The organism is Affinirhizobium straminoryzae, assembly GCF_007004135.1.
GTDB classification, from domain to species: Bacteria; Pseudomonadota; Alphaproteobacteria; order Rhizobiales; family Rhizobiaceae; genus Neorhizobium; species Neorhizobium straminoryzae.
On record NZ_VJMG01000011.1, the window covers coordinates 112,519 to 170,189 of the forward strand.

The window sequence follows — 57,671 nt, forward strand, 5'->3', positions numbered from 1 at the left end:
GCGCAGCGACACCGGCATCGCCTATGACGAGCGCATGCAGGGCACGCTGCAGCTGTTCCGCACGCAAGCGCAGCTGGAAGCCTCCGCCAAGGATGTGAAGGCGCTGGCCGCCGACGGCATTCCCTATGAGGTGCTTGATCCGGACGGCTGCATCCGCGCCGAGCCCGCACTCGCCCATGTTCGACACAAGATCGTCGGCGGCCTGCTGACGCCGAAGGACGAGACGGGCGATTGTTTCAAGTTCACCAATGCGCTGGCTGCCAAGGCGGAAAGCATGGGCGTGCGCTTCCAGTGGGGCACGGGCATTATGGGTCTCGAAGTGGAAGGGGGCGCCGTGAAGGCGGTGGTGACGGATCGCGGCCGGATCCTGTCGGACTCAATCGTCGTCGCGCTCGGCAGCTATTCGCCGATGCTGGTGAAGCCGCATGGCATCAGCCTGCCGGTCTATCCGGTCAAGGGCTATTCGCTGACCATCCCGATCACTGATGCAAGCCGCGCCCCGGAATCGACCGTGATGGACGAGACCTACAAGATCGCCATCACCCGCCTTGGCGACCGCATCCGCGTCGGTGGCATGGCGGAAATCTCGGGCTATACCAATGATCTGGGGCTGGCGCGCCGCCGCACTCTGGAACATTCCGTCACCGACCTGTTCCCCGGCGGCGATATTTCGCGCGCCGATTTCTGGTCGGGCCTGCGCCCGATGACGCCGGATGGCACGCCGGTGATCGGTGTGACGAACATCCGCAATCTCTATCTCAACACCGGCCATGGCACGCTCGGCTGGACGATGAGCTGCGGATCCGCGAAGGTTCTGGCCGACATCGTCAGCGGTCGTAAGGCGGATATCGAAACCAAGGATCTGGCCGTTTCGCGCTACGCGGCTTGAGTTTCAATGGAAACGGCAGCGCGGGATGTCAGTCGTCCCGCTCGGGTTCCGGCGGCCATTGCTGGGCCGCATGCAGCACGCGCAGGATGATGATGGCGCCCTCGTCCTCGCGATAGATTACCAGATAATTCGACCGCACCACCATTTCGCGGGTGCCTTCGACGCGGCCGGCGCGGTAAAGACGGGGATGCTCTATCAGGCGGCCGACCTTGAGATCGATCTCGTCCTTCAGTGCCTGTGCGGCATCGGAATTGTGGTCTGAAATGTAGTCGATGATAGAAAGCAGATCGGACCGCGCCGTCTGACGCCACTCAAGACGCCGCACGACGCTTCCTGTCGATCATTGCCTGCATGTCGTCCATCACATCCGCGTGCAGCGATGGCGCCCGGAGATCATCGAGCGCTTCCTGAACCTTGGCCCGGAACCAGGTGTCATAGGCCTGCGGATCTGTGGTGAGACCGGCCGGCAAGCCGCCTTCCTTCGCCACGCGGGTCAGAAGAATGCGTACGGCGTCGGAGACCGTCAGGCCGAATTGCGCGAGCTTTTCCGCCGCTTCGGCCTTCAGGTCTTCCTCGACCCGGATATGCAGCATCGCCGTCTTGCCCATGCCTATGGCTCCCTGTCATCCATGGAACCAATATGTCTCTCAAATGAGAGACGTTCAAGGGCTCATTCCTCCGTCACGGATTGTCGCGCTTGAAGATCCAGTCGTGGTCCGGATGGTTCTGGAAGCGCCACTTGCGCATCGGGCCTGCCATGACGTTGAGATAATACATCTCGTAGCCGTAAGGCGCGCCGCAGGGGTGATGGCCCTTGGGCACCAGAACCACATCGCCATCCGAGACAGCCATGGTCTCATCGAGCGAGCCGTCCTCGGTGAACACGCGCTGGAAGCCAAAACCCTGCGCCGGGTTGAGGCGATGGTAATAGGTCTCTTCCAGATAGGTCATGTCCGGGAAATTGTCCTCGTCGTGCCGGTGCGGCGGGTAGGACGACCAGTTGCCGGACGGCGTGAAGACTTCCGTGACGAGCAGGCTGTCGGCCACATCGCGATTTTCCATGGCGATCGGGAAGATGTAGCGCGTGTTGGCGTTCTTGCCGCGTTCCGTCAGCGCGATACCGGCCGGACCGATCACCTGTGCCTCGCGGCCGGGTTTGGCGGGGGCGGTGCAGATGGCAAGCGTGCAATCGGTCGTTGCCTCGGCCGACCAGTCGGCGCCGGCTGGAATATAGACGCAATGCGGCGGCTTCTTCTCGAAGACGTTCATGCGGTCGCCGAGTTCGCCGAACGCCTTGCCGGCGCCGGAAATGTTGGCCTTTCCTTCGACCAGCACGAGGATCACCTCGGTCTCGCCGGTCGCTTCGGCCGCCTTTTCACCGGGCTTCAGGTGGTAGAGGCCAAAGCCGACATAACCCCATTCGGCGCTTTGCGGGGTGATGTCGTGAACCTTGCCGGTCTTGCCCGCAGGCTTGCGCAACAGTTTGCTCATTCCTCGTCTCCTTCCCGCTGAGCGGCGGCGGCAGCCGCTTTCGCTTCGGCTTCCGCAATCGAACGGTCGTACATGATGAGAAGTTCGTAGGCTGCGTAAGCCGCAGCGCCGACGAACAGCAGAGCCCAGCCCCACGATCCGTTATAGACTTCCACAAGCCCCCAGAGGATGGGCAGGATCACGGTGAGGATCCGGCGCCATTTCGGCTTGAAGAACGGATGCGTGGGGTCAAGCAGCTTCAACGGGTTTTCCTTCGAAACGGGTTCAGATCAGACCCGCATCCTTGGCGAAGCCCTTCAGCGATTTCAAGCCGAGGCTCTGATATTGATAAGGATTGCGCACATCCGGGTCCTGCTCGGCCTCGATGACGATCCAGCCCTGATAGCCGTGTTCTGCGGCAATCTTGAGAACCGGCGGGAAGTCGACGCCGCCTTCGATGTCACCCGGAACGGTAAACACGCCGCGACGCACACCTTCCAGGAAGGAGAGCCTTTCATTGCGAACCTGCTCGGCAATCACCGGGCGCACGTTCTTGGCGTGGATATGGCCGACGCGATGCATGTATTTTTTCGCAACCGCTTCCGGGTTTCCGCCACCGAAATAGCAATGGCCGGTGTCGAGCAGCAGCTTGGCGTGCGGGCCGGTGTGCTGCATCAGCAGATCGATTTCCTCTTCGCTCTCGACCACCGTGCCCATGTGGTGGTGGTAGACGAGCGAGATGCCCTGGGACGCGGAGAACTCTGCCAGCGCCTCAACACCTGCGCCGAACTTTTCCCAATCGGCTTCGGCAAGCTTCGGCCGGTCGGCAAGAGCCGTATCGTCGGCGCCGTGGATGGCGTTCGAGGTTTCGCAGACGATGATGACCTTGCAGCCCATGGCCTTCAGGACGTCGAGGAAGGGCTGCATGGCGGCCTTTTCCTCTTCGATGCTGTTGGTCAAGAGGTTCAGCGAGTGCCAGCCGGAAACGAATTTCAGGCCGCGCGGCTCCAGCACGGATTTCAGCCCCGCCGGATCGGTCGGCAGCTTGTGGCCCTTCTCGATGCCGTCGAAACCGATCTTGGCGGTTTCATCCAGGCACTGTTCGAGGCTGATATGCGCGCCAAGCGAGCGGTCGTCGTCATTGGACCATGCAATCGGGTTGGTACCGAAGAGGATCATATTACTGTCTTTCCTTCAGGGCAGCTTCATAGGCGGCGCGCGCCTTGTTGACTTCTTCACGGGCCGAAACTTCCGGCACTGCCACATCCCACCAATGGCCCCCGGCACCTGGTGTCGGATAGGGGTCCGTATCGATGACGATGACGGTCGGAACGGTCGCGGCGCGGGCGGCATCGAGCGCCGATTCAAGTTCCGCGATGGACGAGACTTTCGACGACTGCGCGCCCATGGCAGCGGCATGGGCGGCAAAATCGATGGCAATCGGATTTGCCTGATTGGTGTGGGCGTAGAGATTGTTGAACTCCGCGCCGCCGGTGCCCATCTGCAGCCGGTTGATGCAGCCGTAGCCCCGGTTGTCGGTGATGACGACGGTGATCTTCACGCCCATGGCTACGGCGGTGGCAAGCTCCGAATTCATCATCATGTAGGAGCCATCGCCCACCATGACGATGACATCGCGCGCGGGCTCTGCCATCTTGATGCCAAGGCCGCCGGCAATCTCGTAGCCCATGCAGGAGAAGCCGTATTCCATGTGATAGGAAAGCGGCAGCTTGGCCTTCCACAATTGGTGCAACTCGCCCGGCATGGTGCCCGCCGCGCACATGACGACCGTGTTGTCGCGCGAGGCCCGCTGCACGGCGCCGATCACCTGCATGTCGGTCGGCAGCGTGTTGGCGTCTCTCGGCGCGGCGGTGACCGCATCGGCCTTCTCAAACCAGCTGGCCTTGAGGTTGGCATCCGGTGCCGCAAAGCGATGATCGCCCAGCGCTGCCGAAATCTTTTCCAGACCGACCTTGGCGTCGGCGACGAGCGGGATCGCATCATGCTTGGCGCTGTCATAGGGCTGCACGTTGAGAGCCAGGATCTTGCGGCTCGGGTTCTTGAACAGCGCCCAGGAACCGGTGGTGAAATCCTGGAAGCGGGTGCCGACGCCGATGATCAGATCGGCCCGCTCGGACACCACATTGGCGCTTTCGCAGCCCGTAACGCCGACCGGGCCAAAATTATAGGCGTGGTCCCAGGCGAGCGCCGACTTGCCGGCCTGCGTTTCGACAACCGGGATCTGATGCTTTTCCACGAAAGCCTTCAGGGTTTCCGTAGCACCGGAGAAGTGTACGCCACCGCCGGCCACGATGACCGGGTTCTTCGCGGCCCGGATGGCGGCAATCGACGTTTCCAGTTCCACGACATCCGGTTCGGGACGACGGAAGCGCCAGGTCTTCTTCGCAAAGAAGCTTTCGGGATAATCATAGGCCTCGGCCTGCACATCCTGGCAGAAGGCGAGCGTCACGGGGCCGCAATCGGCCGGGTCCGTCAGGGTGCGAAACGCGCGCGGCAGCGCTGTCAGAAGCTGTTCGGGACGTTCGATGCGGTCGAAATAGCGGCTGACCGGCTTGAAGCAGTCATTGGCGGAAATCGTGCCATCCTCGAAATCCTCGATCTGCTGGAGAACCGGATCGGGGCCGCGATTGGCAAACACATCGCCCGGAATAAAGAGAACCGGCAGGCGATTGACATGGGCGAGAGCCGCTGCCGTCACCATGTTGAGCGCACCGGGGCCGATGGAGGAGGTCACAGCCATGGCCCGGCGGCGGCCAAGCTGCTTGGCGTAGGCAATCGCCGCATGCGCCATCGACTGCTCGTTCTGGCCGCGATAGGTCGGCAGTTCCTCGCGGATTCCATAGAGCGCTTCACCGATGCCGGCGACATTGCCATGGCCGAAGATGGCCCAGACACCCGCGATATAGGGAACGCCATCCTCGTTCAGCTGGTTGGCGAGATAGCGCACCAGTGCCTGCGCTGCCGTCAAACGGATCGTCGTCATGCCTTTCCTCCCTTGGCCTTGGCGCGCGCTCCATCCCAGATTGCGCACAGGCTCTTGTATCTCGCCACCATATCCTCCACGGCGGCCTCATCCGTGATCTGGCCCGCCAGCCACTTGCGGGCGGCATCACCGAAGATCGTGCGGCCCACGGCAAAGCCCTTGACCAGATCGAAGCCCGCAGCCAGCGCAAAGCTTTCCTCAAGCTCCGCCTGCGGTGCATCGAGACCCAATACCACGATACCCCGCGTGCGTGTATCGTGACGTTCTACCGCAGCACAGGCATTGGCCCAGGCGGTTTGAGACTTCATCGGCTCCAGCTTCCACCAGTCGGGATAGACGCCGATCTCGTAGAAGCGGTCGATGATCTTTGCCGTTGTCTCGTCATCGACAGAACCGACCTTTGACGGGATGACTTCGAGCAGAAATTCCAGACGGTTACGCCGCGCCGCCTCGAACAGGCGCTTGACGGTTTCTTCCTGGCGTTCCTTCATCTCGGCGGTGTCGTCGGGATGATAGAAGCAAAGCACTTTCACCACATGTTCAGCGGCCCATTCGCCCAGGCCACCGCAATCGAGCCCCAGCTCCGGCTCCAGCGTCAGCGGCCGAGAACCCGGCCATTCGGCGGGGCGACCGATCCACAGCCCCGTTCCGGCTGCGGCATAGAGCGCTTCCTTCCCGAGGCGGCTATCGCAGAGAATGCCATAACCGCCCTGCCCGCCCGCGACCGTCGTCGCAGCCTGGAGGCAGAGCTTCTTGAAGGCGCCGATTCGATCCGTTGGAACGCCGGCTTCTTCGGCCATGGCTTCCAGCTGAATACGGTGATCGAAGGCGAAGACGCGCATGGTCGACCAGTCGCCCTTGCGGTTTGTGGACCAGTGAACCTGCTCAAGTGCTGCATCCTTGCGCAGCGCCTTGTTCTTGATGCCGGTCCTGAAGAAATACTGCAGCTCTTCCCAGCTCGGATAGGCCGGCGTGCAGCCGTGGCGTGAAACGGCGAAGGCGCCGCAGGCATTGGCATATTTGAGCGCCGTCGGCCAATCCTCACCCGTCAGCCAGCCTTTCAGCAGGCCGGCCATGAAGCCATCGCCCGCGCCCAGCACGTTGAAGACTTCGATCGGGAAGCCGGGGCCGGTCTGGCCCTTGTCGAGACTGTCGGGGATCTCGCCTTCGAAGACGGCCGCTCCCATCGGTCCGCGCTTGCAGACGAGTGCGGCCTTGGACACCTTGCGCACGGCACGCAGCGCCTCCAGCGTATCGGTCGAGCCACCGGCGATATGGAATTCTTCTTCGGTGCCGACAATCAGGTCGAACAGGTGCAGCGTGCTCTGCAGCTTCGCCGTGACCTTGGCCGATTCCACGAAGCGGCTTTCGCCATCGCCATGACCAGCCACACCCCAGAGATTGGGGCGATAATCGATGTCGAGCGCGGTTTTCGCGCCGTTGCCACGCGCCAGTTTCAGCGCCTTCATCACCGCGGCTTCCGTTCGCGTATGCGATAGGTGCGTGCCCGTGACCGTGACGCAGCGCGATTCGGCGATGAAAACCGGATCGATGTCGTCTTCGCAGAGCGCCATGTCGGCGCAGTTTTCGCGGTAGAAGATCAGCGGGAACTGGTTCTCGTCACGGATGCCGAGCAGAACCAGCGCCGTCAGCCGCTCCGGGTCGGTCACCACACCGCGCACATCAACACCTTCGCGCACCAGCTGTTCGCGGATGAAGCGGCCCATATGCTCGTCGCCGACACGCGTGATGACCGCGCTTTTGAGGCCGAGGCGGGCAGCGCCGGCGGCAATGTTGGTCGGCGAGCCGCCGATATATTTGTTGAAGGAACTCATGTCCTCCAGCCGGCCACCCACCTGGGCGCCATAGAGGTCAACGGACGAGCGTCCGATCGTGATCACGTCGAGTGGCTTCAAGAGGCCCTCCCTTGGCCGAAGATGGCAGATGGCGCTTGACGCGCAGGTCCGGCGTCTCCCACGCCGATTTCATTTTTGGACTATAAATTCTATTTTTGACGCTTTCAACACGAATATTCAAACTTTCCGTCGTGCACCGACCGCAGCAGATAAAGCAATGGCGGTACACAGCGTAGCGGACAGGGAGCGGAATGCGCCGAAGTCCACCTCGGACACCGTAAGAATGGTTGCGCCCATCTTGCGAAGTGGATTGACCGCCGTATCCGTCAGCGCCACGACGGCCACGCCGCGGCCGCGAACGGCCTCGACAAGATCAAGTGTTTCCGCCGAATAGGGTGAGAAGGTAATGGCGAGCAGCGCATCGCCGGGCCGAATGGCGGCGGAGCTATCCAGCCGCCCTGCGACACTGTGCAGCATGGCTGGCACCTGCATCTTTTCCAGCGCATAGGCGATGTAACTCGCCACAGGAAAGGAGCGGCGAAGGCCTATGATATGAACAAGGTTCGCTGACGCCAGCAGATCGACAGCCTCCTCAAGGGATTGAGGATCCACGGATTTCAGGAGATTTTCCAGCGAGGCGCGTCCCGCCTCCACAAATTCCGCCAGAAGGCGCGGGCCGCTATGCTCCCCCATCTCGCGCAGGTGATCGAGCCTTGTGGAATAATCGGGCCAGCCGCCTACATAGTTATCACGAAACAGGCGCTGCATTTCAGAATAGCCGGAAAAGCCCATAATCTGGCAGAAGCGCATGAAGGCGGAAGGTTGCACCCCTGCAGCCTCTGCCATTTCAGCGACCGTGGAGACGGCGATGCGGTCCGTGTTCGCCGCCACATAATCCGCGCACTGCTTCAGCCGCTTCGGCAAGGATGCCGCCACTTCCAGCAGCTTCTCCTCGAATTCCCGGACCGTCGCAGGCGCTGCTGCATCCGTCATGCAATCGTCCTTTTTCTGCGCTTGACATGAATATGGCTACACACTAGCAAAATGGAATAGATATTCCAAATGCAGTTTGGAACAAATATTCTGAAATCATCCAGATGACCCCATAGTGGAGGAGAACCCATGGTAACGAGATTGGCCCTGTTGGGCGCCGGACGTATCGGCAAGGTGCATGCGAAGGCGATTGCATCCGACCCGCGTGCAAAGCTGGTGGCCGTGGTGGATGCCATGGAAGCCGCGGCAAAGGCGATCGCCGACGAAGCGGGCTGCGAGGTCAGCACCATCGACGCCGTTCTGGCCAACAAGGATGTGGACGCCGTCATCATCTGCACGCCGACCAATACGCACGCAGACCTCATCGAAAAATTCGCCCGCGCCGGCAAGGCGATCTTCTGCGAAAAGCCGATCGATCTCGATGTGGCCCGCGCACAGGCCTGCATCGACGTGGTGAAGGAAACCGGCGCCAAGGTCATGCTCGGCTTCAACCGCCGCTTCGATCCGCACTTCCAGGCCGTTCGCAAGGAAATCGACAAGGGCAGCATCGGCAAGGTGGAAATGGTGACGATCACCAGCCGTGATCCGGGCGCCCCGCCCGTCGAATACATCAAGGTGTCCGGCGGCATCTTCCGCGACATGACCATCCACGATCTCGACATGGCGCGCTTCCTGCTCGGCGAAGAGATCGTTTCGGTTTTCGCAACCGGTGCGGTTCTGGTCGATCCGAAGATTGGCGAAGCCGGCGATTACGACTCGGCCAGCCTCATCCTCACCACAGCCAGCGGCCGTCAGGCTGTCATCTCCAATTCGCGCCGCGCCACCTATGGCTATGACCAGCGCATCGAAGTGCATGGTTCGCTGGGGTCCGTTGCTGCAGAAAACCAGCGCCCGGTGTCGATCGAAGTCGCCAACAAGGACGGCTATACCCGCCCGCCGCTGCACGATTTCTTCATGACGCGCTATACGGAAGCCTATGCCGCTGAAATCAAGGCCTTCATCGATACGGTCGAGAAGGGAGCTGCTGCCTCGCCGTCGGCTGAGGATGGTCTGATCGCGCTGAAGCTTGCTGATGCTGCGCTCAAGTCTGCCAAGACAGGTGCTGCCGTTTCGCTCGGCTGAGGGCGATTACCCGGCATTCTATCAAAAAGGCGGCGGAACCTCGGGTTCCGCCGCCTTTTGTTGTGCTGACAGGGCCGCACCGCACCTGTCCCCTGCCCGGTGCGGCCCGCCCGCATCAACCTTCCTTTTCTGCCATCACGCGCACGAGGAGCAGCATGACAAGCGCCTGGCCATAGGGTGCAGGCACGTTCGGGATCTGGCGATAGAAGTCGAGCGTATGGCCCATGGGCGTGCCATCGGACACTTCCAGCACGATGCCGGTGTCGTCGATCCGCTGCATCACGGCATCCAGCGCCTTGCGGGCGACAGGCTTCAGGGCCGGGTCCAGCAGGCCGAGATCGATGCCGCGCAGGATGCCGTAGGCGATTCCGGCGGTCGCAGAGGTTTCCTCCGGCGAGACGGGATCGCAGACCAGCGTGTTGAACATGCCATTGGGGCGCTGGTGTTCGGCAAGTGTGCGCACCTGCGCCTGCAGAACATGGGTCAGATGACGCTTCAGGTGCTCCGGCACATGGGCCACGAGGCTGAACAGTTCGGGGATCGCAACCGTGATCCAGGAATTGCCGCGCGCCCAGAAGGCCTTGGCGAAGTTGTGGCGACCGTTGAAGGTCCAGCCGTGATACCAGAGGCCGGTAACGGGATCGGCGAGAAAGCGCTCGTGGACGAGGAACTGGTAGAAAGCTTCCTCGATCCAGTCCTGTCGGCCGAAGCGCTGGCCGGCGCGGGCAAGGAACAGGCACGTCATGAACAGCGTGTCGTCCCACAGCTCGCCGTCGTTCATGCGTTCCTTGACCACATGCTGGAAGCCGGCGTCCTCGGTGCGGGCCAGCTTGGTCATCAGCCAGTCGGCCCAGTCCTGCACCAGCGCTTCCCAGTCCGGGCGCTTGATATGGTCGATCAGCACGGCCAGCGCCAGCATGGGAGAGGAGGAGTTCACCTGGCGCGGCGGCAGGCCGCGGCCGATCTGCCAGTCATACCAGCGGCCGATCGCTTCCATCAGCGAACGATCGCCAATGGCTTCCGCGTGGCGGATGAGGCCGTAGATGCCGACGCCGACTTCCCAGTCCCATTCGTCGAACTGCAGTTCATAACCGCCATCGGGTGCGGCCACGGTTTCATTGATGCCCTTCAGGCGGGCAAGACCGACGGCGACACGGGAAAGCGTCTCGGAGAGAATTTCGGGCTGCATCAGCATCGGGAGTCCTGTCTGTCAATTCGGATCTGCAATCAGTGCGAAACGGCATCGATATGCCGGATCAGCGGTTCGAGCGTGCGGTTGGGAAACACGTAAGGTACACCGTCGGCGCTAAGCCCCTCGGCCCAGTCGAGTTGCAGCCTCTGATGCCCCGGGCGCTCCAGCGTCAATGCCGGGCTCCCTTGATCGAGCGTGAGCGTGAGCGTCGAAAGGCTTGCCTTGAAGGCCTCGAAGGCCCTGCTGTCCGACCCTTCGGCCATCAGCGCCAGCCAACCGGTGGTGCGGCCATGGGCGCGGAACTCGATGCCGGCCCCCGGCCCGGTCGTAACCGGTTCGATGGGGCTGGTGGCGGTCAGGGCCGCAAACCCCTGTCCGCTGCGCATCACGATAAAGTTGCCGATATGCTCCACCGCATCGAAGGCATCGACCTGCACATAGGCGTGGCTGAAGGGGATGCGCGGCGCCTCGCCGAGATCGTAGAGCAGCAGCGCGGCGTTCCCGTATTGTGCCGCGCGGGGCATGGAGCCGTTACCGGCCCAGTAGGACGGCCGCGCGCTGCCCCAGGGATCGTCCTCGCCCGGCTGGTTGACCCAGGCGCGGGCAAAGGGCGAGCCGGCAAACCGCAGATCCACCACATGCTGCTGGTGGCCGCGTCCGCCCGGCCTGCCATCCATCATCGAGGACAGCTGCACATGCGCGCTCTTGTAGAGCGCCAGCCTTGCCGCCTCGTCATGACCCTGCACATAGTGCGCCGTCAGCGCCTTGCCGGGTGCCGGAGAGACGACAGCCGCCGCGGCGTCCGGAGGCGCGTAACTGCCGGCGGCCAGCATGGTGAGCGCGGCAACGCCGTTGTTGAACCAGCCCTTGCCGAAAGCCACGGTGGCGAAGGGCGCAAGTTCCGTCAGCGGTCCCGCGCGCAGCTCCTTGTCATAGGCACGGCCCATGGTGCCGGCTGGCACGCCGTCCAGCGTGTGAAGGCCGATCATCAGGTAGAGCCGGTCCAGCAGGGCCTTCGCCCGTTCGCGGATCACGCCCTCGCCAAGATGTTCCAGCGCCAGCAGGCCGATGAAGTCGATCGGATAATAGGCGGCGGAGTTCCATTCCGCGAGCCCATGGCTTTCGACACTGTCGAACCACTTCATCAGCCGCTGACGCCCAAGCTCCTGCTGTTCCGCCCCCGTCCGTCCGGAGGCGGTGAAGGTGGTGCGCGGCAAGAGTTTGCCGGCGAGATATTGCGAGACGTGGAAGCAGAGCACGTGGTTCTCGCTCCAGAACCACATCACGTCATTGCCCGGCTCGTCCACCCAGTAACGGTAGTCGAGGATCGTCTGGCGGATCCCGCTTTGCATGTCGTCCGGCAGCCGGTCACGGTAGACGCCGTAGAGCCACAGCAGCGGGACCATCACGAAGTCGGAGCAATCGCGCCGCTCATCGATGGCCGCGAGCGTGTTGGATACAATTTCGCGGAACACGGCATCGACTGGCCGGCCGATCGCCATCATCGCGATGGCCTTGCCAGCGCGCTGTTCGCCGTGGTCGGCTGCGAATTCCAGTGCAAGACGCTTGCGCTCTTCCAGCGTCAGGGCGCGCATATCGCGCATCGGCTCGGTCAGGGTTGCGAAATCGATGTGGCGGGAGACGCGTGTTTCCCCCACAGAGAAGGTCAGGCCCAGCGGATGATAGCCATCCGGCAGCCTGTCCGCTCCTTCCAGTCGCACCACCGTTTCGCCAGCCCGCAGCACGCCGGCCGCATCAAGCAGCGGCGGCTTGTCGCGCATGTGCACGCTCGGCAGGATCTTTGCCTCGACGGTCACATCGACGGCTGCCGGCCGCTCCACCTTCAGCTTTAACTGACCATCCCGCACATGCAGCGGCACCGGCCGCACCTCGGCTGCCAGATCCTTCAGCAGCGCGATGGTGTCGTCCGAGGCGGACACCGGCAGCTCGGCGAGGACAGTGCCCGGACCAAGCAGCGTCAGTTCGAAGTACCAGAGGGCGTCCCGCTCTGCGAGTTCCTCGCAGAGGAGGACCACCTCGCTGCCGCCAGCCTTCAGCGGCAGCGCCACCTCGGTCTCGGACTCTTTGTTGCGGCGGAAGGGTTCGAAGGCAACGCATTCGACGCCATCGACCCAGATGCGGATACCGCCGCAGGTCGCCAGCCGAAAGTGCGTCTCGCCGGCGACATCAGGTACCAGCCGCGTCTTCAGCCAGCGCGACAGGCGGGTCGGGCGATGCCAGAAGCCGGAAAATTCGACACGCCGATTGAAGCCCGGCAGATAGAGCCCCTCGACCGGGAAATCCGTGCGCAGGGCAACGCTGCGGGTCTTGATCTCCTTCCACAGTGCCACGCGGCAGGGCAGATCGCCGACATCGACAAAGCCGTTGATGAAGCGATAGTTCACCCGATCTTCGGCCAATGCAGGTTCGCCGGGATAATAGGTCGCTTCGACAGGCGAGAGCGCCCAGGCCGTGACGGACTGGCCGGGAGCAATAGCGAAGCCCGCGCCAGAATGCTCTTCCCTCATTTGCATCGTTGCTGTCATGACGGCTGCTCCGCCTGCGTTTGCGGGAGGCTGAGTTCGATGCGCTCCAGCAGGTCCGGCAGTTTCCAGATATGGCTGATGGTGAGGCGCGGGCGTTCGCGTCTCAGCCGCGGCTTGTGGCTGCGCCGCCTCGACCAGGCGAGGAACACGCTGATCAGGCCGAAGCGGTTGGCGCCCAGAATGTCGCGCTCCAGGTTGTTTCCGACCATCACCGTGCGGTTCCGGTCGATTTCCGAAAGGCCGAGCGCATCGGCAGCCGTGGCAAACATGCGCGCCGATGGCTTCAGTTCGCCGACGTCCCCGGAGATGATATGAGCCTCGAAGCAATCCCAGAGGCCGTGCGCGCCGAGAATGTTCTCGAAGGTCTTGCGCGGTCCGTCCGCCACCAGCGCGAGGCGATAGCCGCTGGCAGCAATCTGTCGCACCGTGTCGGCGGCGCCCGGAATAAGGTCGGCCCGCGTCACGATCTCCGTTCCGGGGATTTTTTCCTCGGTCGCTTCATCGGCCAGCGTATCGCCGCAATCGAGGAAGACGGCGGCGAGATGCGGAACGGTCTGCGGCAACTTACCGACGAGGCGCGCGACGCGCTTCGGGATCCATTGTTCGAGCACCGGCCAGGGGACCAGCGCGATGCCGCCCTGTTCATCGCCGCTTCGGGCAAAATCCCAGGTGGGCACAAAGGCGGTGCGCTTCATCTTGAGCCGCGCCAGACGGTTTTCCAGCGGGGACGCGGACATCAGCCCGGCATCGGAAAAGCGGTTGGAAAGGTGGACGCCCTGTTCCCCGGCGAAAGCGCCACACATGGCCTCGATCAGGGTACCGCTCTTGACATGCATTTCGCCATTGTCGGCCCAGTGCGCATGCTTGCCGGGCTCGCTGTAGAGCACGGGACGCCCCTGTTCGAGCGGCAGCGATCCGTCCGGACGGACCATGGCGCGCCGCGATCCGTGGCGGGAGGCTTCCACCTTCACCACGTCGCCGGCCGCGGTCACATGCACCCAGACATGTTCGAGATCGTATAGGTGCTGGATGTCCCAGTCGTACCAGATGGCATATTCGATGACCGCATCCGCGACGGGCCGGACAAGGAATTTCGAGGAGACAGACTGCGCTTCGCCACGATAGATCGCGTAGCCTGTCGCAAGCGGACGGAAGGGCTCGGCCCTGTCGAGCATCAGCAGCGGGAGATGTCGCCGGGCCAATGCCGCATCCGCATGCGTGCTGTCCACGAGAAGTTCGGAGAGTTCACCGCTGAATGGGGAGGCGCATGTCATTCCGCAACGACTCCCGTCAGGTCTAGTGTTTCAGCATGGTGGCAGCGCACCTGCCGACCGGCCTGCACCACGCGCAGTTCCGGCACCTCGCCCCGGCATTTGGCATCGGCATACGCGCAGCGCGGATGGAAGGGGCAGCCGGTCGGGATGTTCATGGCATCGGCGATTTCGCCCTTCAACGGAACGCGCTTGCGGGCCCGGTTGCCGCGCGGGTCGGGCTGCGGCACGGCGGCCAGCAGTGCCTCGGTATAGGGATGCAGCGGCTTTGCGAACATCTCGTCGGTCGGCCCGACCTCCATCAGCCGGCCGAGATACATCACGCCGATGCGGTCGGAAATGTGCTCGACCATGCCGAGGTCATGGGTGATGAAGAGATAGGTGAGCCCGAACTTCTCCTGCAGGTCCTGCATCAGGTTGATGTTCTGGGCCGCGACCGACACGTCGAGCGCCGAGACGGCCTCGTCGGCAGCGATGAAGCTTGGGTTAAGCGCGAGCGCGCGGGCAATGCCGATGCGCTGGCGCTGGCCGCCGGAAAACGCGTGCGGATAGCGGGTGAGATATTCCGGACGTAGCCCGACGAGGCGCAGAAGCTCCGCCACCCGGTCGCGGATCTCGCCCTGCGAGCCGACCCCGTGAATGACCAGCGGCTCACCGACGAGGTCGAGCAGCGTCATGCGCGGGTTGAGCGAGGAATAGGGATCCTGGAAGATCATCTGCATTTCGCGGCGGATGTCGCGCAGGTCGCGATCCGACAGGGTGGAGACGTCGATGACGCTGCCATCGGCGCGGCGGAACAGGATTTCTCCGCCCGTCAGGTCATAGGCGCGCAGGATAAGGCGGGCGATCGAGGATTTTCCCGAACCGCTTTCCCCCACCAGTCCGAAGGTTTCGCCCTTGCGGATGTCGAAGGTGATGTCATCGACCGCCTTCACATAGCCCTTCACGCGCCGCATCCAGCCTTCCTGAACGGGGAAGTATTTGCGGGCGGCGCGCACCGAGATGATGTGATCCTCGTGCATCGACAATTTCGTCTTGGTCGTGCTGGTCATTGTGCGGCCTCCGCCTGCCTGTCCTGTCCGGCGAAGTGACAGCGGGCACGCTGTCCGCTGGCAAACACCACGTCATCAGGCGTCTTGACGTCACAGATGCCGCCGACGGCCTGCATGCAGCGCGGGTGGAAGGAACAGCCCGTGGGAACGTTGAAGGGATCCGGCACCATGCCGGCAATGGTGCGCAGGCGCCGGCCATGGCTCTGGCCGAGCCGCGGGATCGATTGCAGCAGCGCCTGGGTGTAGGGATGCTTCGGCTCGTAGAAGATCTCGTCGACCGTGCCGGTTTCCACCACGCGACCGAGATACATGACCGCCACGCGGTCGGCGATGTCGGCCACCACGCCGAAATTGTGGGTGATGAACACGATCGCCATGTTCATCTCGTCCTGCAGACGTTTCAGCAGTTCGAGGATCTGCGCCTCGGTGGTGACGTCGAGCGCCGTTGTCGGTTCGTCGGCAATCAGCAGCGCTGGATCGCAGGCGAGCGCGAGCGCGATCATTGCACGCTGGCGCATGCCGCCGGAAAGATGATGCGGAAAGCGGTCGACGATATCGGTCGGCCGCGGCATCTGCACCTTTGTGAGCAGTTCGATGGCGCGGGCGCGGGCGTCCGCCTTGGAGACCTGCCGGTGCAGCATGACGGTGCGCATGATCTGCGTGCCGATGGTGTGCACCGGTGAGAGCGCCGTCATCGGCTCCTGGAAGATCATGCCGATCTCGTTGCCGCGCAGATTGCGCATGGTGCGGCCGAGACGATCCTGCTCGTTGATCAGCAGTTCCTCGCCGCTCTTGCAGCGATAGCGGATCGTGCCGCTGGCATTGATGGCATTTTTCGGCTGCAGCCGCATGATCGAGCGGGCGGTCACCGATTTCCCGGAACCGCTTTCGCCGACGATACCGAGGACCTCGCCCTTGTTGACGTGGTAGGAGACGCCGTTGACGGCCTTCACCAGACCATCGCGGGTCGGGAAATGCACGCCGACATTGTCGAGTTGCAGCAGACGTTCCGGCGGCATGGACGACTGCGATGTGCGTGTGGTGTCAGACATGATGCTGTTCCGTCATTGGCCGTAGGGGTCGGCGGCATCGCGCAGGCCATCACCGATGAAGTTGAAGGCAAGCACGACGAGGATGACCGCAACACCGGGGGCGAGCAGCCAGGGGGCGAGCGAGATGGTGCGCAGGTTCTGCGCATCCTGCAGCAGCACGCCCCAGCTGACGACCGGCGGACGAAGGCCGAGGCCGAGGAAGCTGAGCGCCGTCTCGCCAAGGATCATCTCCGGAATGGCAAGCGTGACGGCAGCGATGATGTAGCTCGTCATCGCCGGCAGCATGTGACGGGTGACGATGCGATATTCGGAGGCGCCGGCGAGCCGGGCCGCCAGAACATAGTCTTCCGATTTCAGCGACAGGAAGCGCCCGCGCACGACGCGCGCCAGATGCGTCCAGCCGATCAGCGACAGGATGATGGTGATCAGCACGTAGACGAAGAGCGGATCCCAGGCGATCGGCAGCGCCGCCGCAAGCCCCATCCACAGCGGAATGGTCGGGATCGAGCGGATGAACTCCATCAGGCGCTGGATCATCGCATCCAGCCAGCCACCATAGTAGCCGGAGATGGCGCCGAGCGCGAGGCCGAGGACGAAGGAGAAGGCAACACCGATCAGCCCTGCGGAAAGGGTGACACGCGCGCCATAGAGAAGGCGGGTGAAGATGTCACGGCCGAGTGAATCCGTGCCAAGCAGGTTGATCTGCTGGCGACGGTCGCCGATGCCGAAGAAATGCAGATCGGTATCGACGAGGCCGAGCAGCGCGTAGGGCTCGCCCCTTACGAAGAAATCGATCGGGAGCACCTTGGTGCGGTCTTCCTGATAGACGACGCGGGCCGTTTCCGGATCACGCACGCGCTTCATGGCGTAGATGAAGGGGCGCTGCAGGGTGCCCTCATGGACCACACGCACCACCGTCGGCGGCGCAAATGTGTTGACGCGGTTGATGGTGGTCGGTGCGTAGGGCGACATGAAGTCGGCAAACACCGCCAGCAGTCCGAGAATGACCATGAAGGCAAGCGAGACGACGGCAAGCTTGTGCTTGCGGAAGCGCCACCAGATCAGGGTCCACGGCTTGGCGGTGGAGGACGCGTCCGCCTTGAACTCTTCCTTCGGCGCCAGCGGCGGCACAAGGAGGGTTTCGGAGGGTAGGGTCTGGATGTCGGTCATGTGCGCCTCATGAGAACCGGATGCGCGGGTCGGAAAGCGCAAGAAGGATGTCGGAGAGCACCGTTCCGATGACGGTGAAGACGCTGAGAATGAGAATGAAGCTGCCGGCGAGATACATGTCCTGCATCTTGAGTGCCTGCAGGAGCAGCGGACCTGTGGTCGGCAGGTTCAGTACCACGGCGGTGATGACGTCGCCGGAAAACAGGGCCGGCAGCGCCCAGCCCACAGTGGAGATGAAGGGGTTGAGGGCCACGCGCACCGGATAGCGCCAGACGACCGTGCGCTCGCCAAACCCTTGCGCATAGGCCGTTTCGACATAGGGTTTGCGCAGCTCGTCCAGCATGTTGGCGCGCATGACGCGGATCAGGCCTGCCGCACCGCCGGTCGCGAGCACCACGAGCGGAATCCAGATGTGGGTCAGCATGTTGCCGAATTTGGCGATCGTCCAGGGCTGGCCCTCGAACTGTGGCGAGACGAGGCCGCCGACATCCATGTTCAGCCACACGAAGGTGACCCACATCAGGATCAGCGCCAGCAGGAAGTCCGGAACGCCCTTGCCGAGAAAGCCGAAGACGGTGAAGACGTAGTCGAAGACGGAATACTGGCGGGTGGCCGAGTAGACGCCAACGGGAATCGCAATGATCCAGGTGAAGACCATGCTGAGGGTCGAGATGATCAGCGTCAGGCCGACACGTTCCCAGATGAGGTCGCTGACGGCGGCATTCCATTCCAGCGAGCGCCCGAAATCGCCGTGCAGGACGATGTTGGAAATCCAGCGCCAGTACTGAACGATCAGCGGATCGTTGAGCCCCCATTCGGCGCGCATGGCGGCTTCCTGTGCCTCGGTGATGTAATCGCCGCTGTTGCGCAGCTGCGCGGCATAGGCGGTGACGAAGTCGCCGGGCGGCAACTGGATGATCACGAAGGAAATGAACGAGACGAAGATCAGTGTGGGAATGGCCCACAAGAGACGTCTGGCGATATAGTTGAGCATGCTTCCCCTCCTGCTCCGCAGGACGTGCCGTTCCAGCGGGAAACGTCACCTGTCCCCGTCAGCCGGAAACCAGGACTGATGAAAATGAAATGAAGTGGATTCCGCCGACCCGGTAAGCTCGGGCCGGCGAAGGTCATAACGTCGGGTTGATCGGCAGATGACTTACTGCTTCATCCACATCTGCTGCGTGGCCGCGAGGCCCTCGCCGCGGGTGATGTCGTCCTCGATCAGATTGTCGGGGAAGTTCATGACGTTGGTCTTCACGACGGAGATTGCCGGCGATTCACCCACCACGCCGATGACCCAGCCCTGCGTGACGAAGGTCTTGATCAGGTCGTTGACGGCCGCATCCGCGGCCTTGCGATCGGCGGCCTTCGAAGCCGCATCCCAATCGGCAAAGACCTTGCGGATCGGATGGTCTGCCGGCGGCTCGATGCCCGACTTACCCTTGGTCGAGTACCAGAGGTAATACTGGTTCGCGTAGGAGTCGTTGCCCATCATGATGCGCGGGTCGGCTGCCACGACCGACAGGCGGTCGAAGGGATACCACTGCATCTGGAACTCGTTGTTGTCGCGGTTCGCGTCCCACTGGGTGCGGTCGATGATGCGCGGCAGCAGTTCGACGCCGATGTCCTTGTAGTTCGCAGCCACCAGTTCCATGGTCTTTGGACCATTGGCGTGCTGCATTTCCACGACGATCTGCAGCCGCTTGCCATCCGGACGCAGGCGGAAGCCGTCGGCATCCTTCTTCGTCAGGCCGATGCCGTCCAGCAGCTTGTTGGCCTTGGCGGTATCGAACTCTGCCCAGTGCTTTTCGAGATCGGCATCGAAGTTGGGTGAGCCGGAGACTGGCGATGCTTGACGTCCTTCGGCCAGACCCGAGAAGATCAGCTCGTTGATCGTGTCACGATCAATGGCGATGCTCAGCGCCTGGCGGAAGTCGGACTTCTCGAACAGGCCGCGCAGAACCTCGTCCTTCATGTTGAGGTTGGGGACCAGAGCCCAGGTCTGGGCCTGCGTCCAGCGACGAACCTTGTAGTTCCCCTTGGTCTCGTTTTCCTTGTAGAAGGTGAAGTCCTGCGGCTCGACATAGCGCATCTGCATGTCGATCTGGCCCTGCACGATCATCAGGTTGAAGGCTTCCTGGTCACTGAACAGACGGTGCGTGATGCGGTCGATATAGGGCAGCTGGTTGCCGGCCTGATCCACCGCGTAGTAATACGGATTGCGGACCATCGTGACGAGGTCGCCGGGTGCCGGCTTCTCGATCTTCCAGGCGGTGATGACCGGCAGGTCCGGGTTCTGCCACCAGGCGGTTGCGGCACCCTTCGAGCCCCAGAGATCGCTCCACTTCGGCACCCCGAACTTCGCGGCCGCCGCCTTCAGCTGCTCTTCCGAGGCGTAGTGGTTGTTGAACTGCTTCAGGTAATGCTTGGGGAAGACGAAGCTCGGGCGGTCGAGGCTCGGGTCGCCGGTCGAATCCTTTGCGAGAATTTCGAGGAAGTAGACGTAGGGCTGCTCGAACTTCACCTTGAAGGTCTGCTCGTCGATCACTTCCAGCTGCATCGGCTTGCCGCCGGGCGCCAGCGTCTGGTCGATGTTGGCAAGGATGTCCTTGTTGAGGAAGACATCGTCATACCAGAAACGCACATCTTCGGTGGTGAGCGGATGGCCATCCGACCATTTGAGTCCCTTCAGCAGCGTGAAGGTAAACTCGCGGGAATCCGGGCTGACGGAGTAGGACGAGATGTAGCCTGGGACGAGCTTCAATTCGCCGCCCGGCTTCTGCGACCACTTCACCACGCGCTCTTCCATGAGCTTGGTCGGTCCCCAGCGATCGCCCGGGCCCTTGAAGGCACGCCGCCAGTTGCCACCATACTGACCCACCTGCTCGACCTGCATCACGGTCGGCTTTTCCGGCAGGCGCTGGTCGACCGGCGGCAGCTTTCCAGCCTTTACCTGCTCGGTCAGCATCGGAGATTCCTGGAAGGCCAGCGCGGAGCCCGCGAGGCATGTCGCCAGGAGAACAGCGAGAGAACTTGTGAAAATATTTTTACGTTGAGACATGTCACCCTCCCAGATGAACGTGTTTATTCCGTCTATTGCCCCAAAAAATCCCAGCAACAGCGTTGGTTCGGACGATCTGGCATGATCATTGAAAAATCAAGGCCAAAAAAAATTTTCATTTTACGCTATCGAAACAAAGCTCCCGCCGCTTTCCCGCTCCACGAACTGGCAGCCAAGCTCGATGCGGCAGGCCGGGTAATCGCGATTCATGAAGGACAGCCGGTTTTCAAGCATCTGCACGGTAGAGGCGGCCAGGGAATCAAGCGGCACCCGGACGGTCGTGAGCGATGGAACGGTTAGTTCGCCCGGCGCAACACCGTCGAAACCGACCACGGCAATGTCGGAAGGAATGGCGTAGCCCTGCGCACGCAGTTCCGTCAGTGCCCCGATTGCCAGATTGTCGGCAGCGCAGAACACGGCCGTAAAACCATCAAGGCCACCGCGTTCGGTAATGAAATCCCTCAGCGCCTCGCGTGCCTGGTCCGGTTCATAGCCGCGCGCATAAAGGACCTCGCCCTGGTCCTGCGGGAGGCCCCGCTCGGCATAGGCATCGCGAAAGCCGTCCAGACGTCGCATGATGGTGCTGCGCCCCCGCCAGGTGAGGTGCAGGATGCGCCGGTGCCCGTGCGAAAGCAGCCATTCGGTGGCAAGGCGCGCGCCGTATCGATTGGCCGGCGCCACGGTGTCGAGGCCCATGGCCGGATCCTCGCCGTTCAGAAGCACCACCGGCAGGTCGGCACCGGTCAGTCCCTTCAGGAGCTTCGGATTGTCATCGAAGACCAGCACGATGCCTTCCGCACCGACTGCACGGGCGCCCGCAAGGATTTCCGCTGCCTGCAGTTCCGCCGAACCGTTGTGGGCGACGACCCGCACGCCCCTGCGCTCCGCTTCGCGTGAAAGCTGGGTCAGCATGGTCCACGACACCAGATTGATATCGTTGTGCGGGCGGTTGCCGGGGGGGACGGCGAGGTAGAGCGTCGTCAGCGAGGCAATCGCCCCCTTCTGCTGGCGTTTGGCCAGGTAGCCGAGGCGTCTGGCCGCCTCGAGTACCCGCGCCCTCACTTCCTGCGAAATGGGAGCCGTGCCATTCAGCACATGCGAGACGGTGCTCAGCGCAACGCCGGCCTCGCGGGATACATCCTTGATGCCGATCTTGCGGTCTGACCGTCTGTCCACAGCGTGGCTCCTATTCGGCATAGAACGGGTTGGTGAACAGCTTCGGATCCTTGCCGTGCCAGACCTCGAAGCGCAGGAAGCGGCCGGCAAAGGCCTGCTCCACCACCATGATATCCCCGCTTGCTGCGCGCGTCTCGATCAGTCCGAATTCCGTGATGATACGCACCTCATCGCCATCCGCGAGTCCGTTGAAAGTCACACCGATCGGCTTGCCGGCGGCAACCTGCGCGCCAAACAGCGGCAGATCCTCGGCGGACGGTCTTGCCATGGTTTCGTCTGGCGCGAAGGTGATGACATTGGCTCCAGCCCTGACGGCCGCCAGAACATCGGCAATCGCCGAGCCTTCGGCGCAGATGCGATTGCACGGCCGTCCGTGGCGGCGCCGGTTCTTCAGATGAAAATCACTGCCGCCGGTTGCCGGGATGCGCCGTCCGGCCGCCAAAAGCTCCTGCCAGAAGGCAAGGCCCTGCTCGTTCATCACCGACCAGTTGCCGTTCCAGATTTCATAGGCATCGAATGCCCCATCGAAACCGGCCTGCCAGCGTCCGCCGGCTGAATTCTGGAAGGGATGGTTGATGACGATGGTGGCGCCCTTGGCGCGCGCCTCTTCCATCTTCTCCGCCACATCCTGTGGCGAACGGCAGCGCCAGTCATCGACCGGGCGCTCCAGTCCGAGGAAGTTGGTGTGACCGTAGAAGGAGGTCAGTTCCATCGCCGGAATGACGTGAATGCCGGGATCGTCCGGCCGGATGATATTCTGCGAAACCGTATTGTGATCGGTGATCGCCATGAAATCCAGTCCGGAGGCCCGGGCGCGGTGAATGGCGTCAAGCACGGTCACGCCGCCATCGGAATGTTCCGAATGGCTGTGCAGTTCGCCCGCCAGCCACTGCCGCCGCCTGGTAATCAGGCGGATCTGCACCTCGATCTTGCAGTCGGGGCCGATTTTCACGATTCCGAGCACCACATGCCACTGGCCGGGTATAGGCCCGAGGTCATAGCCAGGCGTCGCCCGGTCTGCCTCGAGCGTGATGTGGCCGCGTTCGGAGCCGGTCCAGCCGCGCATGCGGCCATTGCGGGCGACGCCGAGATCGATGACGCTGCCACCGCCGCCGAAGGGATAGTGATAGCTGACCTCGATGCGTTCGATCTCCGGCCCCACGTCGAAGGGGATCTCGACGAAGGACTTTTCGCCCTCCGGAAAGCTGTCGATGATCCGGGTGATGGTCTGGTCACGATGGGACATGGTTCAATCCGCAAGCTTGAGCGTGATGATATCAAAGGGGCGGAAGGCGAGCGTCACACGGCCATCCTCGATGGCAACCGCTTCGCCGCCCTCCTCCAGAAGATCGACCTGTGTGGCCGAGGCGAGGCCAGGATCGAGCCGCAGGGTGGCATTGCGCCGCGTGCCGGTCGTTTCCCACAGTCGCACGATGATGCCGTCGCCGCTTTCGGCGCGCTTCACCGACTCCAGCGCGACGCCCTCGCTTTCGATCGTCAGCAGCGGTGCGGGCATCTGCGATGCCTTGCTGCGACCACGGACGATCGCCAGCGGCAGGTTGAAATGTTCGGCGGCCTCATGCACCTGACGCTTGTCGCCGTCATGTGGAAGAACCGCATAGCGCAGCCGGTGTTCGCCTTGGTCCGCCTCCGGCCAGGGATAGGTGGGCGAGCGCAGCAGCGTCAGCCGAACTTCCGTGCCCTTGACGTCATAGCCATATTTGCAGTCGTTCAGCAGGGCCACGCCGAAGCCGGGTTCGCTGACATCCACCCAGCGCTGCATCGAGCATTCGAAGCGGGCGCGGTCCCAGGACGTGTTGCGATGGCTTGCGCGACGGACATGGCCGAACTGGATTTCGGCATCGACCGCAGCGGCATTGACCGCCAACGGGAATCCCGCCTTCACCAATGTGTTGTGCTCGTTCCAGTCGATCAGGCAATCCACCTCCACTTGACCGGCGCCGGCCGCCAGCGAGACGATCTGCACGATGCTGGAATTTTCATAGCGCCACTCGAAGCGGATGGCCGCGCGCAGCGGCCCCGTTTCCACCACCTCGGCGTTGACGAGGTCGTCGATCTCGAAACTCTGGTCCTCGAAATCGGCGTCAATGTCCCAGGCATCATATTGGGCGGGCATGTCGCGGAAGGCGGTCAGGCGATTGGCGAGCGTCCCCTCCGGCAGGATCTGACGCTGACGGAGCTTGTCGAGCAACGACGTGATGCGGCCATGCGCATCGAAGCGCACGCTGAGACGATCATTTTCCAGATGCGTTGCCGACACCGAGAGCGCACTCTCGCCGGCGGGCGCCTGCAGCACATCCTCAAGCGGCGAGAAGGCAAGCGGGTCAAGACCCGAGACCGCGACCGCATGGGCCGTGCTGCCATCGGCGCGGAAAACCACCTGCTCGCGTCCGGGGACGACGCTTGCCTCGCTCATCGCCAGACCGTCGCGGCTGCGGCCGGTCGCGTTGAAGATAGCAGGCTGATCGGCCGGCGCGAGAAGCATCGTCAGCCGTTCGGTCAGTTGACGGGCGGAGGCGAAGAAATCGGCATAATCGCGGTCGCTGTCCTCGTAGACATAGCCGATCGAAGAGCCCGGCAGAATATCGTGGAACTGGTTCAGCATCACGATATCCCACAGGCGGCGCAGTTCCGCTGCCGGATAATCGGCCAGCCCCCGGCGCTCTGCGAGCACCGCCAGCATCTCAATCTCGCGGAGCGCGATTTCGGCCAGCCGGTTGTTGCGCTTGTTCTTGGCGACCGAGGTCAACGTGCCACGATGGAATTCGGCGTAAAGCTCGCCGACCCAGACCGGATAGTTTTCCGGCGCCGCCCGCATGCGACCGATCAGCCGCTCGAAGAAGGGCCGCATGGTTTCGTGGCTGACCTTGGGGCAGCCGGGAATGCCGCGTTCCATGCGGCGGATGTTCTGCAGCATTTCGCGCGTCGGCCCGCCGCCGCCATCGCCGTGACCATAGACGAGGAAGAGTTCCTTGTTCAACGCCTGCTGCCCGTGCCGCCGCCACGTGCCCATCACATGCGTGGGTTTCAGGTTCGGGCAGTAGGTGGTGCCGAGACTGGTGGAGTCATAGGGTTGGGTCGTCAGGAAATAGGCGACGACCTTCGTGCCATCGATGCCCTGCCAGAACATGGTCTCATCCGGCATGCGGTTGGTGTCGTTCCAAGAAAGCTTGTGCGTGACGAAGCTGTCGAGGCCCGACTTTTCCATGAGTTGTGGCAGAGAGGCGGAGTAGCCAAACGTATCCGGCAGCCAGATCATGCGCGGGCGCACACCGAAGGTGCGCTGATGGTACTCGACGCCATAGAGGATATGGCGGACAAGCGCTTCGCCGCCGGCAATGTTGACATCCGGCTCCAGCCAGAGCGCGCCTTCGATCTCGAAACGGCCGGTCTTCACCTCCGCCGCGATCCGTTCGAACAGTTCCGGGTAATCCTGGTTCAGATAGTCCAGCAGGACGCACTGGTTGTACATGAACCGGTAGTCCGGAAAATCCTGCATCAGGGAGAGCGCGGTTGCCATGGAGCGCGCCATCTTCTGGCGTGTCTCACGCACCCGCCATAGCCAGGCGACATCGATGTGCGTGTGACCGGTGGTGACGATCGTCGGCTTTTCCTCGAAATCCTGGGCATCGTAGATCGGCTGCACGGCAGCGCGTGCGCGCGCCATCGAGGCGCGGAAGCGGTCGTCCTTGCCAGGACGCAGGTCGATGGCATCGACCGCGGCCTCGAGATGGTTCAGGATGAAATGCCGGCGCGGATCGTCTGCCGCCAGCAGCCTGGCCACGTCGAGCGGCACGCGGATGTCGTAATAGAGGTCGTCCACCTCGAGATCATGCACCATCAGGCGGCAGCCGAAGCCGAGTTGCCGGCGATCCTCGATGGTGCCGGCCTCGATCAGGATATCGAAGCGCTCGCCGGGGCGGGCACTGTCGGTCAGCAGGAATTCGCGGTGATTGCCATCGACGCCCTGACGGATGGCCCCGTTCACGCGCACGAGGCATTGCGGATCGCTGCGGCCCATCACGCTGCCAAAGGCGGCGTCCACATGAACGACAACGCGCTGCCCCTTTGCCTCTACCGGTATGGTGACGTCGCCGCCGAACCAGTAATAGCCGTCCGGCTCGCCCCAGACGAGGTCACGGTCGACAGGCGTCCAGCCGGTGCGGTCGGAAGCCACCATGCGGGTGCGCTCGGAAGCGGCGGCAGGGCTGTAGACCAGATCGACGCTCACGCCGAGCGGCACGAAGATCCGTTCCTGCAGGCGGGAGAGCAGGTGATCGAGCTTACGAATACGCTTCATCGCTTGGCCCCTCCTCCGAGGCCGTCAGCCATTGATTTTCAGGACCAGACGCTGTCGACACCATCCTGCACGACGATCGCCTGGGTATTCCAGCCCACCGGAAGCGTGGCGGGGCGTTGGAAGCAGACATCCTCCATCGCCAGGCCATCAACATTGCAGGAATAAAGGGCCGGCATGCCGCCGGGATAGGGCACCAAACCGATGACCTGACCGTTTTCATCCTTGACCCAGGCATTGGCCCGACCGGCCGCATCCGGCGAAGGCGCGAGATCGAAATGCGTCGGGCGCACGTCATAGCGATGGCCGCGATAGGGGCCATCGTCCTGCCGGATGTTGAGGCGGCGGAGGTGGAGGTTGCCGATGCCGGAAGGGCTGTCGGCCACGAGGTTGACGGCACCCTCCATCGATCCCTCGATGTCCTCGAAGACGATGTCTTCGACACGGCCTGCCGGCTTTTCCGGCCGCCGGTTGACGACATTGACGGTGATCGCTTCGCCGGAGCCCCAGAAGCCATCGGGCGTCTCGTGGGCATCGAGGCGGATGCGCCGGCTCACCACGTTGCGGATGCGCCCCCCGTCGCGCGAAAAGATGCCGATTGCCCGGTTGGAGCGCAGGATCTCGCAATCGGTGAAGGTGATGTCCTCGACGTCGCCGTGCGTTTCCGTGCCGATCTTCAGGGCGCAGCTGCGGCTTTCGATCCGCGAATGCGCGACCACGATATTGCGGCAGATGCCGACTGGCTTGCCATCCGGCCCCTGGCTGGTCTTCAGAACCACGCCGTCATCGGCGGTCGCAATGTCACAATGGCGGATCGTCACATCCTGACAGCTGTCAATGACGATGCCATCCGTGTTCGGCATTTCCCGATCGTTGTCGACTGACACACCTTCCACACGTACGCCATGGCAGGTGATGAGGTGAATGGTCCACATCGGCGAGGAACGGATCGAGAAATCGCGCAGTTCGACCTCTTCGCAATCCTGCAGGATAAGGACGCGAGGGCGTTCCGCGGCCGGCACATGCGTGCCCATGTCATCCAGCCGACCGATGATGAAGGCAGGTCCCGGCGCTTCGATCGCGCCCTTGCCGGAGATGCGGATGCGAGTGCCGTTTCTGGCCAGCATCATGGCCGTATTGGAGGATTCGGCGATCACATCAACCCGGTTGCCTGCATAGGCCAGCGGATCGGCCGAAAAGCGCAGGGTCGCACCTTCGCCGAGCACCAGATCGAGACCTGAGGGAAGTGTAAGGGCACCGCACCGGTGAATGCCGGGGCCCAGTTCTATCGGGTGACCATTTGCGGCTGCTGCGTCCAGCGCGGCCTGCAGCACATCCGTGCAGTCGCCATCGATCGATGTAAAAATATTTTTATTCTTGATCAAGGAATTCGCCTCCCGAACCTGATCATCCTCTCCGGTTGCGCCATTTCTAGCCAAATATCGACGTATATCAAGGGGGATGTCGCCACTCGCGGTGCTGATTTTAGGTATGGCAGTCGCAAATTATCATGAAATTATTTGCGTATGGCTGTGGTGGATGCCGTCACGACACGGTTCCTCGTGGCTGGCGCCGTGTCGCGATGACGGATATCTGGCGCAGCGATGCGATGTCCAGAGGCGCAAGGATTTCGCAAAAATCATCTCACAATCGCCTGCCCGGCATGTGAACCATTCCTTCCGCCCTTTCCGGCCGGCTGCTAGCTGTTGGGCCGCTTTGATGGAGGTTGGATCATGACTGCTGGCTGCGAAGTCGCCTGGTTTTCGGCGCTGTGCGACGACGATTACGAGTTTCTGGGCGTTCCCGATCCGCGCCTCCAGTCGAGCTTCGAACACTGTCGCGACCTGGTGCTGCAGGCCGAAAGCGGCGGCTTCGACAATATTCTGCTTCCCTCTGGCTACCAGCTCGGCATCGATACGACGGCATTCGCCTCCGCGGTCGCGACGCTGACCCGCCGCATCCGCCTGCTGATGGCGGTTCGCATGGGCGAAAGCTGGCCGCCGCAGCTGGCGCGGCAGATCGCCACCATCGACCGCATCAGCGGCGGCAGGCTTGCGGTCAACATCATTTCCAGCGACCTGCCGGGCGAATCGCTTGCGAGCGGGCCGCGCTATCAGCGGACCATCGAAGCCATGGCGATCCTGCGCGACCTGCTGAACGGCAAGCCGGTGGATCACGATGGCGACTTCTGGAAGTTCAAGGTGGATCCGCCCCGCATCACCACCGTCAGCGGCCGCGCGCCGCTCTTCTATTTCGGCGGCCTGTCGGAGGATGCCCGCGAGGCTGCCGCTGCCGGTGCCGATGTCTACCTGATGTGGCCGGACAGGCTGGACGCGGTGCGCGAGACGATGGCCGATCTCAAGGCCCGCGCCGCTCGCCGTGGCCGCAGCCTTCGCTTCGGTTATCGCGTGCATGTGGTGGTGCGGGAAACGGAAGAAGAGGCACGGGCCGCCGCCGACCGGCTTCTCTCGCGCCTGGACGATGCAACGGGTGCGGCCATCCGGGCGAAATCGCTGGACAGCCAGTCCGTCGGGGTGCGCAGGCAGGCGGAGCTTCGCGAGCAGTCCGCCGGTGATGGCTATGTCGAAGACAATCTGTGGACCGGGATCGGGCGCGCCCGGTCCGGCTGCGGTGCTGCGATCGTCGGCGATCCCGATCAGGTGCTTGCCAAGCTTCAGGCCTACCAGCGCGAAGGCATCGAGGCCTTCATCCTGTCGGGCTATCCGCATGCGGCGGAGGCCGATCTGTTTGCCCGCCACGTTCTGCCGCGGCTGAACCACGGTCCGCTCTGACCAGGCGCCGCCCCATCGCACGCGGAATTGAACGGAAACCGGGATTTTGCGCGGGATCACGCGCCGTCTTGATGCGTTTTTGCCGAAACGGGCCTTGCATTCCCGACGAAAAGACCATTCGCTAGGCAAACGGCAAGGATTTCTCCTTTAGCATTCCGCTCATGGAGAAGACGTGCGATGAAAAGATGTACAGTGACGTGTTTCAGGTAAAGTTCTGGGGGGTCCGCGGCAGTATCCCCGTCTCTGGCCGGGAATTTGAGCGATACGGCGGCAATACGCCCTGCATCGAGGTTCGCTGCGGCGAGCATCGGCTTCTTTTCGACGCAGGCTCCGGTATTCGTGAAGCGGGACTGGAAATGCTGGGCCAGAACCTGGCTGAAGTGCATCTCTTCTTCACCCACTGTCATTACGATCACATCATCGGCCTGCCGTTCTTTAAGCCGATCTACAATCCGGAAACCGCCGTCCACATATGGTCAGGCCATCTGCATGGCACGATGTCGACGTCTCAGATGATCCGGCAGTTCGTCGGCCCTCCCTATTTTCCGGTAAGGCTTGATATCTGCAAGGCCGCGCTGAATTTCCGGGACTTCACCCCGGGCGATGTGCTGACGCCGAAGCCTGGAATCGTGATCCGGACCTTCTCGCTGAACCACCCCGGTGGCTGCGTCGGCTATCGCATCGAATGGGCGGGACGCTCGCTGGCGCTTGTCTTCGATATAGAACATCAGCCCGGCGTGCTCGATCCGACGGCGCTTGCCATGATGCAGGATGCCGATATTGCCGTGTATGACAGCGCCTTTACCGAATCCGAAATGGAGCGGTATCGCGGCTTCGGTCATTCCAGCTGGGAGCATGGCGTTCTGCTCGCGCGCGAGGCGGCGACCCGCAAGCTTATCCTTTTTCACCACGCACCATCCCGCACAGATAGCGAAATGGCCCTCATCGAACGTCTGGCGCAGGAGGCCTTCCCCGCAACACAGGCTGCGCGCGATGGCATGGTGCTTGATCTCTGAAAAGCCGTTGGCGGCGGTAGCCATTCTGCCACGCAGGCATGGGAACCGTACCGATCTCTTTGCTGCCTCATGCCGCGGGCAAGCTGAATTCTGTCATTCCTCTCCGCCGCATCGGCGCAACAGTTGGGTTTCATGGCCGCGGACGTCAAGGAAAGTCTGATTTCTCCCCGCCGGATCCGGATGGCGAAGCTGCTGTCTGGCCTGGTGATCTTCGCCTTTCTCATTACCCATCTGGCCAATCATGCTGTTGGCCTCGTATCGGTGCGCGCGGCAGACGACATGCGTCGATTCTTCCTGTTCGTCTGGCGGACCGGGCCCGGTACCGTGCTGCTCTACGGCTCCTTCCTGCTGCATGTCATCCTCGCGCTGGCAGCGATCTACAGGCGTCGCAGTTTCCTGATGCCGCGGGCGGAAGCGGCGCAGATCGTGTTCGGTCTGCTCGTACCGTTTTTCGTCGTGGATCACGTCATCAGCACGCGGATCGCTTCGGAACTGTTTCGTCTTCACGACAACTACGAAAACATCGTGCACATGATGTGGACCAAGTCGCCGGTTGATGGGCTGCGACAGAGCGTCGGCATTCTGGTTCTGTGGTTGCACGGCGTGATCGGCATCCATTTCTGGCTGCGATACCGGGCCTGGTATCAGTCTGCCGTTCCCTGGCTTCTCACGGCTGCCATTCTGCTGCCGGTACTGGCGCTGCTCGGTTTCATCGAAATGGGTCGTACGATTGCAAGCCCGATCTTTCTGCTGAGCGGCTATCCCGGCGGCTATTACGATCCAACGAGCCTTTCCGCCGCCGCCATGAGCACGCTGCGATCGATCAGCCTGGGTACCTACAGCGCCTTCGGTCTGTCGCTGGCGGCCGTTCTCCTCCTGCGCGTGCTGCGCTGGCTGAAGGAACGCGCGCATCTGGTGGCGATACGCTATCCGAACGGCGAGACGATAAGCGTGCCGCGCGGCTATACGGTGCTGGAGGCGAGCAGGCTTGCCGGCAAGCCGCATTACTCGGCTTGCGGTGGCAAGGGACGCTGTTCGACCTGTCGGGTACAGGTCATCGAGGGTGAGGAGAACCTGCCCCCGCCGGAGGTTCTGGAGCAGCGGACCCTGGGCCGCATCAATGCTGGCCCGGGCGTTCGGCTCGCCTGTCAGCTGCGTCCCAAGGCCAATGTGATGCTTTCGCCCATTCTGGTGGCCGTGCCGGAACCGGAGCAGCAGGGCGGCAATTACGAAGCGATTCCGGGCCGGGAGCGGGATATTGCCGTGCTGTTCTGCGATCTCCGGAATTTCACCTATCTGACCGAGACGCGTCTTCCCTTTGACATCGTCTTCCTTCTCAACCGTTATTTTGCGGTGGTCGGTCGGGCGGTCGAGGAGGCTGGCGGCCGCATGGACAAGTTCATTGGGGATGGCGCCATGGCCCTGTTCGGCGTGTCGGGTACGGCCGAGGATGGCTGCCGTCAGGCCCTTCAGGCCGCGGCCCGGATCGTGGAGGGGATCGACGAGTTGAACCGGCAGCTGGAAAACGAGCTGTCGACACCGCTTCGTATCGCCATCGGGATTCACACCGGCGCGGCCGTCGTCGGTACCCTGGGCTATGGCACCGTGCAGACCCTGACCGCCATTGGCGACACGGTGAATGTGGCAAGCCGGCTCGAAAGCGTGGCGAAGGACCATGACGTCCCGCTGGTCATTTCCGAACCTGTGGCGTCGCTGGCCGGGCTCGCGCTCGAAGGGCAGCAGAGCCGCGAGGTGCCGCTGCGCGGTCGTCTTCTTCCGCTCAAGGTCTTTGTCTTCGACAAGGTGTTGCTGCGACGGCTCGTGCCGCTGTCCGCATTGTCTTGAGAGGCGCTGAAAAGGCAGAAATTTCATATCGGTTCTGCGGATGATGCTGTAGTGTCCTGGCATGAAGCCAGCCGCGGATGATCCGTTCTATCAACAGCTTCCCGTCTTCACCCGCTTTGAGGGCGTGGTGGATACGGATAATTACATGCCGCTGCCGGAGGGCTGGGTTCTGGCGCTTGCCGATATCGTCGGTTCCACGGGCGAGATCGCCGAGGGGCGCTACAAGGCGGTCAACATGGCCGGTGCCAGCGTCATTTCAGCGGTTCTGAACGCTGTCGGAAGCCAGGATTACCCGTTCAGTTTCGGCGGTGATGGCGCTGTGGTCGCCCTGCCCGCCCGCCATGCGGGGGCTGCCGGCGCAGCCCTTGCCGCCATTCGCGCATGGGCGCGAACGCAACTGCAGCTTTCCATGCGCGTCGCGCTGGTGCCGGTGGCCGATATCCGGGCGGCGGGTCACGAGGTTCGCGTGGCCCGCTTCGCCGCAAGCCCGCTCGTTTCCTACGCCATGTTTACCGGCGGAGGTGCAAGTTGGGCAGAGCGGCAGATGAAGGCCGGCCTCTATGGCGTGCCGGAGACCGTCGACGAGCCGCCTGATCTCACCGGCTTGTCCTGTCGGTGGAGCCCCATTCCCGCACGCAATGGCGAGATCGTCTCGATCATCGTCCGGCCGACCTCTGCCGCTTCAATGGCGGAATTTCAGGCCATGGTCGAATCGATCGTGCAGATCATCTCCGAGCAGGCGCGTGACGGGCACCCCGTGCCGGAGGATGGGCCTCGCCTGATCTATGCCAGCGAGGGTATCGAGATGGAAGCGCGGGCTGCGGCGCCATCCACGAACCGCCTGCTGGCCCGCCTGAAGATTGCGCTCATGCTCAGACTGGTCATCCTGCTGCACCGGCTGAACATCACGCTCGGAACCTTCAATACGCGCAGCTATGCGGCTGACGTTGCTGCCAATTCCGATTTTCGCAAGTTCGAGGACGGGTTGAAGATGACCGTCGATGTGGACGAGGCGCATCGTCGGCGCATCGAGACGCTGCTGGAGGCCTCGGAAGCGCGGGGTATCTGCGAATATGGACTGCACCGGCAGGACAGCGCGCTGATGACCTGCTTCGTGGTCAGCCCCACGATGCGCAACCACATGCATTTCATTGATGGCGCAAATGGCGGCTATGCCGTTGCCGCGCGGCAGCTTTCGGAAAAACATCCGCGATTGAACACGGTGCCTTCCTGACGCACCTTGCGGGGGGCAGCCAATACCTTCATGCAAAGACGACACCGTTCATGCGGGGGATGATGGAAAAAAGTCTGACGCGCTACATCTGGTCGAACACCTATCCGCAGCAGGTGTGGATCCTGGCGATCGTGGCTGCCTCCATGGTTCCCTATTTCCTCAGTTTCGACCTGCCGAAGCGCATCGTCAACGGTCCGATCCAGGGGCAGGGATTCGAGGACCTGCATGCGACCCAGACATTCGGTCGCATCGCTTTCAATCTGCCAGGCCTTGGTCCGGTGGAACTGTTTCAGGGCGTGCAGTTCAACCGCGTCGAAATGCTGATGGCGCTGAGCTTCGTCTTCCTTGCGCTGGTTGTTCTCAACGGCGCCTTCAAGTTCTACATCAACACCTACAAGGGGCGGCTCGGGGAGCGTATGCTCCGGCGCATCCGCTTCCAGCTGGTGGATCGCGTGCTTCGCTTCCCGCCGGTCTATTTCAAGCGGGTGAAATCGGCGGAAATCGCCACCATGATCAAGGACGAGGTGGAGCCGCTCGGCGGCTTCACCGGCGACGCCTTCGTGCAACCTGCCCTGCTGGGTGGTCAGGCGCTGACGGCTCTGGGCTTCATCCTGCTGCAGAATGTGTGGCTGGGCATGATTGCGCTGGCGATCGTCGCCGTCCAGGCGGTGGTCATTCCCCGCATGCGTCGACGGCTTCTCGATCTCGGTCGTCGCCGCCAGCTGACGGCACGTCAGCTTTCCGGCCGCGTCAGTGAAATCGTTGAGGGCATTCACGCCATTCGCGGCAACGACACCTCAAATCTCGAGCGCGCCGATATTGCCGACCGGCTCGCGACGATCTTCCAGATCCGTTATGACCTTTACCAGTGGAAGTTCATGGTGAAGTTCATCAACAATTTCCTCGCGCAGGTCACGCCCTTCCTCTTCTATGCCATCGGCGGCTACTTTGCGCTGCAGGGCCGGCTCGACATCGGTCAGCTTGTTGCGGTGATCGCGGCCTACAAGGACCTGCCCGGTCCCTTGAAGGAACTGATCGACTGGGATCAGGCGCGTCAGGACGTGCAGGTCAAATATGCACAGGTGGTCGAACAGTTCGATGTCGATGGCCTGCTCGATCCGAAGATCCAGGCAATGGCCACCGGGCCTGCCGGGCGGCTCTCGGAACCGCTGGCCGTCGCCGGCCTGCTGGTGTCCGATGACAGCGGTGCAGCTCTGTTGAACCGCGTCTCCGTCACCATTTCCCCGGATGAAACCGTAGCGATCCTCGGTCCGAACGGCAGCGGGGCGGAAGCGCTTGCCGAAGCGCTGGGCCGCGTGGTGTGGCCGGATGGCGGGCGCATTACCATTGGCGGCACGGATCTTCTGGCCCTTCCGGAAGCGGTGACAGGCCGGCGTATATCCTACGTGTCTTCCGAAGCCTATTTCTTCCATGCCAGTCTGCGTGACAACCTGTTTTATGCGTTGAAGCACGCGCCGCTGTCTGAGGTGAACTATGCCGGCGCGGATGCGCGGCGGAGAAAGCGCCAGTTGGTGGAAGCCCAGCGCGCAGGCAATCCGGCCTTCGATCTCGGCAGCGACTGGATCGATTACGTCGCAGCCGGCGCGAGCGGCCCGGATGATCTGGTCAAGGCGATCCGACCTGTGCTGGATGCAGTGACGATTTCGCAGGATATCTTCGAGTTCGCCTTGCGGGCGCATGTGGATCCCGCGCGGCACACGGTCCTTGCCGGGCGGATCGTCGAGGTGCGTCAGGTCATGCGCCAGCGTCTGCGTGATGCACATCTCGGCGATATCGTGGCCCATTTCGAGGAGGATGCCTACAATCCTTTGGCGACTGTCGGCGAGAACCTGTTGTTCGGCACGCTACGCCAGTCTGAGATGACCGCCCAGACGCTCGCCGCACATCCCTATTTTCGCAAGGTCATGCAGGAAACCGGCCTCGCGCAGGATCTCTATGTCATGGGCATGGAGATTGCAGAGAACGCAGTGGATCTGTTCCGCGATCTGCCGCCGGATCACCCGTTCTTCCAGCAGTTGAGCTTCATGAGTGCCGATGACATTCCGCTCTACGAAGCGCTGCTCCAGAAGCTGCAAGGCACGACCGTCGACAAGGCGTCCGCAGCCGACCGGTCCCGAATTATCCGGCTGAGCTTTGCCTATATCGAGCCACGGCACCGCTTCGGCCTGCTCCACGATGCGCTGAAGGCCCGCATCGTGGAGGCCCGCCGTCGCTTTCATGGCGGCATGCCAGCCGATCTCGCAGACAAGATCGAGCGCCACGATGCCAGCAAGCTGACGGCGTCGGCCTCGCTGATGGACAACGTCCTGTTCGGCCGGCTCTCCTTCCAGGAAGTCGACACCACGGAGCGGATCCGTGACATCATCCGGGCGATCTTCATCGAACTCGATCTGGAGCAGCAGGTGCTGTCCATCGGACTTGATTTCGATGTGGGTTCCCAGGGACGCAGGCTGACGACGGTGCAGCGCCAGAAGCTCAACCTGGCCCGCGCACTGTTGAAGCGTTCCGACTATTTCATCTTCAATCGTCCGCTGTCTGCGCTGGATCAACGCGCGCAGGACCGGATCGTGATGAACGTCATGCAGGATCTTCACCACGACGGGGAGCGGCCGGCGATCGTGTGGGTGCTTCCAAATGCGGGGATGAGCGAACTTTTTGACCGTGTGCTGGTTTTCGATTCAGGCAAACTTGTCGAAAATGGGTCGTTCAAAGAACTCTCGGGCAAAAACGGGATGTTCAATCAACTGCTCTCGTAATATCGTACCCCGTGTGGGGAAAGGTGAGTGGCCAATGCTGTTGAAGGACGAGGTCGAAATGCTGCGGCGTGTGCCGCTGTTTTCGCAGATTGCGCCGGCGAAGTTGAAACTGCTGGCCTTTGCATCCGAACGCATGACCTGTCGCGACGGGCAGAACCTGTTTCGACAGGGAGATGTCGGTGATGCGGCTTACGTGATCCTTTCGGGTACGGCGGAAATCATCGTTCATTCGGAAGCCGGTGAAATCAAGGTGGCCGATGTGGGCGCCAATTCCATCGTTGGCGAGATCGCGATCCTGTGCGACATGGCGCGAACGGCAACGGTACGCGCCACCTCGCGGCTCGAGGTGCTGAAGATCAGCAAGGATAACTTCCTCGACCTGATGCGTGATTTTCCCGATATGGCAGTTGAGATCATGCGTGTTCTCGCCGATCGCCTCAACCATACGACGGCGGAACTCACCGCAGCCCGCAGCCAGCGCCAGAAAGTGCTGACCTGAGGAGCGATCTATTGTCGATCTGTCGGGTTCGGCATGCCAAGGGTCAGGCAGCCCTGGTTTCTGCCGCATATACCTACTGTCGAGAAGAACGTCTTCCCGCGCGACGCTCCTGACGTGCAATGGCGACTGCCGCACGAGCGAAATCATAGTCGGCACAGTTGACGCCAGCGGTCTCCGCGCCTTCGCGCAACCGCGTTTCCATCACCCGTCGCAGATGAAGAATGTAGTCCCGGCGGCAGGGAACGACGTGCTTTCGGACAAGTGTCCTGCGAATGTGAAACCGTAGTCGGCGCCGGACAATGCTGGGCAGCGGTATCAACAGGATGGACCGCCGTATCGTAATCATGAAGAGGGAATCAAATCGGCGCATAAGGGAATTCGACTGAAGAAATATGCTATTTGGCGGGGAAACGGGTCTCCCTGCCAGTAGGGGTAATAAAGGTGACTAGGTATTAGTTTTACACCTTTGTCGCAGGGATGCAATATCCCATCAAAAGCCGGGTCGCCGTGATGGATCGGTCTGGCGATTGCCCGAGTTGGCGCGGCCGCGTTTCGCGAGGGTCAGACACGCCCTCTCTCCTCGCCGCATTTGATCTCCCTCCGCCGCCGGACGCGCGGTTGATGCACAGCTCGAAGCCGCGGGGTCGGGCAAGCCAGACCCCGCGAAACGGTTCAGAAGCGCAGGTTGAAGTTTGCCTTCACACCCTGATCGCTCACGCCTGAGCCGAACTGGCCCGTATAGGTGAGGCCCAGGCTCGCATTCGGTGCGATGTCGGCGCTGATGCCTGCCTCGATGACAGCAACATCGCGCGCCAACGGCGTGCCAGACACCGTTAAGGCACTGCTGCCGGCGAAGCTGTTGGTTGTCGTGGGAACCACTTCATCGATCGCGTGGCGCCAGCCGATCATGCCATTTGCCTTGATCGTGTTGCCGTCAAGATCGAAGCTGCCGCCGGAGCGCAGGCCGATGGTTGTGAACGTGGCGTCGGTGTTGCCAGCGCTGCCGGAGAGCGCCGCGTCACCGCCCGTTTCGGCAAACCGGTCCGTATGCTGGTTCACGTAGGCGATGCCTGCGAAGGGTTCGAAGGAAACGGAACCGAGATCGATCCGGTATCCGAGATCGCCATAGACCTGCGTGGTGCGGGCGTCATAGTCGGCCGACAGCGTATTGCTGAGACCGGCGATATTGATGCTGCGATCGGCGGAAAGCTGATGCCAGGCCTGGTTGACACCGAAGCTGACGTTCAGCTTGTTCCATTCACCGCCGCCATAGAGGCCGAGGCTGTAGGTGTCGATGCCCATGGAGCCGCGGCCGCCATCCAGGCTGAGCGAAGAGTGGCCGTAACCGGCGACCACACCGAGGCGCATGGTGTCGAACACGTCGCCATCGGCGCCGACGAAGAAACCACCGGCGTTGCGATCAAAGCCGCCCGCGTTGCCGTTGCCATCGAAATTGCCCCAGCTCCCGTAGCCCTGCATCCAGATTGATGGCTCCTGTGCGCCTGCCGAGGCGCGAACCTGGCGCGTGGTCGTATCACGCACAAACCGGCTGTCATCCAGCAACGCAGTCTTGGCGGACGCATAGATTTCGCCTGACAGTCGGTCAAATGCGCTGCGGGCGATCTCATCCGTCGCGGACGTGCCGACTGCAGAGGATACGCTGTTGGTCGAAGACAGCGTATCGAGTGCGGTCGCGGTTGCGATCTGATTGGGCGTCAGCGCGGCGCTGGCGAAGGCACGGCTCTGGATGACGTCGAGATAGAGATTGTTGGCGTCGTAGGTCGGGTCGATCGAGTAGAATGCGGAGATATCGGTGCCGTTGATCGTGTAGGTGCCGGTCAGTCCGCCGGCTGCGGACAGCACCGTGTAACGGGTGCCGACCACGTAGGAGCCGTTGCCGTATCCGGACACATCCAGGGTGGCGCCGCTGGCAATCGTTGCCGTGCCGCTGACATTGATGAAGTCGGAGACAGAACTGCCGCGCACCAGTTCCGCCGCATAGCTTGAACCCGCAGCCTGGCTGTAGTTGCCGGTGACGGTCAGCGTGCCGGGGCTATTGCCGGGGGCGACAGTGGAGCCGGTCAATGCCACAACGCCACCGACAGTGCCGGAACCCGTCAGCTTCGCACCGCTTTCCACGGTGGACACGGCGCCAATGGCGCCGGCCACGTTGAGGATGCCACCGGTGACGCTGATGGCGCCGGTGAACCCGGAGGAATCACCTGTGAGATTGGTCGTGCCGGCGACGGCCTTGATCGTGCCGTTACCGGTGATGTTAGACGCAAACACGTAGTTGGAAGAGGTGTGGTTGAATATCAGCTCGCCGGTCCCGGCACCGAAGACGACACCCGCGCCGGCTTCAATTGTGCCGACATCCGCTGCTGCGTGCCCCTCTTCCGCACCGATGACGAGCGTACCGGTGGAGCCGGCCTCCTGCGCAATACGCAGTTCGTTTGCGACCGACAGCTTGGCACCATTCTGGATCACGGCCACGCCGCTTCCCTCGAAACCAACGCCGAAATTGCCCAGGGCGCCGTGGCCGTCCGGGATAGACGACAGGGTGGAGCCAGCACCTGTCAGCAGAAGGCGACCGCTGTCCGTTGAGGCAATACCAAGAAAGATCCGGGCCGCTGATGCCTGTGCCCCGTCCTCAATGGTCAGGCTTCCAGCACCTGTGGGTGCGCTGCCGTTGCCGCCGACATAGATGACCATGCCGGCGCTCATTCTTGTGTTGGAGCCGGAGAGCGTCATGGCGGCATCACCTGACGCGCTGCCTTGCACATGAACTCCATCCGTTTCAACGGTAGCACCGCCCGATACGGTCACCGTTGCGTCGCTGATGCTAAACCATCCGTCGGCATCGCTCCATGTTGCGGGCACGCCTGAATGCGCTGTGCCGACGAGCAACTTGGAGCCGGTCCCGGAAACATCCAGGGTCGCGCCTTTGACGAGATAGAGGCCTCCGCCGACGGTCTCCAGCGTTCCTCCCTGGTTGATCGTGATGGCGCTGGTCGAATTATCCCCGTTGCCAACCTGCAGCCCGAGACCCGCAACGACCCGGCTGCCCTGCCCCGTGATCGTCAGGCTGGAATTGCCGTCCTCTTCCGTCGAGGCCATCAGGTAGCGATTGATGGTGAGGACGCCGCCCTCGGACACCGTCAGATTGGCTGTTGTCGGGCCATTGCTCATGACCAGGTCATGAATGGTCACCGCCTGCCCCGACAGCACGGCGGGATTGCTGCTGTTGATGGTTGCCGTATCGGTCGGGCCTGGAATTTCGCCGTCGACCCAGTTGTTACTGTCAGTCCAGTCCGTGCCTGCTGCGCCGCTCCATTCGCCTACAGGCGGCGCGGCAGACAGCGCTGTACTTGAAGACAGGATAAGGATGGCAAGGGCACCGATCGAAGTTCTGGACTTGGCGGAAGCGATGCCTTTGTTGGCGAATTGATGAGCAATCATGGAGCGGTTCCTGCAGGCCCTTAAACGGGCAAAAATAAATTGCTTCGACCGCACTGCCTCACGCATGCGCGACCGTTCAGATCAAAGAGCTTGAATGGATGGATGAGCGTGTTGGGGCTGCCGCCGGTCTCAGGGTGGCCCTGCCGGGCCACAACACTCCGGGATACCAATCTTAATTTGCATCGTCTGTCCTCCCACCTCCAGGCCTTCGCATCCGCCACCCGTTCAGGCAACGTGCACGTGACCCGTTTTTGCCATCCTGGACCGTTACCCCGGCGTGACGGGTATACTCCGGATGCAAGGGCAAGAATCGCACCCGCGTTGCAATTTCACCCTGTGGTTACATTGCTAGCAAAATTGCGCACAGGAAACAAAGTCATTTGAAACTGTATCAGAAAAGAATTTTTTTCCATTAGAATTCCAAATTCTACCCGGAGATCCATTGGAAATAACGCGGCCCGATTATACAATTCGTGTATAACGGTACCTGTCACGCCCGGCCATGACTGGCTGAAACAAGGCGATCCGCGCGAGTAAGGTGCGCCCTCTGCGTCTATGCATGCGGCATGACGCTATCCTTGAGTGACAAGATCACACTCTACTGATGGGCGGGTACGGCGCACTGGGTGGGGCTCACCGACCGGCAGTTTGGCAGAGGGACGAGCGTACCAGAAAGCGGCGCTCCCGGCCGTTGTCCAGCGAGAACATGCCGCCGCGACCGGGCACGACGTCCACCAGCAGCGTCGTGTGCTTCCAGACCTCGTATTGCCGGCCGCCGATATAGAATGGGACCCCGCCGATATGGCCGATCAGCACGTCATGATCGGCAAGAAGGAAGTCTCCGGCGGGATAGCACATCGGCGATGATCCATCGCAGCAGCCGCCGGACTGGTGAAACAGGATTTCCGGGTGGTCGCGACGGATCTCGGCGATCAGGTCAAGGGCAGCCTCGGTGGCCGAGACCATGGGCTGGGGTGCAGTGACAGACATCTTGATCTCCCTCTTTAATGAGGAAGGCCCCCGAGGCGGGTCGGGAGCCTTCCTCACGCGACGCTTCGATCAGAAGAAGCCGAGCGCCTTGGGGGAATAGCTGACCAGCATGTTCTTGGTCTGCTGATAGTGGTCGAGCATCATCTTGTGCGTCTCGCGCCCGATGCCGGACTGCTTGTAGCCACCGAAGGCTGCATGCGCCGGATAGGCATGGTAGTTGTTGACCCAGACGCGGCCAGCCTGGATATGACGGCCGAAGCGGTAGCAGGTGTTGGCATCGCGGCTCCACACGCCGGCGCCCAGGCCGTAAAGCGTGTCGTTGGCCAGTGCCAGCGCCTCATCCTCGTCCTTGAAGGTGGTGACGGACACCACCGGCCCGAAGATTTCCTCCTGGAAGATGCGCATCTTGTTGTGACCGCGGAACACCGTCGGCTTCACATAATAGCCGCCGGCCAGATCGCCGCCGAGATCGCTGCGATAACCGCCGGTCAGTACTTCGGCACCTTCCTGCTTTCCGATATCGATATAGGAGAGGATCTTTTCCAGCTGCTCGCTGGACGCCTGCGCGCCGATCATGGTCGCGATATCGAGCGGATGGCCCTGACGCACCGCTTCGACGCGCTTGACCGCCTTTTCCATGAAGCGATCATAGATCTTCTCGTGTACCAGTGCGCGGCTCGGGCAGGTGCACACCTCGCCCTGGTTGAGGGCGAACATGGCAAAGCCTTCGAGCGCCTTGTCGAGATAATCGTCGTCCTCGCTCATCACGTCGGCGAAGAAGATGTTCGGCGACTTGCCGCCGAGTTCGAGCGTCACCGGAATAAGGTTCTGGCTGGCATATTGCATGATCAGCCGGCCGGTGGAGGTTTCGCCGGTAAAGGCGATCTTGGCGATGCGCGGGCTCGAAGCGAGCGGCTTGCCGGCTTCAAGGCCAAAGCCGTTGACGATGTTGAGCACGCCGGGCGGCAAAAGGTCGGCGATCAGTTCTGCAAGAACAAGAATGGAGGCCGGTGTCTGTTCGGCCGGCTTCAGCACCACGCAATTGCCGGCGGCAAGCGCGGGGGCAAGCTTCCAGGCGGCCATCAGGATCGGGAAATTCCACGGAATGATCTGGCCGACGACGCCGAGCGGCTCGTGGAAGTGATAGGCGACCGTATCCTGGTCGATTTCGCCGATCGTGCCTTCCTGCGAGCGCACGCAGGCCGAGAAATAGCGGAAGTGGTCGATGGCCAGCGGAATGTCGGCCGCCATGGTTTCGCGCAGCGGCTTGCCGTTATCCCAGGTTTCCGCCCTGGCAAGCAGTTCCAGATTGGTTTCCATCCGGTCGGCGATCCGGTTCAGCAGGTTGGCGCGCTCGGTGGCGGAGGTGCGGCCCCAGGCATCCTTGGCGGCATGGGCGGCATCGAGCGCCAGATTGATGTCGTGTTCATCGGAGCGGGCAACCTCGCACAGCACGCCGCCGGTGACCGGCGTGGTGTTCTGGAAATAGCGGCCGTTCACCGGCTCGCGGAATTCGCCATTGATGAAGTTGCCGTATTTCAGCTTGAAGGGCGAAGCGGCAATGGTCTGAACCTGAACGTTCATGATGTTCCTCCCGGTTGGGGAGCCCCTCCTCGGGCTCCGATGGGAGGATGATTGCGCGGTACCTCGTTCGGCGGAAGTCGTGCGCAGCGATGTTGCGCCGCACAGTGTCGCAGTCCTGCGACAGCGCCGCACGTCTATTGCAGATTGAAGCGCTTCAGCTTCCGGTGCAGCGTGGCGCGGCTGAGGCCGAGCACATCGGCCGCCTTCGAGACATTGCCGTTGGTGCGCGACAAGGCCCGCCGCAGGGCTGCCCGTTCGGCATCGTCGAGGTCGTTGGTGGCGTCACCCCGCTGTTCGCGCAGGGCATCGGCGGCGGGCAATCCCTGGGCAATCCGCTGATCATCCAGCTTGAGCGCCAGCCGCGCCGCGCGGGTCGCGCCGATGACCAGATCGTCGTGATCGACGGCAAGGAGCGCCGTCAGCGCGTTCGCCTGCGGCACCAGCAGAATGCGCGCGCCGGAAAAGGCCTGGCGGAACAGGTTGGCCTCCACCCGCATGGCCGCCTCCCGCACGGCCTGCGAAAGCATCGAGAGCGTCATCTCGCTGACATCGCTGCGGCAGGTGGAGACGTCGAGGGCGGCAGCGACATGGCCCAGATGATCGCGGATCGGCGCCGTCGCACAGGACAGGCCGATATTGGCGCTCAGAAAATGCTGGTCGCGGTGAATGATGACAGGCCGCTCATCGGCGAGCGCCGTGCCGATGCCGTTGGTGCCGACGCAGGCCTCGCTCCACATGTGCTGCTGCCAGAGGCCAAGTGCCTGGAAATCCGCATCATCGCCAGCCGCGCCGCGTCTGTCGACCACGATCCCCTCCGCATCGGACAGCACAATGCAGCAGCCGGATTTGCCGACCATCTGGTGAAGCCGGTCGATCTCTTCGGCGCAGGTGCCGACCAGTCGCTCCATTCTCTCCCTGGCCTGCCGAAACCGGGCATCGTCGATCCGTTGCGGCTTTGCAGATCGCTCCGGCGCAAGTTGGTGGAGATCGAGGCAGCGCCGCCACGAGGCGGCGACTGGCGAGGCGACGACGGCCGATGTCCGGGCTGCCGTTTCATATACAAGATCGGAATGACTGAGTTCGCGCCGCATCCGCTCCTCCCAAAGCATCGCAAGCCGTTTGACAGGCTAGCATAGAGGCAGCGGCCCTGCCCTGACAAATGCCAGTTCAGTCGTCCGGCCGAACTGGCGCATTTCTGCGACACTTCGGCCGGCTTTTTTCTCAACCCGCAGCCTTCAGGCGAGCAGGTGTCGCGCCTGCCGCTCCAAAGGGCGCCCATGCGAGGTCACCGGCATACCGTTCTGCCATTTCACCCGCGTCATCGAGAACGAACAGCGACAGCCAGCCATTGTCGAACAGGGTCTTCACCTGCGGGTGGCGCGTCAGAATATCGTTGATGGCTTCCTTCGGCGCTTCGATAACGACCGAAAGCCGCAAGGGATCGTGGGCAAGGCGCTCACCATCATGCACGGACTGCCAGGCAAGACCCGCCCGCAGCACGCCACCATTGCCCTCCAGCACGCCGATGCCACCTACCACGTTGTGCAGCAGCTTGTTGCCGGATCCGAACAGCGACGGTGCGGCAGCCGAGCCGAAATATTGCAGGCTGATCCAGCTTGCCACCACCACCGGCGCCGTCAGGATCAGTTCCAGCACCCGGAACCCCTCGTCCTGCCGCCAGACGTAATCGTGCAGGAACGAGCGGCCGTCGAGCGAGAGGCCGGCGGTTCTGCTGCGCGGCGCGGCGATGAAGGCGGAGCAGCCGGCGAGACCCCATTCCGGCCGCACTTCGGCCCAGTCGCGGCTGCGGACGGCAATGGATCCCCCGCTCGCATGCGGCAGGCGCATCGCCCGTTCGCTCCGCGCGAGCTTGCCGGCAGCGGCGAGCCAGCCCGTCAACCGCGCAAGATCGGCGGCGTGGGACGCGGTGTCCGCGTCGCCGTCGAAGACAATCACGGCATCGGTCGTCGTGTCGTGCAGGCCGGCGAGGAACAGGGTATCATCCGGCACGGTGATCCCTTGCGACACCAGTCCCTTGCGAACCTCGCCCTCGTTCAGCAGCGAGGCCAGCAGGCGTGCGTTGACATCGCCCGCATGACCGCCGCAGGCGCCGCATTGAAGCGCGCTCGCCAGCGGATTGTTGGTAACCGACGCGCCATGCCCGCACAACAGCACGAGCCGCGCAAAATTTTCCGTGAGCGACATGGCCCGCAGCACGGTGGCGGCCATGCCGATTTTCTGGGACAGATCCGGCGTCTCCACCAGCCGCGGTTTGGCAGCCGGAGCGGTCTTGGCCCCGGAAAGCCGCAGGCTGCCGGTCAGCAGCTTGGCGCCATAGACCGGGCCCATAGCTTCCACGAAGGCGAAGGAGGAGACGGCCGCCTGCTTGAACCGCCCGAAGGCCCGCACGGCGCGCGACTGGATGCGCGCGTCACGATCCTCCGCCGCGCTGACTTCCGTGCAGCTGAACAGGCCGGGTTTCAGCAGCACCGGCAGCCGATGCTCTGCGAGGTCGGAGGCTTGGTCGCGATGGGAGGCGCCAATCCCGAAGAAGCCGGCAAAACCGAGCGTCCATATGCCGGGATCTGCGCTCTCCAGCGCCCGCCGAAACACTTCCGACCGCACGTCGATGCAGAAGGCCGCCTGCACAACCGGGCGTGCGAGCTCGGCAGGAGATGTCTCTGCCGACCGTGGGATGCTCGACAGAAGCCGTGCCAGCCGCCGCTGCTCGGCTCGCTCTGTGGCAAGCTGGAGAACTGCATCAATCTCCCGGTCGAGGCCGGCCACGACCGGTGCGCGATGGGCCGCAAGCGCGGCCTGCCATGCTGCCGCGATCTCCGGCTCATACTGGCGAAACAGGGCCTCCTCGAAGGCGAGCCGGATGGCGAGGAGATCGCCAAGGCTCTCGTCCGTCTCGCCGGCAAGTTCGGCCGTCCACAGGCGATACCGGGCAAACTGGGCCCAGCCGCCAAGGCCAAGCAGCAGCTGATGGAAATAGGAGCCCGGCTTCCGCCCAAAGCCGAGCGTTTCTGCCGCAGCGGCAATCGCCCGGATCGATGTGCGCGGCAGATCGGCCACCGTCTGGGCAAAGCCCCGCAATCCCGCGATTTCCGGCGTCAGGTCGTGCCGTGCATAGATGCGCCAGGCGGTGTAGAGGCTCTGGCCACGCGGTGCCGTCCACAGTGCCTGCCCTTCATCGAAGTGGCCGGCGGCGAAGGTGCCGATCCGGTCCTCGATCAGCCGTGGCCAGTCGATGCCGGAGACGTCGCGGGCGAGATCGGCGATGGTCGGGATGGCAGCGGGTGTTGCGGCATCCGCCCGCATGGCCTGCTTCAGCGCTTCGAGTGAGAGGGAGAGCCCGCTTTCCGCGAGCGCATCCCGAAGATCGGTGTCCGCCAGCGTGCCTTCGGCAAGCTTTGCGGCATACCACGCGCGCGGCATGGCGATGCCGGTGCCGGTCAGCCTTGCGATCTGCTCGGCGGTGGCGGCAAAGCCGCGATCGCTCTGACCGAGGAAAGGATTGACGGCGACGGTTGCGGCGAGCGGCCAGGCCGGCGGAATGGCATCGATGGCAGCCCGGATGGCGGGGGCGAGATCGGCGGCCTGCAGGGAGACCGGAGCGGAGACGGGTTCCATGGCATTACTCCTTGGCAAGGGACGGGGCCTCGACCCGGAAGTTTCCGAGCAGGCGATCGAAGAGGGCGTTGACGTAAAGACCGTTGGCGAGGTGGACGCGCAGGCCGGCGGTTGCCGGATGATGCGCCCAGAGCGGGAAGAGCGACTGGGTGACGGCCACCACGCCGAAGGAGGTGACGGAGAGGATCATCAGGCTCCACTCCAGTCGTCCGGGCGCTGGGGCAGCCGGCAGCGTGCCCGCCATCAGGTGATAGGCAGCCCATTGCAGTCCGAAATAGCCGGTTGCCGCGGCTACCGCATAGAGCGAAGTGCGCCAGGTGAGTGCCCAGGGGGCGGCATCGGCAAAGCCCTGCGCCACCAGATAGGCGACGCCGAAGATCAGGATGGCGCCGAGCGCGAGCGCCTGCGGCGGCTTGTGCCAGAAGCCGAAGAGGAAGCCGATGACGCCGTAGATGACGAGCGCCAGCAGGAAGGCGCGGGCGACGGCCCAGCCATCCGGGATGGCGACGGGACCCGGCCGGCGGGTTGCCATCACCGCCTCGACGGCGCCGCCGGAGGAGAGGAAGGCATGCGCCTTGTAGAGCGAATGCGCCACGATGTGCAGCAGCGCAATCGGGAAGAGCGCCAGCCCGCATTGCAGGATCATGAAACCCATCTGGGCGATGGTGGACCAGCCGAGCGAGGTCTTCACTGCGCTCTGCGTCAGCATCACCAGGCCACCGAACATGGCGGTGAAGCCGCCGATCATCACCAGCACCGCAAGCACGATCGGTGCGTTCAGCATCACATCGGCGAAGCGGATCAGCAGGAAGCCGCCGGCATTGACGACGCCGGCATGCAGCAGTGCGGAAACCGGTGTCGGTGCTTCCATCACCTCGGTCAACCAGCCATGCATCGGGAACTGCGCGGACTTCAGAACGGCGGCGAGCGCCAGAAGGCCTGCGGCGACCAGTGCCGTTACCGGGGCAATCCCGTTGCGCGCCTCGCCGAGGATCGTCTGGATGTCGCCGGTGCCATAGGCGAAGGCCAGCAGCAGCGCAGCCGAGACAAGGGCCCCATCGCCCAGCCGGGAGACGAGAAACTTCTTGTGCGCGGCGCGCCGGGCCGCACCCCGTTCCGGATAAAAGACCAGCAGCTTGTGCAGGAACAGGCTGGAGGCAATCCAGGCCAGAACGAACTGGAGAAGCGTGGCCGAAACGACGAGCAGCGAAACCGCGGCGAGCGTTGCGCTCATCCAGCCGGTGAAGGGGCCCTGCCGTGCCTCGCCATCCAGGTAGGTCGCGCTGTACCGCAGCACCACCCAGCCGATGAAGCTGACCAGCAAAAGCATCACCGCGCTGACGAGGTCGAGTCTGCCGGCAAAGCCGAGGAGGTCGGTGCCGAGTCGCGGGCTGACGCCGGCACCGAAAAGTGCGAGCGCGGCGGCGGCAGCGAGTGCGGCGCCAACCGCGACGAGGGACAGCAGGTTGACCAGCATCAGCGCGCCGCGGGGGCGCATCGGGCGGCTTGCGAAGGCGATGGCAGCACTGACCAGAAAGAGTGCAGAGGGAAGCAGGGCAAGGGCGTAGATCATGGGAACTCCAGCCGTTCGTTCGATGCCGCTGGAGTTAGCACCGGCACAATCCAAATAAAAATTCATTGTTTTTGGCATTTCGTTCTATAAAATAGAATGATGAGTGACCTGAACTATCATCACCTGCGCTATTTCCGGGCCGTGGCGCATGACGGAAACCTGACCCGTGCTGCCGAGCGGCTGAACCTGTCGCAATCGGCCTTGTCCATTCAGATCAAGCAGCTGGAGGAGCGTCTCGGGCACCAGCTGTTCGAGCGGCGCGGACGCCAGCTCTATCTGACGGAGGCGGGGCGGATCGCACTCGACCATGCCGACACGATCTTCTCCACCGGCGAGGAACTGCTGGAAACGCTGCGTCAGACGGGGGCCACTCGACGCGCGATCCGCATCGGGGCACTCGCGACGCTCTCGCGCAATTTCCAGATGGAGTTCGTGCGTCCCCTGATCGGCCGGCCGGATGTGGAACTGATTCTGCGCTCCGGCAGCACGGCGGAATTGCTCGGGGCGCTGGAAACGCTCAATCTCGACATCGTTCTCCTGACGCAGCCGCCGGCGGCTGATGCCGTGACGCCCTTCGTCTCTGATCATCTGTCGCAGCAGCGCGTTGCCCTGATCGGCGCGCCGGATCTGGCGGTGGAGAAGCAGGATCTGGCCACCATGCTGTCGCGGCACCCGATGATCCTGCCGACGATGGAAAGCGGCGTGCGCCTTCAGTTCGAGGCGCTTGCCGCGCGCCTGGGCGTCACCCCGCAGGTGGCCGCAGAGGTGGAGGACATGGCAATGATGCGTCTGCTCGCCCGCTCCGGCCTCGGCCTTGCGGTAATGCCGCCGATCGTCGTGCAGCAGGAATTGCAGAACGGCATGCTCGCCGAACTCGATACGCTGCCGGGCATGGTGGAGAATTTTTATGCGGTGCAGGTAAAGCGGCGCTTCCCCAATCCGCTGATCCGCACACTGCTCGATGCCGCGCAATGGCGGGATGCGCAGGGGTGAGTGCTTCGGCTCTTCATGTGAACGCCGTCTTGCGAAGACGCCGGCGGAACCTGTCCGCCGGCGCGCAAGATAAGACTGTCAGATCAGCTTTTCGAGCGTGATCGGCAGATCGCGAACGCGCTTGCCGGTGGCGTGGAACACCGCATTCGCAATGGCGGGCGCCACGCCGACGATGCCGACCTCACCCACGCCCTTGCCGCCGAGCGCGGAGGCATTCAGGTCCGGCACGCCGACGGAAATCACCTGCAGATCCGGAATGTCGGCATTGGTCGGCACGAGGTAATCGCCGAGATTGGCATTCATCGTGCGGCCGTTGCGCGGGTCGATCACGCCTTCTTCCAGAAGCGCCTGCCCGATGCCCATGATGATGCCGCCGCGCCACTGGCTTTCCACGAGCTTCGGGTTGTAGAGGCGGCCGCAATCGAAGGCCGAGACCATGCGGGAGACGCGCACGGTGCCGAAATCCTCGTCCACCTCCACTTCCGCAAAATGGGCGCACCAGCTGTGCATGGAATAATCGCCCATTGTTGGCCCCTGCACGCGTGACATGGTCGTCCAGGCCTTCTTCTGGTCCTCGGCGCTTTGCACGTCGTCGGTGAGCGTGTTGCGGCGCACCTCGATCTCATCGCGTCCAAGGGCCGCCATCAGCTGCGGCAGGGTGAGAGACGGACCATCCTCGCGGGCCGAGATCCGGCCGCCAGCGATCGCCAGCGTATTGGCGCCGGTATCGCGGAAGGGGGAGCCGGCTTCGCTGAGTGCCAGGCCAATGAGTTCGTCACGGGCGGCCTGGGCCGCCTTGTGCACGGCCCCGGTGATCGAACCCGCCAGCATGGAGCCGCCGGCAATCGCGGCTCCCGGCAGGCTGGAATCGCCGAGGATAACATCGACCTCCTCGACGGGAACGCCCAGCGCCTCCGAGGCCGTCTGGGCAAGGATGGTATAGGTCCCCTGCCCCATGTCGATCGACCCGCTGACCACCTGCACGCGGCCATTGGCAAGAATGCGGATCATCGCTTCGCTCGGCGCGCGGATGACCGGGAATGTGCCGCAACCGATGCCCCAGCCGATCAGCTTGTTGCCCCGGCGCATGGAGCGGGGGGCGGCGCTGCGCCTTGCCCAGCCAAAGGCTTCCGCGCCCTGCGTCAGCGCCTCGCGCAGCATGCGCGTCGACCACGGCTTGCCGGACTGATAATCACGATCGGCATAGTTCTTGAGCCGCAGTTCCAGCGGATCCATGCCAAGCGCATGGGCAAGTTCCTCCATCGCGCATTCGATGCCGAAGGCGCTCGGGTTCTTGCCGGGACCGCGCAGAGCGCCTGGGCTGACGGTGTTGACCGGCACCACGCGGGATTCGGAGGAGAAATTCTCCACCTTGTAGAGGATCGGGGTCGCAGCGCCGGTCTGTTCCGGCACATCGGCATAGACCGAGGTTTCGCTGGCGCCCCGGTGCACGATGGCCTGCAGGATGCCGTCTTCGGTTGCGCCGAGCGCGATCGTCTGACGTGTCGCGGCACGTCCGCCATAGCTGGTGAAATTCTGCGGACGCGTCACGGCAAGCCGCACCGGCCGCCCGAGCTTGCGGGCCGCAGCAACCGCCACCGCGCCATAGGCGAGCGGCTGGCCCTTGGAGCCGAAGCCACCGCCGATGAAGGGCGACACGATGCGCACATTCTCGACCGGCAGGGAAAACCATTCGGCATACATGCGCGCCATGCCGTGCGCCCATTGGCTGGGTTCCCAGATGGTCAACTGGTCGCCCTCCCAGGCGGCCGTCAGGCCGTGCGGTTCCATGGCGCAGTGATATTCGCGCGGCGTGCGGTAGGTGGCCTCGATCCGAACCGGTGACCGGGCAAGCGCGGCCTCCGCATCGCCCCAGGCAACGCTGAGCTGGTCGAGGCGCTTGCCCTCGCCGGCTTTCGGGTCTTCAAGGCTCGCCACGCCCTCCTGCGGCGCGTATGTGATCCGCACGAGCCGGGCGGCTTCCTCGGCCTGTTCGCGGCTTTCGGCAATCACGGCAACGATCGACTGGCCGTTGAACTCCACCTGCCGCGGCAGCGGATAATAGGGTTTTTCCTCCGGACGGTTGCCCTGCCAGTCGGCGGAGACCGTGAGGCCGAGATCATCCTCCGGCGTCAACACCATCAGTACGCCGGGGGCTGCCAGTGCATCATCGATCGCGACAGAGGTCACGAGGCCGGCGGCAATCGTGCTCTGGATCAATACGGCATGGGCGAGACGTTCGGCCGGATATTCCAGCGCATAGACCGCCTCGCCGGTGATCTTCAGGCGGCCTTCGAAACGGGACAGGCGCCCGCCCACCGCGCCATCGGCGGAACTGCCATGCTTGCGGGGTTCCATGATCGTCATGCGGTTTCTCCCAAAGCGGGGTTCAGGTCGGGATTGAGATGCGCGGCAACGGTGAGAATGGCGCGGGCGACGACACGCGGGGCAAGCTCGATCTTGTAGTGGTTGCCGCCATGAGAGACGGCACCCTCGACGGCAAGGCGGCTTGCCTCGGCGATGATCTCCGGCCGGACGGGTTTGCCGATCAGGGCGGCCTCGACGGTCCTTGCCCGCCAGGGCTTCGTTGCCACACCGCCCAGCGCCACGCGCAGATCGCGGATCGTCACGCCGTCCGCCTCCAGGTCGAGTCCGATCGCGGCACTGGCGGCCGCGAATTCGTAGGACTGGCGGTCGCGCACCTTGAGATAGGTCGATTGGCGGGCTGCAACGGTGGCCGGAATGGTGAGGCCGGTAATCATCTCGCCCTTGTCCAGCACGGTTTCCTGTTCCGGCCTGTCGTCCGGCGTCAGGAAGAAGGCATCGATGGGCACCTCCCGCCGGTCGGTTCTGACCGTCGCGTCAAAGGCCACGAGGGCTACGGCGAGGTCGCCGTGATAGGTGGCGATGCAGTGATCGCTGGTGCCGAGAATGGCCTGATTGCGGGTCACGCCGCCCAGAGCCGCGCAGCCCGAACCCGGATTGCGCTTGTTGCAATCCGGGAACGTGGCGGGATCGCGGAAATAGGGACAGCGGGTTCTCTGCAGAAGATTGCCGCCGATGGTGGCCATGTTGCGCAGTTGCTGGGATGCCGCGAGCGACAGCGACTGCGAAACCGCCGGGAAGGCATGGCGGATGTCCGCGCGATCAGCGACGGCGCTCATTTTCGCAAGCGCACCGATGCTGGCGCCGGTGCCGTCCACGAGAATGTCGGACAATCCGTCCAGATGACTGATGTCGATCACCGTGTCCGGGCGTTCGACGCCGCATTTGGCGAGATCGAGCAGCGTGGTTCCACCGGCCAGCAGTCTTGCAGCGGGTTCGCCGGCGGCTGCGCGGGCTTCTTCCGCGGAGCGGGCGCGGGTATAGGAAAAATCAAGCATCGGCCATCTCCGCTGCTTCGCGCACGGCGGCGACGATGCTGTTATAGGCACCGCAGCGACAGAGATTGCCGGACATGTATTCGCGGATCTCCTCGTCGGAGCCGGTGCGGCCTTCGCGGATGCAGGCGACGGCGGACATGATCTGCCCCGGCGTGCAATAGCCGCACTGGAAGGCATCATGCTCGATGAAGGCCAGCTGGACCGGATGCAGATCGCCGTTTGCGGCAGCAATCCCCTCGATGGTGGTGATCTTGCGCCCTTCCGCCTGGGCGGCCAGCGTCAGGCAGGACAAAACCCGCTGACCGTCGATGTGGCAGGTGCAGGCCCCACACTGGCCCTGGTCGCAGCCCTTCTTGGTGCCGGAGAGGCCGGCATGGTCGCGCAGCGCATCGAGCAGCGTGACGCGCGGTTCCACGTCGATCTCGTATCGTCGCTCGTTGATGTCGAGGGAAAGCCTGATGGTCCGTGTCATGATAAGCTCCTGCTTCTCGTCACGAATGCTGAATTTCGGGGATGCGGGCTGGTCGGTCAGCGCCCAGCGCCTAGATCATCATCACACACGGTCTGTCCTTCCATTTGACATGACATGCGGCCGTGCTGTGAATTAAGGAGTGAGAGGCACTCCGGATAAGCGGAGGCGCCTCCGTTTAATCTAGGGGCTGAGGCACGAACGTCAAGTCCCTTCTGTCTGGAGTGCAAGATTGGCCTCGACCGAGCCTGGAAAAAAGCCGCGGCAGCGCGCCGACGCGCGGCGCAACCGCGACAAGCTGATCGAGGTTGCCGCCGATGCCTTTTCCCAACGCGGCGCGGACGCTTCGCTGGAAGACATCGCACGCAGGGCCGGCGTCGGCATCGGTACGCTCTACCGTCATTTCCCGACACGGGAGCACCTGGTCGAAGTGGTCTATCGCCGCGAGCTGGAGCGGCTGGCGGAGGCGGCGGTCGATCTTTCCGCCGACCGCCCCCCGGATCAGGCGCTGGAGGAATGGATGCACCGCTTCGTCAGCTATATGGCGACCAAGCGCGGCATGGCGAGCAGCCTGAAGCTGCTGATGACATCCAATGCCTGCCTCTTTACCGATGGCGCCGCGCTGCTGCGCAAAGCCTTCGGCGATCTTTTGGCACGGGCCATCAGTGCCGGCAGCATTCGCGGCGATATCGAGACTGTCGACGTCCTGACGGCTCTCTCCAGCATCTATTCCATTCCCGATATGCCCGACTGGCGCGAGCGGGCGCATCGCCTGATCGGCCTGCTGATGGACGGTCTGCGTCATCAGCCCGTGGTGAAGACCGGCTGAACAGTCTGGGGGGGGGGGGCGTAGCGACCTGAATGCTTCAATTGCATGTCGTGCCTAAAAAATAATCTTTTATCGCTTTGTTGTGTGCAATCCTGCCTGTCAGCTGTCGCGCCAGACCCGTAAAGGGCGGCAATCGGAACCTGGCACGCGACTTGCTTCGTTCATTGCAGAGTTAGCCGCTAGGGTTCCGGCACGTGAGACGTGCGACTGGTCCGAGAGCGGCTACCGGCAGGGAGACATCCTGCCGGGTGCACGGCGGGACAAAAGCCCGGGAGACCTCGTAAGCCAAGGGATTGGCGGCGCGATGGTCCATGCCGATCCCTTCCTGAAGATGCCAGAAGGGGAATTTCGACATGCAGACTTTCAAGACACTTCTCTCGATGACTGCTCTTACGGCCGCGCTGGCCTTCGCGGGCCTTTCTCCGGCCGAGGCAGCGCCGAAGAAGGAGTTCAAGGTGGCCTGGTCCATCTATGTGGGCTGGATGCCCTGGGGCTATGCCGCAGACCATGGCATCGTGAAGAAGTGGGCCGACAAATACGGCATCAAGATCGACGTCACCCAGTTCAACGACTATGTGGAGTCGATGAACCAGTACACGGCCGGCGCCTTCGATGCCGTGACGCTGACCAATATGGACGGCCTGTCGATCCCCGCCGCTGGCGGCGTCGATACGACGGCCGTCATCGTCGGCGACTTCTCCAACGGCAATGATGCGGTAATCCTGAAAAACAAGGACAAGCTCGCCGACATCAAGGGCCAGAGCGTCAATCTCGTCGAGTTCTCCGTCTCCCATTACCTGCTCGCCCGCGCGCTCGAAAGCATCGGCTCCTCCGAGCGTGACGTGAAGGTGGTCAACACCTCCGATGCGGACATGGTCGCCGCCTACAAGACGCCGGACGTTTCGGCGGTCGTCACCTGGAATCCGCTCGTCTCCACGATCCTGGAAGACAAGTCCGCGAAGAAGGTCTTCGACAGCTCGCAGATCCCTGGCGAAATCATCGACCTGATGGTGGCCAACACGGAGGTGCTGAAGGACAATCCGGATTTCGGCAAGGTGCTTGTCGGCATCTGGTATGACACGATGAAGGTGATGACCGCCGACACCGCGGAAGGCAAGGCTGCGCGCGAAACCATGGGCGCCGCTTCGGGCACCGATCTCAAGGGCTTCGAGGCGCAGATGGCCGCCACGAAACTCTTCGACAAGCCGGCCGATGCGCTCGCCTTCACCACCTCCCCTGCCCTGCCGAAGACGATGGATCTCGTGCGCGCCTTCCTGTTCTCCAAGGGCCTGCTCGGCAGCGGCGCGCCGTCGGCGGACGTGATCGGCATCGAGATGCCGGACGGCGCCGTGCTGGGCGACAAGGCGAACGTGAAGTTCCGCTTCACCGCGAACTACATGGCAGCCGCCGCCAAGGGTAGCCTCTGATCGGCCGACCCATGCCCGTAGCGGCAGGGGTACCACCCCTGCCGGACGACCCTTGACGCAGAGGAAGGCCTGATGCGCTGGATCAATTCACATCCCGGAGCCGGGGCGCGCCTGACGCTGGCGCTGATGCCCTTCGTGCTGCTGCTGCTTGCCTACATGATCGGCTCGGCCGAACGGCTGGCGGACAATCCGAACGACAAGCTGCTGCCGGGGCTTGTGGCACTTGGAGACGCCATCAACCGCATGGCGCTGGTGCCGGATGTCCGCAGCGGCCAATATCTGCTGTGGTCGGATACGGTGGCGAGCCTCGGCCGCCTGTTTGCCGGTCTTGGCATCGCAACGGCGATTGCCCTGCTGCTCGGCCTCCTGATCGGCATCCTGCCCATGGTGCGGGCCGCGCTTTCGCCCTTCGTCGGGGCGATTTCCATGGTGCCGCCGCTCGCGCTCCTGCCGATCCTCTTCATCGTGATGGGGCTTGGCGAAGCCTCCAAGATCACGCTGATCGTCATCGGCGTCACCCCGATCATGATCCGCGACCTCGCCTTGAAGGCGATCGAACTGCCGCGGGAAATGATCGTCAAGGCCGAGACGCTCTCGGCCTCGTCCTGGCAGATTGCGCTTCGCGTGGTGCTGCCGCAGATCCTGCCCCGTCTGATCACCTGCCTTCGCCTGCAACTCGGGCCTGCCTGGCTGTTCCTGATCGCGGCCGAAGCCATCTCCTCCGACAGCGGGCTGGGCTACCGCATCTTTCTGGTGCGCCGCTATCTCTCGATGGATGTGATCTTCCCTTATGTGATCTGGATCACGCTGCTGGCGGTGGCGACCGACCTGCTGCTCGATCGCCTGCGGATCGCCGTCTTCCCCTGGTCGGACCTGGAGAAGGGCAAATGAGCGCGCTGTCGATCAAGAACCTCTGGAAGGAATATGGCGACCAGATCGTGCTGGAGAATGTCTCCATCGAGATCGAATCGCGCGCCTTCGTGGCGCTGGTCGGGCCATCCGGCTGCGGCAAATCCACCTTCCTGCGCATGCTGCTGGGACAGGAGGTTCAGACGAAGGGCGACATCCTGCTCGATGGCTTGCCCCTGCCGAGGGAGCCGGGCGCGGATCGCGGCGTCGTCTTCCAGCGCTATTCCGTCTTTCCGCATCTGACGGTGCTCGGCAATGTCATGCTGGGCAAGGAACTTCTCGCCTCACGGCTTGCCGGCCGCCTGTTCGGAAAGGCGCGCCGTGCCGTGGAGGAAGAGGCGCGCGCCATGATCGCGGCCGTCGGACTGATGGGGTCGGAGAGCAAGTATCCGGCGCAGCTCTCCGGCGGCATGCAGCAGCGTCTGGCGCTTGCCCAGGCGCTCATCATGCGGCCCAAGGTGCTGCTGCTCGATGAACCTTTCGGCGCGCTCGATCCCGGCATCCGCGCCGAGATCCACACGCTGATGAAGAGGCTCTGGCATGAGGCGCCGATGACCGTGGTCATGGTGACCCATGACATGCGCGAGGCCTTTACGCTCGCGACCCGTGTCGTCGCCTTCGAGCGTCCGCGTGACAGGCCGGAGGAAAAACTGCGCTACGGCGCGACGATCACCCGCGATATCGCCATCTGGCCGCCCCGCAAGGCGGGCGCGCCGTCCATCTTTCGCCCCGACCGGGACGGCCCGGTCTCTTCACAGGGTCAATAGCCGGGACGACCCGGCCGACACTCCCAATGGAGATGACAATGCATATCCGACGTTCATCCGAAGAAATCGCCGCCAACCGGGCGCGCTACGAGGAACATCAGAAGAAGGGGCTGGAATTCGCGCCGAAGGCCTTGCCGGCCAAGAGCGAGAAGCCCGCACCCGCCATTGCCGCCGGCACGATCGTACACCGGGAAAAGCTGCCCGGCGGCTGGTACTGGTGGACCCGCGTCAAGGCCGGCGAAACGCTGCGCATCGCTCTCGATGAAGGTTTTTCCACCGTTTCTGTCGTTGCCTGGAACGCCGATGACCCAAGCGAACGGATGAACCTGCCGGATACCGTGAAGGTGCAGTGGACCACCGGGCTTGGAAAGGGGCGTGTCATCTTCTCCGACATGGGCAAGGTCATGTTCTCGATCACCGAGGATAGCTCCGGTGCCCATGATGTGCTGATGGGCGGCTCGACGGCCTCCTCGAACGCGAAGAAATATGCCGGCCAGAACGGTCGGGCTCTGCGCAACACCCGCGACAATTTCGTACTGATCTCGACCAAGGCTGGCCTCGACAAGCGCGACATTCCGGCGGCGCTTGCCCTGTTCGCACCCGTCCGGGTCGATGCGGACGGCAGGTTCGAGTGGAAAGCGGATCTCGTATCCGAGGGTGACTATGTCGATCTGCGTGCCGAGATGGACATGATCGTCGGCTTCTCCAATTGCCCGCATCCGCTCGATCCGAACCCGGTCTTTGCTCCAAATGCCGTGACGATTACCCGGATCGCGGCCACCGAGCCGGCGGCGGACGACCTGTGCCGCACGGCGACTGCCGAAGCCGTCAGAGGCTTCGAAAACAACGCCTTTGCGGCCCTGTGAGAGGAGAGGTGATCATGACCCATTTCATCCAGACCTCGTCTGCCCGCACCCTCTCCAGCACCGTGCAGGATCATTACATCGCTGCCGAAGCCCCCTTCTCGACCTTCATCAAAAAGGGTCAGGTGGTACGCATCGAGGACACCTATGGCCAGCAGGCCGTGGATACGCTGTTCTACAACGCCCATGATTTCTCCGAGCGCTATTCCAGCCAGGATACCATGCGCGAACAGGGTGCGGCCTATATCTCGACCGGTACGAAGGTCATCTCCAACGAAGGCCGCGTGATGCTGACGGTCACCGCCGACAGCTGCGGCCGCCACGATACCTCTGCCGGTGCCTGCTCCTGCGAGAGCAATACGGTCCGCTTCGGCCACTACACGAAATACCTGCATGCCTGCCGCGACAATTTCGTCATCGAGGTTTCGAAGCACGGCATGAGCAAGCGCGACGT

43 protein-coding genes, 1 pseudogene and 1 riboswitch (2 of these 45 only partly in view) are annotated in these 57,671 nt (G+C 63.0%); of the genes and pseudogenes, 15 read left to right on the forward strand and 29 right to left on the reverse strand.

Annotated elements, in window-relative coordinates; all coding sequences use genetic code 11:
• On the forward strand, positions 1-889 hold the 3' portion of the coding sequence (locus tag FNA46_RS05790; RefSeq protein WP_143124156.1) for a D-amino acid dehydrogenase. 365 nt of this gene lie to the left of the window's left edge; 889 of the gene's 1,254 nt are visible here — the last part of the coding sequence; its start codon lies off the left edge, out of view; its stop codon occupies positions 887-889.
• Between the two features lie 28 nt (positions 890-917).
• Here the strand turns inward: FNA46_RS05790 and FNA46_RS05795 are convergent, their stop codons facing one another.
• The 8 genes from FNA46_RS05795 to FNA46_RS05830 all read right to left on the reverse strand — a co-directional run bounded on the left by FNA46_RS05795 (position 918) and on the right by FNA46_RS05830 (position 8,212).
• Entirely contained in the window at positions 918-1,214 is a 297-nt protein-coding gene (locus FNA46_RS05795) for a type II toxin-antitoxin system RelE/ParE family toxin (protein WP_143124157.1), read from the reverse strand.
• Positions 1,201-1,497, reverse strand: coding sequence for a type II toxin-antitoxin system RelB/DinJ family antitoxin (locus FNA46_RS05800; protein ID WP_143124158.1), 297 nt, complete (start codon positions 1,495-1,497; stop codon positions 1,201-1,203). Before FNA46_RS05800 ends, FNA46_RS05795 begins: the two co-directional genes overlap by 14 nt.
• 73 nt (positions 1,498-1,570) lie before the next feature.
• On the reverse strand, positions 1,571-2,380 hold the full coding sequence (gene iolB, locus FNA46_RS05805; protein WP_143124159.1) for a 5-deoxy-glucuronate isomerase: 810 nt from the start codon (positions 2,378-2,380) through the stop codon (positions 1,571-1,573).
• Positions 2,377-2,622, reverse strand: a complete 246-nt coding sequence (locus FNA46_RS05810; RefSeq protein WP_143124160.1) for a hypothetical protein — start codon at positions 2,620-2,622, stop codon at positions 2,377-2,379. The genes iolB and FNA46_RS05810 overlap by 4 nt, the downstream gene beginning before the upstream one ends.
• Positions 2,623-2,644: 22 nt before the next feature.
• Positions 2,645-3,538, reverse strand: a complete 894-nt coding sequence (gene iolE / locus FNA46_RS05815) for a myo-inosose-2 dehydratase (RefSeq protein WP_143124161.1) — start codon at positions 3,536-3,538, stop codon at positions 2,645-2,647.
• Position 3,539: 1 nt separating this feature from the next.
• The gene (gene iolD / locus FNA46_RS05820) at positions 3,540-5,363 is read right to left on the reverse strand and encodes a 3D-(3,5/4)-trihydroxycyclohexane-1,2-dione acylhydrolase (decyclizing) (protein WP_143124162.1); all 1,824 of its coding nucleotides are present in this window, start codon (positions 5,361-5,363) and stop codon (positions 3,540-3,542) included.
• On the reverse strand, positions 5,360-7,279 hold the full coding sequence (locus FNA46_RS05825) for a bifunctional 5-dehydro-2-deoxygluconokinase/5-dehydro-2-deoxyphosphogluconate aldolase (RefSeq protein WP_143124163.1): 1,920 nt from the start codon (positions 7,277-7,279) through the stop codon (positions 5,360-5,362). Before FNA46_RS05825 ends, iolD begins: the two co-directional genes overlap by 4 nt.
• A 117-nt stretch (positions 7,280-7,396) precedes the next feature.
• The gene (locus tag FNA46_RS05830; RefSeq protein ID WP_143124164.1) at positions 7,397-8,212 is read right to left on the reverse strand and encodes a MurR/RpiR family transcriptional regulator; all 816 of its coding nucleotides are present in this window, start codon (positions 8,210-8,212) and stop codon (positions 7,397-7,399) included.
• A gap of 129 nt (positions 8,213-8,341) precedes the next feature.
• Between FNA46_RS05830 and iolG the strand changes: the two genes are divergently transcribed.
• Positions 8,342-9,334: an inositol 2-dehydrogenase gene (gene iolG / locus FNA46_RS05835; RefSeq protein WP_143124165.1), complete on the forward strand. Its 993-nt coding sequence runs from the start codon at positions 8,342-8,344 to the stop codon at positions 9,332-9,334.
• Between the two features lie 115 nt (positions 9,335-9,449).
• Here the strand turns inward: iolG and bglB are convergent, their stop codons facing one another.
• The 12 genes from bglB to pglB all read right to left on the reverse strand — a co-directional run bounded on the left by bglB (position 9,450) and on the right by pglB (position 27,557).
• Positions 9,450-10,529: a beta-galactosidase BglB gene (gene bglB / locus FNA46_RS05840; protein WP_143124166.1), complete on the reverse strand. Its 1,080-nt coding sequence runs from the start codon at positions 10,527-10,529 to the stop codon at positions 9,450-9,452.
• 32 nt (positions 10,530-10,561) lie between these two features.
• On the reverse strand, positions 10,562-13,072 hold the full coding sequence (locus FNA46_RS05845) for a hypothetical protein (protein ID WP_210245861.1): 2,511 nt from the start codon (positions 13,070-13,072) through the stop codon (positions 10,562-10,564).
• Positions 13,069-14,346, reverse strand: a complete 1,278-nt coding sequence (locus FNA46_RS05850) for an HAD family hydrolase (protein ID WP_143124167.1) — start codon at positions 14,344-14,346, stop codon at positions 13,069-13,071. The genes FNA46_RS05845 and FNA46_RS05850 overlap by 4 nt, the downstream gene beginning before the upstream one ends.
• Complete coding sequence (locus tag FNA46_RS05855) at positions 14,343-15,395, reverse strand: ABC transporter ATP-binding protein (RefSeq protein ID WP_149745787.1); 1,053 nt, start codon at positions 15,393-15,395, stop codon at positions 14,343-14,345. The genes FNA46_RS05850 and FNA46_RS05855 overlap by 4 nt, the downstream gene beginning before the upstream one ends.
• A complete protein-coding gene (locus FNA46_RS05860) occupies positions 15,392-16,447 on the reverse strand; it encodes an ABC transporter ATP-binding protein (RefSeq protein ID WP_210245862.1) in 1,056 nt (351 codons plus the stop codon). The genes FNA46_RS05855 and FNA46_RS05860 overlap by 4 nt, the downstream gene beginning before the upstream one ends.
• A 12-nt stretch (positions 16,448-16,459) precedes the next feature.
• Positions 16,460-17,617, reverse strand: a complete 1,158-nt coding sequence (locus FNA46_RS05865) for an ABC transporter permease (protein ID WP_143124168.1) — start codon at positions 17,615-17,617, stop codon at positions 16,460-16,462.
• Between the two features lie 7 nt (positions 17,618-17,624).
• Complete coding sequence (locus tag FNA46_RS05870) at positions 17,625-18,611, reverse strand: ABC transporter permease (RefSeq protein WP_143124169.1); 987 nt, start codon at positions 18,609-18,611, stop codon at positions 17,625-17,627.
• Positions 18,612-18,773: 162 nt separating this feature from the next.
• Positions 18,774-20,585 carry an ABC transporter substrate-binding protein gene (locus tag FNA46_RS05875; RefSeq protein WP_244617952.1) on the reverse strand — a complete coding sequence of 604 codons (1,812 nt, stop codon included), beginning with the start codon at positions 20,583-20,585 and terminating at the stop codon, positions 18,774-18,776.
• Positions 20,586-20,798: 213 nt separating this feature from the next.
• The gene (locus FNA46_RS05880) at positions 20,799-21,854 is read right to left on the reverse strand and encodes a LacI family DNA-binding transcriptional regulator (protein ID WP_246102878.1); all 1,056 of its coding nucleotides are present in this window, start codon (positions 21,852-21,854) and stop codon (positions 20,799-20,801) included.
• 10 nt (positions 21,855-21,864) lie between these two features.
• A complete protein-coding gene (locus tag FNA46_RS05885; protein WP_143124172.1) occupies positions 21,865-23,100 on the reverse strand; it encodes a CehA/McbA family metallohydrolase in 1,236 nt (411 codons plus the stop codon).
• A gap of 3 nt (positions 23,101-23,103) precedes the next feature.
• On the reverse strand, positions 23,104-26,175 hold the full coding sequence (locus FNA46_RS05890; RefSeq protein WP_143124173.1) for an alpha-mannosidase: 3,072 nt from the start codon (positions 26,173-26,175) through the stop codon (positions 23,104-23,106).
• A gap of 38 nt (positions 26,176-26,213) precedes the next feature.
• Positions 26,214-27,557: a polygalacturonase PglB gene (gene pglB / locus FNA46_RS05895; RefSeq protein WP_185969743.1), complete on the reverse strand. Its 1,344-nt coding sequence runs from the start codon at positions 27,555-27,557 to the stop codon at positions 26,214-26,216.
• Positions 27,558-27,905: 348 nt separating this feature from the next.
• Here pglB and FNA46_RS05900 point away from each other — a divergent pair, with 348 nt between their 5' ends.
• From FNA46_RS05900 to FNA46_RS05925, 6 genes are all read left to right on the forward strand, one after another.
• Positions 27,906-28,964 (forward strand): LLM class flavin-dependent oxidoreductase, encoded by a 1,059-nt coding sequence (locus tag FNA46_RS05900; protein WP_143124174.1) that lies wholly within the window; start codon positions 27,906-27,908, stop codon positions 28,962-28,964.
• Positions 28,965-29,149: 185 nt separating this feature from the next.
• Positions 29,150-29,980: an MBL fold metallo-hydrolase gene (locus tag FNA46_RS05905; RefSeq protein WP_143124214.1), complete on the forward strand. Its 831-nt coding sequence runs from the start codon at positions 29,150-29,152 to the stop codon at positions 29,978-29,980.
• Between the two features lie 132 nt (positions 29,981-30,112).
• The gene (locus tag FNA46_RS05910) at positions 30,113-31,825 is read left to right on the forward strand and encodes an adenylate/guanylate cyclase domain-containing protein (RefSeq protein ID WP_143124175.1); all 1,713 of its coding nucleotides are present in this window, start codon (positions 30,113-30,115) and stop codon (positions 31,823-31,825) included.
• Between the two features lie 61 nt (positions 31,826-31,886).
• A complete protein-coding gene (locus FNA46_RS05915) occupies positions 31,887-33,059 on the forward strand; it encodes a DUF3095 domain-containing protein (protein WP_143124176.1) in 1,173 nt (390 codons plus the stop codon).
• Positions 33,060-33,121: 62 nt separating this feature from the next.
• Positions 33,122-35,836 (forward strand): ABC transporter transmembrane domain-containing protein, encoded by a 2,715-nt coding sequence (locus tag FNA46_RS05920; RefSeq protein WP_143124215.1) that lies wholly within the window; start codon positions 33,122-33,124, stop codon positions 35,834-35,836.
• Between the two features lie 34 nt (positions 35,837-35,870).
• Positions 35,871-36,335, forward strand: a complete 465-nt coding sequence (locus tag FNA46_RS05925; protein WP_143124177.1) for a cyclic nucleotide-binding domain-containing protein — start codon at positions 35,871-35,873, stop codon at positions 36,333-36,335.
• 672 nt (positions 36,336-37,007) lie between these two features.
• Here FNA46_RS05925 and FNA46_RS05930 read toward each other — a convergent pair.
• From FNA46_RS05930 to FNA46_RS05955, 6 genes are all read right to left on the reverse strand, one after another.
• Positions 37,008-39,794 carry an autotransporter outer membrane beta-barrel domain-containing protein gene (locus FNA46_RS05930; protein WP_185969744.1) on the reverse strand — a complete coding sequence of 929 codons (2,787 nt, stop codon included), beginning with the start codon at positions 39,792-39,794 and terminating at the stop codon, positions 37,008-37,010.
• Between the two features lie 633 nt (positions 39,795-40,427).
• Positions 40,428-40,784: a DUF779 domain-containing protein gene (locus FNA46_RS05935; protein ID WP_143124179.1), complete on the reverse strand. Its 357-nt coding sequence runs from the start codon at positions 40,782-40,784 to the stop codon at positions 40,428-40,430.
• Positions 40,785-40,853: 69 nt separating this feature from the next.
• The gene (gene adh / locus FNA46_RS05940; protein WP_143124180.1) at positions 40,854-42,368 is read right to left on the reverse strand and encodes an aldehyde dehydrogenase; all 1,515 of its coding nucleotides are present in this window, start codon (positions 42,366-42,368) and stop codon (positions 40,854-40,856) included.
• A gap of 134 nt (positions 42,369-42,502) precedes the next feature.
• Positions 42,503-43,459: a helix-turn-helix domain-containing protein gene (locus tag FNA46_RS05945; protein WP_143124181.1), complete on the reverse strand. Its 957-nt coding sequence runs from the start codon at positions 43,457-43,459 to the stop codon at positions 42,503-42,505.
• Between the two features lie 130 nt (positions 43,460-43,589).
• A complete protein-coding gene (locus FNA46_RS05950) occupies positions 43,590-46,004 on the reverse strand; it encodes a YbcC family protein (protein ID WP_143124182.1) in 2,415 nt (804 codons plus the stop codon).
• Positions 46,005-46,008: 4 nt separating this feature from the next.
• Entirely contained in the window at positions 46,009-47,577 is a 1,569-nt protein-coding gene (locus FNA46_RS05955; RefSeq protein WP_143124183.1) for a proton-conducting transporter transmembrane domain-containing protein, read from the reverse strand.
• Between the two features lie 99 nt (positions 47,578-47,676).
• Between FNA46_RS05955 and FNA46_RS05960 the strand changes: the two genes are divergently transcribed.
• Positions 47,677-48,570 (forward strand): LysR family transcriptional regulator, encoded by an 894-nt coding sequence (locus tag FNA46_RS05960; RefSeq protein ID WP_143124184.1) that lies wholly within the window; start codon positions 47,677-47,679, stop codon positions 48,568-48,570.
• Between the two features lie 78 nt (positions 48,571-48,648).
• Here FNA46_RS05960 and FNA46_RS05965 read toward each other — a convergent pair whose 3' ends face one another.
• The 3 genes from FNA46_RS05965 to FNA46_RS05975 are packed head-to-tail and all read right to left on the reverse strand — an operon-like array spanning position 48,649 to position 52,425.
• Positions 48,649-50,937 carry a xanthine dehydrogenase family protein molybdopterin-binding subunit gene (locus tag FNA46_RS05965; protein ID WP_143124185.1) on the reverse strand — a complete coding sequence of 763 codons (2,289 nt, stop codon included), beginning with the start codon at positions 50,935-50,937 and terminating at the stop codon, positions 48,649-48,651.
• Positions 50,934-51,953: an FAD binding domain-containing protein gene (locus FNA46_RS05970; protein WP_143124186.1), complete on the reverse strand. Its 1,020-nt coding sequence runs from the start codon at positions 51,951-51,953 to the stop codon at positions 50,934-50,936. The genes FNA46_RS05965 and FNA46_RS05970 overlap by 4 nt, the downstream gene beginning before the upstream one ends.
• Positions 51,946-52,425: a (2Fe-2S)-binding protein gene (locus tag FNA46_RS05975; protein WP_143124187.1), complete on the reverse strand. Its 480-nt coding sequence runs from the start codon at positions 52,423-52,425 to the stop codon at positions 51,946-51,948. The genes FNA46_RS05970 and FNA46_RS05975 overlap by 8 nt, the downstream gene beginning before the upstream one ends.
• Positions 52,426-52,654: 229 nt before the next feature.
• Between FNA46_RS05975 and FNA46_RS05980 the strand changes: the two genes are divergently transcribed.
• From FNA46_RS05980 to FNA46_RS06005, 6 genes and pseudogenes are all read left to right on the forward strand, one after another.
• On the forward strand, positions 52,655-53,251 hold the full coding sequence (locus FNA46_RS05980; RefSeq protein ID WP_143124188.1) for a TetR/AcrR family transcriptional regulator: 597 nt from the start codon (positions 52,655-52,657) through the stop codon (positions 53,249-53,251).
• A gap of 168 nt (positions 53,252-53,419) precedes the next feature.
• A riboswitch (guanidine-I (ykkC/yxkD leader) is annotated at positions 53,420-53,528 on the forward strand.
• Positions 53,529-53,604: 76 nt separating this feature from the next.
• Positions 53,605-54,678 (forward strand): putative urea ABC transporter substrate-binding protein, encoded by a 1,074-nt coding sequence (locus FNA46_RS05985; protein ID WP_143124189.1) that lies wholly within the window; start codon positions 53,605-53,607, stop codon positions 54,676-54,678.
• A gap of 72 nt (positions 54,679-54,750) precedes the next feature.
• Positions 54,751-55,569: an ABC transporter permease gene (locus FNA46_RS05990; protein ID WP_143124190.1), complete on the forward strand. Its 819-nt coding sequence runs from the start codon at positions 54,751-54,753 to the stop codon at positions 55,567-55,569.
• A pseudogene (locus tag FNA46_RS05995) lies at positions 55,566-56,388 on the forward strand (ABC transporter ATP-binding protein); the annotation flags it as partial. The gene FNA46_RS05990 and the pseudogene FNA46_RS05995, both read left to right, overlap by 4 nt.
• A gap of 4 nt (positions 56,389-56,392) precedes the next feature.
• Entirely contained in the window at positions 56,393-57,220 is an 828-nt protein-coding gene (locus tag FNA46_RS06000; protein WP_185969745.1) for an urea amidolyase associated protein UAAP1, read from the forward strand.
• Positions 57,221-57,234: 14 nt separating this feature from the next.
• Positions 57,235-57,671, forward strand: the 5' portion of a protein-coding gene (locus FNA46_RS06005) for an urea amidolyase associated protein UAAP2 (RefSeq protein WP_143124192.1). It continues 217 nt past the right edge of the window; the window shows 437 of its 654 coding nt (coding positions 1-437); the start codon lies at positions 57,235-57,237; the stop codon falls past the right edge of the window.

Coding starts and splice junctions, on each gene's coding strand:
- FNA46_RS05800 (WP_143124158.1), bottom strand. CDS start 1,497: ATGGGCAAGACGGCGATGCTGCATATCCGGGTCGAGGAAGACCTGAAG.
- FNA46_RS05915 (WP_143124176.1), top strand. CDS start 31,887: ATGAAGCCAGCCGCGGATGATCCGTTCTATCAACAGCTTCCCGTCTTC.
- FNA46_RS05865 (WP_143124168.1), bottom strand. CDS start 17,617: ATGACCGACATCCAGACCCTACCCTCCGAAACCCTCCTTGTGCCGCCG.
- FNA46_RS05930 (WP_185969744.1), bottom strand. CDS start 39,794: ATGATTGCTCATCAATTCGCCAACAAAGGCATCGCTTCCGCCAAGTCC.
- bglB (WP_143124166.1), bottom strand. CDS start 10,529: ATGCTGATGCAGCCCGAAATTCTCTCCGAGACGCTTTCCCGTGTCGCC.
- FNA46_RS05965 (WP_143124185.1), bottom strand. CDS start 50,937: ATGACGATCATGGAACCCCGCAAGCATGGCAGTTCCGCCGATGGCGCG.
- FNA46_RS05935 (WP_143124179.1), bottom strand. CDS start 40,784: ATGTCTGTCACTGCACCCCAGCCCATGGTCTCGGCCACCGAGGCTGCC.
- iolB (WP_143124159.1), bottom strand. CDS start 2,380: ATGAGCAAACTGTTGCGCAAGCCTGCGGGCAAGACCGGCAAGGTTCAC.
- FNA46_RS05830 (WP_143124164.1), bottom strand. CDS start 8,212: ATGACGGATGCAGCAGCGCCTGCGACGGTCCGGGAATTCGAGGAGAAG.
- FNA46_RS05900 (WP_143124174.1), top strand. CDS start 27,906: ATGACTGCTGGCTGCGAAGTCGCCTGGTTTTCGGCGCTGTGCGACGAC.
- FNA46_RS06000 (WP_185969745.1), top strand. CDS start 56,393: ATGCATATCCGACGTTCATCCGAAGAAATCGCCGCCAACCGGGCGCGC.
- FNA46_RS05850 (WP_143124167.1), bottom strand. CDS start 14,346: ATGACATGCGCCTCCCCATTCAGCGGTGAACTCTCCGAACTTCTCGTG.
- FNA46_RS05960 (WP_143124184.1), top strand. CDS start 47,677: ATGAGTGACCTGAACTATCATCACCTGCGCTATTTCCGGGCCGTGGCG.
- FNA46_RS05955 (WP_143124183.1), bottom strand. CDS start 47,577: ATGATCTACGCCCTTGCCCTGCTTCCCTCTGCACTCTTTCTGGTCAGT.
- adh (WP_143124180.1), bottom strand. CDS start 42,368: ATGAACGTTCAGGTTCAGACCATTGCCGCTTCGCCCTTCAAGCTGAAA.
- FNA46_RS05910 (WP_143124175.1), top strand. CDS start 30,113: ATGGCCGCGGACGTCAAGGAAAGTCTGATTTCTCCCCGCCGGATCCGG.
- iolD (WP_143124162.1), bottom strand. CDS start 5,363: ATGACGACGATCCGTTTGACGGCAGCGCAGGCACTGGTGCGCTATCTC.
- FNA46_RS05975 (WP_143124187.1), bottom strand. CDS start 52,425: ATGACACGGACCATCAGGCTTTCCCTCGACATCAACGAGCGACGATAC.
- FNA46_RS05950 (WP_143124182.1), bottom strand. CDS start 46,004: ATGGAACCCGTCTCCGCTCCGGTCTCCCTGCAGGCCGCCGATCTCGCC.
- FNA46_RS05875 (WP_244617952.1), bottom strand. CDS start 20,585: ATGCTGACCGAGCAGGTAAAGGCTGGAAAGCTGCCGCCGGTCGACCAG.
- FNA46_RS05985 (WP_143124189.1), top strand. CDS start 53,605: ATGCAGACTTTCAAGACACTTCTCTCGATGACTGCTCTTACGGCCGCG.
- FNA46_RS05905 (WP_143124214.1), top strand. CDS start 29,150: ATGTACAGTGACGTGTTTCAGGTAAAGTTCTGGGGGGTCCGCGGCAGT.
- FNA46_RS05920 (WP_143124215.1), top strand. CDS start 33,122: ATGGAAAAAAGTCTGACGCGCTACATCTGGTCGAACACCTATCCGCAG.
- FNA46_RS05860 (WP_210245862.1), bottom strand. CDS start 16,447: ATGTCTGACACCACACGCACATCGCAGTCGTCCATGCCGCCGGAACGT.
- FNA46_RS05870 (WP_143124169.1), bottom strand. CDS start 18,611: ATGCTCAACTATATCGCCAGACGTCTCTTGTGGGCCATTCCCACACTG.
- FNA46_RS05855 (WP_149745787.1), bottom strand. CDS start 15,395: ATGACCAGCACGACCAAGACGAAATTGTCGATGCACGAGGATCACATC.
- FNA46_RS05845 (WP_210245861.1), bottom strand. CDS start 13,072: ATGACAGCAACGATGCAAATGAGGGAAGAGCATTCTGGCGCGGGCTTC.
- FNA46_RS05890 (WP_143124173.1), bottom strand. CDS start 26,175: ATGAAGCGTATTCGTAAGCTCGATCACCTGCTCTCCCGCCTGCAGGAA.
- FNA46_RS05970 (WP_143124186.1), bottom strand. CDS start 51,953: ATGCTTGATTTTTCCTATACCCGCGCCCGCTCCGCGGAAGAAGCCCGC.
- FNA46_RS05945 (WP_143124181.1), bottom strand. CDS start 43,459: ATGCGGCGCGAACTCAGTCATTCCGATCTTGTATATGAAACGGCAGCC.
- iolE (WP_143124161.1), bottom strand. CDS start 3,538: ATGATCCTCTTCGGTACCAACCCGATTGCATGGTCCAATGACGACGAC.
- FNA46_RS05925 (WP_143124177.1), top strand. CDS start 35,871: ATGCTGTTGAAGGACGAGGTCGAAATGCTGCGGCGTGTGCCGCTGTTT.
- FNA46_RS05885 (WP_143124172.1), bottom strand. CDS start 23,100: ATGTCCCATCGTGACCAGACCATCACCCGGATCATCGACAGCTTTCCG.
- FNA46_RS05990 (WP_143124190.1), top strand. CDS start 54,751: ATGCGCTGGATCAATTCACATCCCGGAGCCGGGGCGCGCCTGACGCTG.
- iolG (WP_143124165.1), top strand. CDS start 8,342: ATGGTAACGAGATTGGCCCTGTTGGGCGCCGGACGTATCGGCAAGGTG.